The 56,970-nt window shown below is 46.0% G+C and carries 57 protein-coding genes and 1 pseudogene (1 of these 58 running past the window's edge); 38 read left to right on the forward strand and 20 right to left on the reverse strand.

From position 1 onward, the window contains the following. The 13 genes and pseudogenes from RNZ41_RS00510 to urtE form a co-directional block, all read left to right on the forward strand. Positions 1 to 299: the 3' end of a DMT family transporter gene (locus tag RNZ41_RS00510; RefSeq protein WP_314027319.1), read on the forward strand. The gene continues 664 nt to the left of window position 1, outside the view; only the last 299 of its 963 coding nucleotides appear in the window; the start codon falls outside the window, past its left edge; its stop codon occupies positions 297 to 299. A 151-nt stretch (positions 300 to 450) separates the two neighbouring features. Beyond that, positions 451 to 1,404 carry an urease accessory protein UreD gene (locus RNZ41_RS00515; protein ID WP_314027320.1) on the forward strand — a complete coding sequence of 318 codons (954 nt, stop codon included), beginning with the start codon at positions 451 to 453 and terminating at the stop codon, positions 1,402 to 1,404. Between the two features lie 50 nt (positions 1,405 to 1,454). After that, a complete protein-coding gene (ureA, locus tag RNZ41_RS00520; RefSeq protein WP_060995978.1) occupies positions 1,455 to 1,757 on the forward strand; it encodes an urease subunit gamma in 303 nt (100 codons plus the stop codon). A gap of 24 nt (positions 1,758 to 1,781) precedes the next feature. Further along, entirely contained in the window at positions 1,782 to 3,872 is a 2,091-nt protein-coding gene (ureC, locus tag RNZ41_RS00525; protein WP_314027321.1) for an urease subunit alpha, read from the forward strand. Between the two features lie 238 nt (positions 3,873 to 4,110). After that, positions 4,111 to 4,671: an urease accessory protein UreE gene (ureE, locus tag RNZ41_RS00530; RefSeq protein WP_314027322.1), complete on the forward strand. Its 561-nt coding sequence runs from the start codon at positions 4,111 to 4,113 to the stop codon at positions 4,669 to 4,671. After that, a complete protein-coding gene (locus RNZ41_RS00535; protein ID WP_314027323.1) occupies positions 4,668 to 5,504 on the forward strand; it encodes an urease accessory protein UreF in 837 nt (278 codons plus the stop codon). Before ureE ends, RNZ41_RS00535 begins: the two co-directional genes overlap by 4 nt. A 50-nt stretch (positions 5,505 to 5,554) precedes the next feature. Then, entirely contained in the window at positions 5,555 to 6,256 is a 702-nt protein-coding gene (gene ureG, locus RNZ41_RS00540) for an urease accessory protein UreG (protein WP_314027324.1), read from the forward strand. A gap of 27 nt (positions 6,257 to 6,283) precedes the next feature. Next, positions 6,284 to 6,928, forward strand: a complete 645-nt coding sequence (locus RNZ41_RS00545) for a HupE/UreJ family protein (protein ID WP_314027325.1) — start codon at positions 6,284 to 6,286, stop codon at positions 6,926 to 6,928. Between the two features lie 573 nt (positions 6,929 to 7,501). Continuing rightward, on the forward strand, positions 7,502 to 8,764 hold the full coding sequence (gene urtA / locus RNZ41_RS00550) for an urea ABC transporter substrate-binding protein (RefSeq protein ID WP_314027799.1): 1,263 nt from the start codon (positions 7,502 to 7,504) through the stop codon (positions 8,762 to 8,764). Positions 8,765 to 9,134: 370 nt separating this feature from the next. Next, positions 9,135 to 10,712, forward strand: coding sequence for an urea ABC transporter permease subunit UrtB (urtB, locus tag RNZ41_RS00555; protein ID WP_198510579.1), 1,578 nt, complete (start codon positions 9,135 to 9,137; stop codon positions 10,710 to 10,712). Positions 10,713 to 10,730: 18 nt separating this feature from the next. Continuing rightward, positions 10,731 to 11,780, forward strand: a pseudogene (gene urtC / locus RNZ41_RS00560) (urea ABC transporter permease subunit UrtC); the annotation flags it as partial. Between the two features lie 237 nt (positions 11,781 to 12,017). After that, positions 12,018 to 12,836 carry an urea ABC transporter ATP-binding protein UrtD gene (urtD, locus tag RNZ41_RS00565; protein WP_095356662.1) on the forward strand — a complete coding sequence of 273 codons (819 nt, stop codon included), beginning with the start codon at positions 12,018 to 12,020 and terminating at the stop codon, positions 12,834 to 12,836. 9 nt (positions 12,837 to 12,845) lie between these two features. Next, the gene (gene urtE / locus RNZ41_RS00570) at positions 12,846 to 13,544 is read left to right on the forward strand and encodes an urea ABC transporter ATP-binding subunit UrtE (protein ID WP_007116004.1); all 699 of its coding nucleotides are present in this window, start codon (positions 12,846 to 12,848) and stop codon (positions 13,542 to 13,544) included. 159 nt (positions 13,545 to 13,703) lie between these two features. Here the strand turns inward: urtE and fumC are convergent, their stop codons facing one another. Beyond that, positions 13,704 to 15,119, reverse strand: coding sequence for a class II fumarate hydratase (fumC, locus tag RNZ41_RS00575; RefSeq protein ID WP_282841645.1), 1,416 nt, complete (start codon positions 15,117 to 15,119; stop codon positions 13,704 to 13,706). 415 nt (positions 15,120 to 15,534) lie between these two features. Between fumC and RNZ41_RS00580 the strand changes: the two genes are divergently transcribed. Beyond that, entirely contained in the window at positions 15,535 to 16,911 is a 1,377-nt protein-coding gene (locus tag RNZ41_RS00580) for an MATE family efflux transporter (protein WP_007116001.1), read from the forward strand. Continuing rightward, positions 16,878 to 17,159 carry a hypothetical protein gene (locus RNZ41_RS00585; protein ID WP_203172484.1) on the forward strand — a complete coding sequence of 94 codons (282 nt, stop codon included), beginning with the start codon at positions 16,878 to 16,880 and terminating at the stop codon, positions 17,157 to 17,159. Before RNZ41_RS00580 ends, RNZ41_RS00585 begins: the two co-directional genes overlap by 34 nt. A 115-nt stretch (positions 17,160 to 17,274) precedes the next feature. On the opposite strand, the gene RNZ41_RS00590 is transcribed toward RNZ41_RS00585, so the two are convergent. The 5 genes from RNZ41_RS00590 to RNZ41_RS00610 all read right to left on the reverse strand — a co-directional run bounded on the left by RNZ41_RS00590 (position 17,275) and on the right by RNZ41_RS00610 (position 23,461). Continuing rightward, entirely contained in the window at positions 17,275 to 17,931 is a 657-nt protein-coding gene (locus tag RNZ41_RS00590) for a trimeric intracellular cation channel family protein (RefSeq protein ID WP_159676789.1), read from the reverse strand. A 284-nt stretch (positions 17,932 to 18,215) separates the two neighbouring features. Beyond that, the gene (locus RNZ41_RS00595; RefSeq protein ID WP_076774727.1) at positions 18,216 to 18,953 is read right to left on the reverse strand and encodes a proteasome-type protease; all 738 of its coding nucleotides are present in this window, start codon (positions 18,951 to 18,953) and stop codon (positions 18,216 to 18,218) included. Between the two features lie 74 nt (positions 18,954 to 19,027). Continuing rightward, complete coding sequence (locus tag RNZ41_RS00600; RefSeq protein ID WP_314027326.1) at positions 19,028 to 19,879, reverse strand: transglutaminase family protein; 852 nt, start codon at positions 19,877 to 19,879, stop codon at positions 19,028 to 19,030. A gap of 60 nt (positions 19,880 to 19,939) precedes the next feature. After that, positions 19,940 to 22,090: a circularly permuted type 2 ATP-grasp protein gene (locus RNZ41_RS00605; RefSeq protein ID WP_314027327.1), complete on the reverse strand. Its 2,151-nt coding sequence runs from the start codon at positions 22,088 to 22,090 to the stop codon at positions 19,940 to 19,942. A gap of 522 nt (positions 22,091 to 22,612) precedes the next feature. Then, positions 22,613 to 23,461: a LysR family transcriptional regulator gene (locus tag RNZ41_RS00610; RefSeq protein ID WP_314027328.1), complete on the reverse strand. Its 849-nt coding sequence runs from the start codon at positions 23,459 to 23,461 to the stop codon at positions 22,613 to 22,615. 163 nt (positions 23,462 to 23,624) lie between these two features. On the opposite strand from RNZ41_RS00610, the gene RNZ41_RS00615 reads away from it, so the two are divergent. The 5 genes from RNZ41_RS00615 (at position 23,625) to RNZ41_RS00635 (ending at position 28,766) form a co-directional block, all read left to right on the forward strand. Beyond that, positions 23,625 to 24,029, forward strand: coding sequence for a DoxX family protein (locus RNZ41_RS00615; protein ID WP_095356669.1), 405 nt, complete (start codon positions 23,625 to 23,627; stop codon positions 24,027 to 24,029). 53 nt (positions 24,030 to 24,082) lie between these two features. Further along, positions 24,083 to 24,889, forward strand: a complete 807-nt coding sequence (locus RNZ41_RS00620; protein ID WP_138018354.1) for a DODA-type extradiol aromatic ring-opening family dioxygenase — start codon at positions 24,083 to 24,085, stop codon at positions 24,887 to 24,889. A 348-nt stretch (positions 24,890 to 25,237) separates the two neighbouring features. Then, positions 25,238 to 27,103 (forward strand): ABC transporter ATP-binding protein, encoded by a 1,866-nt coding sequence (locus RNZ41_RS00625; protein ID WP_312115206.1) that lies wholly within the window; start codon positions 25,238 to 25,240, stop codon positions 27,101 to 27,103. A 171-nt stretch (positions 27,104 to 27,274) separates the two neighbouring features. Continuing rightward, positions 27,275 to 28,147 carry an alpha/beta fold hydrolase gene (locus tag RNZ41_RS00630; RefSeq protein ID WP_314027329.1) on the forward strand — a complete coding sequence of 291 codons (873 nt, stop codon included), beginning with the start codon at positions 27,275 to 27,277 and terminating at the stop codon, positions 28,145 to 28,147. 1 nt (position 28,148) lies between these two features. Further along, positions 28,149 to 28,766, forward strand: coding sequence for an alpha-ketoglutarate-dependent dioxygenase AlkB family protein (locus RNZ41_RS00635; RefSeq protein WP_314027330.1), 618 nt, complete (start codon positions 28,149 to 28,151; stop codon positions 28,764 to 28,766). A 28-nt stretch (positions 28,767 to 28,794) separates the two neighbouring features. Here the strand turns inward: RNZ41_RS00635 and hisA are convergent, their stop codons facing one another. Then, a complete protein-coding gene (hisA, locus tag RNZ41_RS00640) occupies positions 28,795 to 29,544 on the reverse strand; it encodes a 1-(5-phosphoribosyl)-5-[(5-phosphoribosylamino)methylideneamino]imidazole-4-carboxamide isomerase (protein WP_050325620.1) in 750 nt (249 codons plus the stop codon). A gap of 271 nt (positions 29,545 to 29,815) precedes the next feature. Between hisA and RNZ41_RS00645 the strand changes: the two genes are divergently transcribed. From RNZ41_RS00645 to rplS, 6 genes are all read left to right on the forward strand, one after another. Next, positions 29,816 to 30,922: an RNA-guided endonuclease InsQ/TnpB family protein gene (locus tag RNZ41_RS00645; RefSeq protein ID WP_314027331.1), complete on the forward strand. Its 1,107-nt coding sequence runs from the start codon at positions 29,816 to 29,818 to the stop codon at positions 30,920 to 30,922. Positions 30,923 to 30,949: 27 nt separating this feature from the next. Continuing rightward, complete coding sequence (locus RNZ41_RS00650; RefSeq protein ID WP_174901006.1) at positions 30,950 to 31,123, forward strand: hypothetical protein; 174 nt, start codon at positions 30,950 to 30,952, stop codon at positions 31,121 to 31,123. 201 nt (positions 31,124 to 31,324) lie between these two features. Beyond that, positions 31,325 to 31,582: a 30S ribosomal protein S16 gene (gene rpsP / locus RNZ41_RS00655; protein WP_007115987.1), complete on the forward strand. Its 258-nt coding sequence runs from the start codon at positions 31,325 to 31,327 to the stop codon at positions 31,580 to 31,582. A gap of 34 nt (positions 31,583 to 31,616) precedes the next feature. Next, positions 31,617 to 32,174, forward strand: a complete 558-nt coding sequence (gene rimM / locus RNZ41_RS00660; protein ID WP_201665363.1) for a ribosome maturation factor RimM — start codon at positions 31,617 to 31,619, stop codon at positions 32,172 to 32,174. A gap of 127 nt (positions 32,175 to 32,301) precedes the next feature. Then, a complete protein-coding gene (trmD, locus tag RNZ41_RS00665) occupies positions 32,302 to 33,072 on the forward strand; it encodes a tRNA (guanosine(37)-N1)-methyltransferase TrmD (protein ID WP_314027332.1) in 771 nt (256 codons plus the stop codon). Between the two features lie 124 nt (positions 33,073 to 33,196). Then, positions 33,197 to 33,577, forward strand: coding sequence for a 50S ribosomal protein L19 (rplS, locus tag RNZ41_RS00670; protein WP_007115984.1), 381 nt, complete (start codon positions 33,197 to 33,199; stop codon positions 33,575 to 33,577). A gap of 141 nt (positions 33,578 to 33,718) precedes the next feature. Here the strand turns inward: rplS and RNZ41_RS00675 are convergent, their stop codons facing one another. From RNZ41_RS00675 to argH, 4 genes are read right to left on the reverse strand one after another with little or no spacing between them, the layout of a single operon-like run. Then, the gene (locus RNZ41_RS00675) at positions 33,719 to 35,017 is read right to left on the reverse strand and encodes an MFS transporter (protein ID WP_314027333.1); all 1,299 of its coding nucleotides are present in this window, start codon (positions 35,015 to 35,017) and stop codon (positions 33,719 to 33,721) included. 41 nt (positions 35,018 to 35,058) lie between these two features. Further along, positions 35,059 to 35,346, reverse strand: coding sequence for an oxidative damage protection protein (locus RNZ41_RS00680; protein WP_007115982.1), 288 nt, complete (start codon positions 35,344 to 35,346; stop codon positions 35,059 to 35,061). A 21-nt stretch (positions 35,347 to 35,367) separates the two neighbouring features. Then, entirely contained in the window at positions 35,368 to 35,712 is a 345-nt protein-coding gene (locus tag RNZ41_RS00685; protein WP_314027334.1) for a gamma-glutamylcyclotransferase family protein, read from the reverse strand. A gap of 1 nt (position 35,713) precedes the next feature. Next, entirely contained in the window at positions 35,714 to 37,090 is a 1,377-nt protein-coding gene (gene argH, locus RNZ41_RS00690) for an argininosuccinate lyase (RefSeq protein ID WP_313422010.1), read from the reverse strand. Positions 37,091 to 37,171: 81 nt separating this feature from the next. Here argH and RNZ41_RS00695 point away from each other — a divergent pair, with 81 nt between their 5' ends. The 4 genes from RNZ41_RS00695 (at position 37,172) to RNZ41_RS00710 (ending at position 41,302) form a co-directional block, all read left to right on the forward strand. Continuing rightward, positions 37,172 to 38,350 (forward strand): histidine kinase, encoded by a 1,179-nt coding sequence (locus RNZ41_RS00695; protein WP_065253853.1) that lies wholly within the window; start codon positions 37,172 to 37,174, stop codon positions 38,348 to 38,350. Positions 38,351 to 38,620: 270 nt separating this feature from the next. Beyond that, positions 38,621 to 39,358: a LytR/AlgR family response regulator transcription factor gene (locus RNZ41_RS00700; RefSeq protein ID WP_309575789.1), complete on the forward strand. Its 738-nt coding sequence runs from the start codon at positions 38,621 to 38,623 to the stop codon at positions 39,356 to 39,358. A gap of 176 nt (positions 39,359 to 39,534) precedes the next feature. Beyond that, the gene (gene hemC / locus RNZ41_RS00705; protein WP_314027335.1) at positions 39,535 to 40,494 is read left to right on the forward strand and encodes a hydroxymethylbilane synthase; all 960 of its coding nucleotides are present in this window, start codon (positions 39,535 to 39,537) and stop codon (positions 40,492 to 40,494) included. A 19-nt stretch (positions 40,495 to 40,513) separates the two neighbouring features. After that, positions 40,514 to 41,302, forward strand: coding sequence for a uroporphyrinogen-III synthase (locus RNZ41_RS00710; protein ID WP_062333479.1), 789 nt, complete (start codon positions 40,514 to 40,516; stop codon positions 41,300 to 41,302). Here the strand turns inward: RNZ41_RS00710 and mutY are convergent. Together mutY and RNZ41_RS00720 are read right to left on the reverse strand one after the other, a co-directional pair. Beyond that, complete coding sequence (gene mutY / locus RNZ41_RS00715; RefSeq protein ID WP_314027336.1) at positions 41,285 to 42,571, reverse strand: A/G-specific adenine glycosylase; 1,287 nt, start codon at positions 42,569 to 42,571, stop codon at positions 41,285 to 41,287. The genes RNZ41_RS00710 and mutY overlap by 18 nt on opposite strands. 169 nt (positions 42,572 to 42,740) lie before the next feature. Next, positions 42,741 to 43,481, reverse strand: a complete 741-nt coding sequence (locus RNZ41_RS00720; protein ID WP_314027337.1) for a dienelactone hydrolase family protein — start codon at positions 43,479 to 43,481, stop codon at positions 42,741 to 42,743. Between the two features lie 205 nt (positions 43,482 to 43,686). On the opposite strand from RNZ41_RS00720, the gene RNZ41_RS00725 reads away from it, so the two are divergent. The 4 genes from RNZ41_RS00725 (at position 43,687) to RNZ41_RS00740 (ending at position 47,478) form a co-directional block, all read left to right on the forward strand. After that, positions 43,687 to 44,160: a YcgN family cysteine cluster protein gene (locus RNZ41_RS00725; protein ID WP_219299606.1), complete on the forward strand. Its 474-nt coding sequence runs from the start codon at positions 43,687 to 43,689 to the stop codon at positions 44,158 to 44,160. Positions 44,161 to 44,316: 156 nt separating this feature from the next. Next, a complete protein-coding gene (locus RNZ41_RS00730) occupies positions 44,317 to 45,216 on the forward strand; it encodes a CBS domain-containing protein (protein ID WP_314027338.1) in 900 nt (299 codons plus the stop codon). Between the two features lie 52 nt (positions 45,217 to 45,268). Further along, positions 45,269 to 46,843: an apolipoprotein N-acyltransferase gene (gene lnt, locus RNZ41_RS00735; RefSeq protein WP_314027339.1), complete on the forward strand. Its 1,575-nt coding sequence runs from the start codon at positions 45,269 to 45,271 to the stop codon at positions 46,841 to 46,843. Positions 46,844 to 46,989: 146 nt separating this feature from the next. Then, the gene (locus RNZ41_RS00740) at positions 46,990 to 47,478 is read left to right on the forward strand and encodes a hypothetical protein (RefSeq protein WP_065253848.1); all 489 of its coding nucleotides are present in this window, start codon (positions 46,990 to 46,992) and stop codon (positions 47,476 to 47,478) included. Positions 47,479 to 47,552: 74 nt separating this feature from the next. Here the strand turns inward: RNZ41_RS00740 and RNZ41_RS00745 are convergent, their stop codons facing one another. The 4 genes from RNZ41_RS00745 to hisF form a co-directional block, all read right to left on the reverse strand. Next, the gene (locus tag RNZ41_RS00745; protein WP_007115148.1) at positions 47,553 to 48,080 is read right to left on the reverse strand and encodes a dihydrofolate reductase; all 528 of its coding nucleotides are present in this window, start codon (positions 48,078 to 48,080) and stop codon (positions 47,553 to 47,555) included. Between the two features lie 54 nt (positions 48,081 to 48,134). Next, positions 48,135 to 48,995 (reverse strand): thymidylate synthase, encoded by an 861-nt coding sequence (locus RNZ41_RS00750; RefSeq protein ID WP_314027340.1) that lies wholly within the window; start codon positions 48,993 to 48,995, stop codon positions 48,135 to 48,137. Between the two features lie 31 nt (positions 48,996 to 49,026). Continuing rightward, positions 49,027 to 49,926 carry a prolipoprotein diacylglyceryl transferase gene (gene lgt, locus RNZ41_RS00755; RefSeq protein WP_040403147.1) on the reverse strand — a complete coding sequence of 300 codons (900 nt, stop codon included), beginning with the start codon at positions 49,924 to 49,926 and terminating at the stop codon, positions 49,027 to 49,029. Between the two features lie 129 nt (positions 49,927 to 50,055). Then, positions 50,056 to 50,814, reverse strand: a complete 759-nt coding sequence (gene hisF, locus RNZ41_RS00760) for an imidazole glycerol phosphate synthase subunit HisF (RefSeq protein ID WP_036600629.1) — start codon at positions 50,812 to 50,814, stop codon at positions 50,056 to 50,058. Between the two features lie 92 nt (positions 50,815 to 50,906). On the opposite strand from hisF, the gene RNZ41_RS00765 reads away from it, so the two are divergent. The 4 genes from RNZ41_RS00765 to RNZ41_RS00780 all read left to right on the forward strand — a co-directional run bounded on the left by RNZ41_RS00765 (position 50,907) and on the right by RNZ41_RS00780 (position 54,167). Beyond that, on the forward strand, positions 50,907 to 51,893 hold the full coding sequence (locus tag RNZ41_RS00765) for a homoserine kinase (RefSeq protein WP_314027341.1): 987 nt from the start codon (positions 50,907 to 50,909) through the stop codon (positions 51,891 to 51,893). Between the two features lie 203 nt (positions 51,894 to 52,096). Continuing rightward, positions 52,097 to 52,360, forward strand: a complete 264-nt coding sequence (locus RNZ41_RS00770; RefSeq protein WP_007115143.1) for a hypothetical protein — start codon at positions 52,097 to 52,099, stop codon at positions 52,358 to 52,360. Between the two features lie 18 nt (positions 52,361 to 52,378). Continuing rightward, positions 52,379 to 53,263: a class II glutamine amidotransferase gene (locus RNZ41_RS00775; protein ID WP_314027342.1), complete on the forward strand. Its 885-nt coding sequence runs from the start codon at positions 52,379 to 52,381 to the stop codon at positions 53,261 to 53,263. A gap of 1 nt (position 53,264) precedes the next feature. Beyond that, entirely contained in the window at positions 53,265 to 54,167 is a 903-nt protein-coding gene (locus RNZ41_RS00780) for a histone deacetylase family protein (RefSeq protein ID WP_314027343.1), read from the forward strand. Positions 54,168 to 54,257: 90 nt separating this feature from the next. On the opposite strand, the gene RNZ41_RS00785 is transcribed toward RNZ41_RS00780, so the two are convergent. The 3 genes from RNZ41_RS00785 to RNZ41_RS00795 form a co-directional block, all read right to left on the reverse strand. Continuing rightward, positions 54,258 to 55,400, reverse strand: coding sequence for an aminotransferase class V-fold PLP-dependent enzyme (locus RNZ41_RS00785; RefSeq protein WP_314027344.1), 1,143 nt, complete (start codon positions 55,398 to 55,400; stop codon positions 54,258 to 54,260). 131 nt (positions 55,401 to 55,531) lie between these two features. Beyond that, on the reverse strand, positions 55,532 to 56,020 hold the full coding sequence (locus tag RNZ41_RS00790) for a YchJ family protein (protein WP_065253841.1): 489 nt from the start codon (positions 56,018 to 56,020) through the stop codon (positions 55,532 to 55,534). A gap of 1 nt (position 56,021) precedes the next feature. Next, positions 56,022 to 56,741 carry a metal-dependent hydrolase gene (locus RNZ41_RS00795; RefSeq protein WP_314027345.1) on the reverse strand — a complete coding sequence of 240 codons (720 nt, stop codon included), beginning with the start codon at positions 56,739 to 56,741 and terminating at the stop codon, positions 56,022 to 56,024. Between the last annotated feature and the right edge of the window lie 229 nt (positions 56,742 to 56,970).

Below are 56,970 nucleotides of genomic sequence, written 5' to 3' on the forward strand. Positions count from 1 at the left end.
CATTCAGCATGCCTGTCATCACTTGGTTGTGGGTGATGGGGCTCAGCCTAGTGGGTACCGTGATTCCGTTTTTCTTGTATATGTCAGCCTTACATAAACTCCCTGCGACCAAAGCCTCGGTATTCACCGTGTTTGAGCCGTTTACCGCGATTGTATTGTCGATCGTATTACTGCACCAATCGCTCAATGGCATGCAGTACTCAGGGATGATATTAATCCTTTTAGCCACCCTCCTAAACTCTATTAAACTGCCCTTGCAGCGGCATCGGCAACTGACAGAAGTCGATACTCAAGTCTAATAACAGCCCAAACCGTGTAAACATCCCTGATTTGGGCTTCAGCATGTTGGTATCAATGTTATATCCATATTGGTATCAAAGCTCACTGCACCAATGTGGCACAGCCCTTGCATTCTATAAAACCATATATTTTTCATATAGTTAGATAGATATGGCTTGGCACTCAGTCCTTACTTTAGCTTTTGACGCCCAACATGCGGGTGAGCATGCGCGCACCAATTTGGTACAACGCCACCACCAAGGCGCCTTGCGGGTACAAAAAGCCTTGTATCCTGAAAGCGGTGAACAGCAAGGTATTTGTCATGTCATCATGCTGTATCCGCCTGCTGGCATCGCCTTAGGCGATAAACTCGATATTGACATTGGCGTAAAACATCACGCCCACGCTGTGATTACCACGCCCGGGGCAAATAAATGGTACGGCAATTTACCAAGTTACACCGCTAACAAGCAAACCGATGATAGCCCATCAGCCAGAAAAACCCAAGAAACCAAAAAAAACCAAGAAACTCAAGAGAATTCAAATAGTTATGCTGTTCAAAATGTCACGGTTTATCTACAAGATGACAGCCGTTTTGAATGGCTACCGCAAGAAAACTGTTTTTATAACGCAAGTTTTGCCCATGCCACCAATCAGTTTTTTATCAGCCCAGCTGCCAGTGTTATCGCTTGGGAAATTAACCTGTTAGGGCGAGAGTATCATGGCGAGCGCTACAGTACAGGCGAGATGCGGTTATCAAACCTATTTTGGCGCGTGGATGAGCAGCCCAAATTGCTGCTTGCTGATACCTTACATCACTGTGCCGAACACGATTGGTTTGGCTCAGCCGTGGGTCTCAATAACCATACCGTCTTTGCCAGCTTATGGGTTGTGCCAAGCGTTGATGCGCAAAAACAGCTGATTGAATGGGTCAAGCAATTACGCTTATTTATCGACCACCATAGCTTGCCTGTCTCTTGCACCCAAACAGGCGAGGTGATGATTATTCGCTATTTGGGGGATGATGTCCGCCAATGTTTTGACAGTTTTGGTGCAGTTCGTGGTGAGATTCGCACTTTAATGTGGCAACAAGACAGTCATTTGCCCCGAATTTGGGCAACCTAATGGCAGTGAAGGTCTAATTTTTAACACTGAAAAAATAATTGGAGTAACCCATGCATTTAACCCCCGCCGAAAAAGATAAATTACTCATTTTTACCGCAGGACTGGTTGCCGAGCGCCGCAAACAACGTGGCTTAAAACTTAACTATCCAGAAGCAATAGCCTATATCAGTATGTTGGTGCTCGAAGGCGCAAGAGAGGGCAAAACAGTGGCACAGTTGATGGGCGAAGGCACCACGTGGCTTAGGGTTGAGGATGTGATGGATGGTATCGCCGAGATGATTGACGATGTGCAAGTGGAAGCCACCTTTCCAGATGGTACCAAACTGGTGACCATTCACCAACCGATTGTGTAATTTAAACAGTATAAGAGGTAAACCATGAAAGTTGGCGAATATAAGCTAAAAGACCAAGCCATTATCCTGAATGAAGGGCGCGCCGTCCAAACTATTTTGGTCAAAAATACCGGCGACAGACCGATTCAAATCGGCTCTCACTACCATTTTGCCGAAGCCAATGACGCACTGGCGTTTGACCGTGACAAGGCGCTTGGGTTTCGCTTAAATATCTTATCGGGTACAGCAGTGCGTTTTGAGCCAGGGCAAGCGCGATCAGTCGAACTGGTCGAGTTTGGTGGCAATAAGGCGATTTTTGGGTTTGCTGGGCGGGTGATGGGGCAAGCCACCGCATCTGTGGATACCGCAAGTTTACCAAAATCACAAAAAACCGTACCCCGCCAAATGTATGCCGAGCATTTTGGCTTAACCGTGGGCGATAAACTGCGTCTTGCTGATACCGAGCTGTGGCTCGAAGTGGAAAAAGACTTTACCAGCTATGGTGAAGAGGTCAAATTTGGTGGTGGCAAAGTGATTCGTGATGGCATGGGGCAAGGGCAGCGCCCGTTTGCTGAGGTGGCTGACACCGTGATTACCAACGCGCTTATCTTGGATTATACCGGGATTTATAAAGCCGATGTGGCGATAAAAGACAGCCGAATTTGGGCGATTGGCAAGGCGGGCAACCCCGATATTCAGCCCAATGTCACCATTGCTATTGGCGCAAGCACTGAGATTATTGCAGGTGAAGGCAAAATTTTGACCGCGGGCGGGATTGACACCCATATTCACTTTATCGCGCCACAGCAGGCGGAAGTTGCGTTGATGTCTGGGGTGACCACCATGATTGGCGGTGGTTCAGGGCCTGCCCAAGGCACGCTTGCTACCACCTGCACCAACGGCAAATACCATATCGAAACCATGCTCAAAGCCCTTGATGATATGCCCATGAACATTGGGCTACTGGGCAAAGGCAATGTCAGCTTACCGCAGCCGATTGTCGAGCAAATCGAAGCGGGCGTGGTCGGGCTAAAACTGCATGAAGACTGGGGCACCACGCCGCAAGCGATTGACAACTGCTTGAGCGTTGCCGAAGAGTATGATGTGCAAGTGGCGATTCACACCGATACGCTCAACGAAAGTGGCTATCTAGAAAGCACGCTAAATGCCTTTAAAGACCGCTGTATTCACACCTTTCACACCGAAGGCGCAGGCGGCGGGCACGCCCCTGATATTTTGCGGGCGATTGGCGAGCCGCATGTGCTGCCGTCTTCGACCAACCCCACGCGACCGTTTACTATCAATACCATTGATGAGCATCTCGATATGCTGATGGTCTGCCACCATTTGAGCCCTGCGATTGCCGAAGATATCGCCTTTGCTGAGAGCCGTATCCGCCAAGAAACCATCGCCGCCGAAGATATTTTGCACGATTTGGGGGCAATCTCGATGATGAGTAGCGACTCGCAAGCGATGGGACGGGTGGGCGAGGTGATTATCCGCACTTGGCAAACGGCGGATAAAATGAAGCGCCAACGTGGATTTTTAGCACCCGATGTATCTAGCCACAGCGAGCAAGGTATCACGCTCACCGATGTGGATGACATCAAGAGCAACGACAATTTTCGCATCAAACGCTATATCGCCAAATACACCATTAATCCCGCTATTACCCACGGTATTGCTGAGGAAGTCGGTTCGGTAGAAGTCGGTAAATGGGCGGATTTGGTGCTATGGTCGCCCAAATTCTTTGGGGTCAAACCTGACACGATTTTAAAAGGTGGTAGCATCGCCGCTTACCCGATGGGCGATATCAATGCCTCCATCCCAACCCCGCAGCCGGTGCATTATCGTCCGATGTTCGCAAGCCTTGGTAAAGCCACCCACCAAACCAGTATCACCTTTGTATCCAAAATCGCCTTTGACAACAATATCCAACATAAGCTCGGTTTGCAAAAAGTGATTCGACCCGTGCAGGGTATTCGGAACATTCGCAAAAAAGATATGCGGTTTAATAGCTATTGCCCCGAGATGTCGATTAACCCAGAAACCTATGAAGTACGTGCTGACGGTGAGCTTCTCACTTGCGAGCCGTCGGCTGTGTTGCCAATGGCACAGCGTTATTTTTTATTTTAAATGTGATTTTAGCCATGAATGCCAATGTGATGACTAGAACCGAACAATCTCATCTGTGATGAATGTGGCAGTGAGTTTTTTAACAGTGTATCGCCAATGCAAAATCTTTGCCCAAACTGTTCGCATTGGCTGTACGGGCTTAACAACTGTGAACATCAATTTAAAGAGGGTCGCTGTCAACAATTCGGTTGTCATGGGCAAACTTCTAAATAGGTAGAAAATTTAACAAAGGATAGTAATGAAAATTTATAATCAACGGGTGCAACAGTTAACTGACCAACAGCAAGCAGATTTGGTCAACCAACAAGCAAACGGGCAGTTTTTGCAGCTCGATTTCGACACACGCCAGCGGTCACGCTTTCGTGCGAACCTGCAAAATGGTGAAGCCATTGGCATAGATTTGCCCCGTACTGGCACGTTAAAAAATGGTGATGTGGTACAAAATGCGTCAGGCGACATGATACAAATTTTTGCCAAACCGCAAACCCTCACCAAAGTCACCGCCGACAATGCCTTTGAACTGATGCGCGGGGCCTATCATTTGGGCAACCGTCATGTGCCTTTGATGTTGGTTCAGCATGACAATGATTATGCCCTGTATTTTGAGCCTGATTATGTGCTTGCCGATATGCTGGTGAAATTGGGCTTAACCGTGAGCGAAGTGGCGCACGCTTTTGAACCCGAAACAGGGGCGTATGGGCATGGCGGGCATTCACATGGGCATGATAATCGGTTAAGCCATGCCGACACGCAAAGTGCAATCGTCGGCGATTTAACCAAAGCCACGTTTTTTTCATGAAAACGATGACAACAATATCGCACCTCACACAGACGGCGCCGCCACAACAATTGCTTAAGCTGATGATGCTAGCGTCGAGCAATTTGCCGATTGGTAGTTATACCTATTCCCAAGGCGTGGAGTCTGCCATTGAGCAAGGCTTTATCCATGATGAAGCCAGTAGTTTGGCGTTTTTGCAGGCGTATCAGCAAGAGGTCTTACTCAATTTTGAATTGCCGCTGATGGCAAGTATGATGCAGCTGTCAGCGCAAAAAAATCACCACAGCTTGGTGGATAGTCTAGCCAATTTTTATGGAGCAAGCCGTGATAGCCATGAGTTTTTATTAGAGAGTCAACAATTGGCGCAGGCATTTTGTGCCTGGCTTGATGGCGTGCTCGACCTTGCGATGCCACAAGATTGGATAGCGCAAGGCTATTTACCGTTATTTGCCCGCTTGGCGTATTTTTGGCAACTGCCCATAGCCGATAGCATGATGACCTATGCGTTTGCTCAAATGGAAAATCTGACCTTAGCGATTGTCAAAACCTTACCGCTGGGACAAATGGCAGGGCAGCGTATTATTTGGCAATTGGGGCAAGCGATGGATGAACCGATTGCCAAGCTTTGCCAAACGCAAGCCAGCAAAGTCAAAACGGCATTGACAGCCATCCATCATCCGCAAGCGGTTGTGGCTAAGCTACAAGACATTGCGCCACAATTTTTACAGGCACAGCAGCATGCCCAAACATTACTAATTTTAATCAACCACTTGCAACTATCAGCGTCTGTACCGTCGTTGGCAGAATTATCCTGTCATCATGAACAACAATATAGTCGTCTGTTTCGTTCCTAAAACCCCTGTCTTTAACAACCCGTCTTTAACATCAATCACAAGGAAACCCCATGACTGGCTTTACCCAAAAAACCAAAACCCAACAGCCTCGCTTATCCCCATTACGCCTTGGCATTGGCGGGCCTGTTGGCTCTGGCAAAACCGCTTTGACCTTGAGTCTGTGTCGCCGTCTCAAAGACGTGTACAACATGGCGGTGATTACCAACGATATTTATACCAAAGAAGATTCGGAGTTTTTGACCCGCCACGATGCCATGCCCGCTGAGCGGATTATTGGGGTGGAAACGGGCGGTTGTCCGCACACAGCGATTCGTGAAGATGCGTCGATTAATCTTAATGCCGTGGCCACCTTGCAAAATCGCTTTGACGGTCTTGAGCTGATTATCATTGAGTCGGGCGGTGATAACTTGGCGGCGACCTTTAGCCCAGAGTTGTCGGATTTGACCATTTATGTGATTGATGTGAGTGCAGGCGACAAAATCCCCCGCAAAGGTGGACCCGGGATTACCAAATCAGATTTGCTGATTATCAATAAAACCGACCTTGCGCCACTCGTGGGCGCGGATTTGTCGATTATGGATAAAGACGCCAAAAAAATGCGCGGCGATAAGCCGTTTGTGTTTAGCAACATGAAAACTCAAGACGGTTTGGATGACATTATCAAATTTATCCAACAACAGGGCATGCTAAGAGCGCTAGAGATTCCGTCACAGCCGGTACAACATTTACCAAGCTCAAGCGAAAATATGTAAAAAATGCGATAAAATCAAGGAGACATAATGAAAACTTTAACCCAAAAAACGGCGTTGGCAGCCGCGCTTTTTAGCCTTTCAAGTGTGGCAGTGGCGCATGTCGGTCATGGCTTAACCCATCATGCAGGTGTAAGTTCGGTAAATTTAATGGAGGCCGTCACCGCAGGGCTCATGCATCCTATCTCAGGTCTTGACCACGTGGTGCTTGCGGTTGGCATGGGCATGGTGTTTGCCCGTCACAAAAAACTGGGTTTGGGCTTATTGGTAACGAGCTTACTGTTAGGCTTTGCTTTGGTGCAACTATCTCATGTGGCGATTGGCTCATCGATTATTGAAGGTGCGATTTTGCTATCGGTGGTGTTGACAGCGGTCGCAGTTTTGGCGCAGCGCACCAAGATAGCACAAGCCAATCAGAAAAGCTTTTCGCTCATGATGGCGATTAGTTTATTTGGTTTGACGCTATTTCATGGTATGGCGCATGCCGTGGAGATGCCAGTCAGTAGCGTGAGTCAAGGCTTTGGGTTAGGCATGATAACCGCGATGTCCGCCTTGTTTGCTGTGGGAGCAGGGGTGATGAATTGGGTAAAAGCACAAGCCCATGCGCATCCCAAGCTGTCTTGGCTACCTTCAATCATGGCGGCATTGGGTATGGCACTGGTATTGGCTAACTAGCGATTAACTAGGGATTAACAACATTTTTGATAAAAAGTGCAAGCTGTCGGGCATGCACTTTTTTTATGCAACAAATTGGGTACTGTCATAAAGACACTGGCGATAAAGCGTTGTTTAGCGTCAATCAATGTTAGATGAATGCCATAGGAATACTAGAGCAATGCCAGATGAATGGTAATAGTGCAAAAAATCCCCCGAGTTCATCAGATTGGTGAAATCGCTAAGGTCGCCAAAGTTTGCCCATTTTTTATCTAATAGCAGCATTTATCCAATGGACGATTGTTTAAAATAACTATTTTTAACTATAACAATTCAACCTTTTGATTTAATTGATAAAATTTTCAAAAATAGTTTTTAACATGCAGATTGGCACACTAATTGAAATGTCATTATAGTCAGTTAAGACAACCAGCAACCGATAGCCAAAGCCTATCCGTTACGCCCTACCTTAAAACGGCAATCCAACTATTTTAGGAGTGACACATGTTAGACAAAAAAACCACCGAGCTAACCACGACTGAGCGTCAATTAAGCCGTCGTGCATTTGGCAGATCCTTGGTTGCCCTAGCGGTAATGGGCAGTATGATGTTGACAGGTTGTTCAAAACCGCAATCATCAAGTGATGCCAAACCAGCCAGTGGCACGTCAACCACTGCTGCCACCGGTAGTGCACCTGCCCCTAGCAATGGCGATACCATCAAAGTGGGTATCTTGCATTCACTCTCAGGCACCATGGCAATCTCTGAAACATCGCTCAAAGACACCGCGTTGATGGCGATTGATGAAATCAATGCCAAAGGTGGGGTGATGGGCAAAAAACTTGAGCCTGTGGTTGTCGACCCTGCCTCAGACTGGCCATTGTTCGCCGAAAAAACGCGCCAACTACTGACACAAGACAAAGTCGCGGTTATCTTTGGTTGCTGGACATCGGTTTCTCGTAAATCTGTGTTGCCTGTGGTTGAAGAATTAAACGGCTTATTATTTTACCCTGTGCAGTATGAAGGACAAGAGCAGTCCAAAAACATCTTTTATACCGGCGCCGCGCCCAACCAACAAGCCATTCCTGCGGTTGAGTACTTGATGTCACCAGAAGGCGGCGGTGCCAAACGCTTCGTGCTATTGGGTACTGACTATGTGTACCCCCGTACCACCAATAAGATTTTACGGGCGTTTTTAAAGTCTAAAGGTGTGGCAGATAGCGACATCATGGAAGAATATACCCCATTTGGCTTTAACAATTACCAAACCATCGTGGGTAATATCAAAAAATTCTCAGCGGGTAAAAAGACCGCGGTTATCTCCACCATCAATGGTGACTCAAACGTCCCCTTCTATCGTGAGCTTGGTAACCAAGGCATCAAAGCGGCGGATATTCCTGTGATGGCGTTCTCTGTGGGCGAAGAAGAACTTCGTGGTATCGACACCACCCCATTAGTCGGACACTTGGCAGCATGGAACTACTTTGAATCGGTCAAAAACCCTGTCAACATCAAGTTTGTGAATGCTTATAAAAAATATGCCATTGACCACAAACTGCCAAATGCCGATAAAGTCGTGACCAATGACCCAATGGAAGCCACCTATGTGGGTATCAATATGTGGAAGCAAGCGGTTGAAAAAGCGGGCTCCACCGACGTGGATAAAGTCCGTGCTGCCATGGCAGGTCAAAGCTTTGCCGCGCCATCGGGCTACACGCTAACCATGGATGCCGAAAATCACCACTTACACAAACCTGTGATGATTGGGCAAATCCGTGCCGATGGTCAGTTTGATGTGGTTTACAAAACCAAAGATGCCATTAAAGCGGAACCTTGGAGTCCTTATATCCCAAAATAAGTATCCCAAAGTGAGTATGACGAAATAAGCCTTTCCAATAAGCTTGAATGAAGTTAACAATCGATGTTGTGACAGCCATACCGCGCATCAGTACCCCAGCTGGTATGGCTTATTTTTTTGCCAAAATTTTACGATTTCACCTTTTATTGATTTAAACATTGATCCGTCACACCACCAAACAGATGGACTAATCATAAAGATTAATCATACAAACTAAGGAGCGACCATCATGCTCAATGGTAATCATTCTCTCGGGCAGTTTTTGCAAAAAAGTAAAAAAATTGTGCTCAGCATGTCGCTAGCGACCACGATGGGCATTGCGTTGCCAAGCGTGAGTAATGCACAGGCAAGTACCGCTTCGGCCACTACGATGACCAGTACAGTAACCACAGCAGCCCCAACTACCGCAGCCACAAGCACCACAGCCAGCGCAGGCGATGATATTCAAAAATTCGTAGCCGCCGATTTTGCGGGGCGTCAAGCCATGCTCAACAACTGGACAGGCACGAGCCAATCCTATGACAAACTGGTCGAGCTGATTAATAAAGACGAGCTGTACCGTGATGATGCCGGCAATGTCTATACTTTAGAAAATACCGACCAACTCTACCGCTATCCTGCGCATACCTTGGTAAGCAATTGGCCAAGCGACCTAAACCAAGTCACGCTCAATAACGCGCTGCGTTCGGCGTTGACCCTAGGGCAAACCAAAGCCAAACTCAAATCCGACGATGCCAGCGAGCGCCTTAAAGCGGTGGATATCCTAGCTGACAATATCGCCACGCTCGATAAAAAAACCGTTGCCGATATTTATGCCAATGAAAAAGACAGTACGGTAAAAGCAGCATTGGCGCAACTGCAAGCGCGTATGGATTTGCAATCGGGCGATGAGATGACCCAGATTGCGGCCTTAAAAACCTTGGCGTCCAGTAACAGTCCCGATGTGTTAGCCGATATCGAAGCGATGGCAAAACAAACCAGCCATTCACCCGAGCTCAAACAAGCCTTACAAACAACCCAAGACAAAGTCAAATCGCGTATCAAAGCCAGTGAGTGGACAGGACACGTGTTTTCTGGCTTTAGTACCGCCAGTATTTTGTTGTTGGCGGCGTTGGGACTTGCTATTACTTACGGTCTATTGGGTGTCATTAACATGGCGCATGGTGAGCTCATTATGATTGGTGCCTATACCACCTATGTGGTGCAAAGTTTTTTTAAAAGCCATTTGGCAGGCTATGTCGATTGGTACATGCTTGCCGCGATTCCGCTGGCGTTTTTGGTGAGCGCCGTCATTGGCATGATTATTGAGCGGGTAGTGATACGTCCGCTATATGGCAGACAGCTAGAAACCTTGCTTGCCACGTTTGGGGTGAGTTTGATTCTGATGCAGTTGGTTCGCATGATTTTTGGGGCACAAAACGTCGAAGTTTCCAATATTTCATGGCTAAGCGGTGCTGTCGCCTTGACCCCAAGCTTGATGCTGCCATACAACCGTATTGCCATTATCGGTTTTACCATTATCGTATTGTTATTACTGGTGTTTTTACTCAAATACACCCGCTTTGGTCTGTTTGTACGTGCTGTGACCCAAAACCGGCAAATGGCGCGTGCGGTGGGTATTCGCTCGGCGCGTGTCGATATGATGGCATTTGGGCTTGGCTCTGGCTTGGCAGGTTTGGCAGGCTGTGCTTTGGCGCAAGTGGGCAACGTCGGTCCTGATTTGGGGCAAAACTACATCATCGATGCTTTCTTGGTAGTAGTGGTCGGCGGTGTCGGTCAAATTTGGGGGGCAGTACTGGCGGCCTTGGGTCTAGGGGTGAGTGGCACCGTGCTTGAGATTGGCATGGGTGCGGTGATTGCCAAAATTATTTTGTTGGTGCTGGTGGTGCTATTTATCCAAAAACGCCCACAAGGTCTGTTTGCCCTCAAAGGTCGCTTTGTCGAGTAATCATTGGAGAGTTAAAAAATGCGTATTTTACAATTATTTGCAGATAAACCAGTGAGTCGCTTGGCAATTATGGGCTGTTTTGCGGTGTTGATGGTGTTGCCTTGGTTGCATTTGCTACCTGCCGATTCAGCGCTGCATTTATCTGCTTATTGGGTTACTTTGATTGGCAAAATCATGTGTCTGGCGATGGTTGCTTTGGCACTGGATTTGGTATGGGGCTATGCGGGGATTTTGAGCCTTGGGCATGGCTTGTACTTTGCCCTTGGCGGGTATGCGATGGGTATGTATCTGATGCGCCAAGCATCAGGCAATAGCTTGCCGGAGTTTATGCGGTTTTTAAGCTGGGATAAAATGCCTTGGTTTTGGGCAGGCACAGACAACTTTGCTTGGGCGATGATATTGGTGGTGCTGGTGCCGGCATTGGTGGCTTTTATATTTGGGTTTTTTGCCTTTCGCTCAAAAATCAAAGACGTGTATTTCTCGATTATCACCCAAGCCATGGTGTTTGCCGCATCACTCCTATTTTTCCGTAACGAAACTGGGTTTGGCGGTAACAACGGTTTTACCGGGTTTAAAACCATCTTGGGCATGGACATCGCTGCTCCCATGACGCGCACCTTGCTATGTTTTGCCACAGCATTCGTGCTGATGCTTGCCTACCTTGGCTTGCGTTATTTGATGCACAAGCCGTATGGTCGCGTACTGGGCGCCGTGCGTGATAGCGAAAACCGTTTGCAATACCTTGGCTACCGTACTCTATGGTACAAGCTATCTGCGTGGGTGTTATCAGCGATTATCGCAGGGATTGCTGGCGCGTTGTATGTGCCACAAGTGGGCATTATCAATCCCAGTGAGATGAATCCTGTCAACTCGATTGAAATGGCGGTCTGGGTCGCCACAGGTGGACGCGGCACGCTGATTGGGGCGATATTGGGCGCAGGTGTGGTCAATGCGGTGAAAACTTACTTTACCGTGGCGTATCCCGAAGCTTGGCTATTGATTTTGGGCGGGTTGTTTGTGGTCGTCACCTTGTTTTTACCCAAAGGCATTATTGGTCTATTGGATAAAATCACGCATGGCAAAAAAACGGTCGAGCCAAGCGTAAAAAATATGGAAACAAATCAAGAAACAAACCAAGAAACAAACATAGAAGCAAAAAAAGAATCTTAGGCTTCAGTGGCGTCAGTGGCGTCAGTGGCGTCAGTGGCGTCATGCTGACCGCCTGCAACCAAGTAGTTAGTTTGATTGTACCCGATGACTAATACCCCATAAACACCCCATTAATAACACATCAAAGAGTCTGTTATGAATACAAACGATAACAATATCAATGACTTTGCTGAGAGCAACTACGGACGGCTAAAGTCACAAGAAGCGGATTTTAGCAAAGGCATTGCCCTATATATGGAAGATGTCAGCGTGTGGTTTGATAAATTCCGCGCCTTAAACAACTTATCCTTGTACATCAAAGAAGGCGAGCTGCGTTGTATCATCGGACCTAACGGTGCGGGTAAAACTACGCTGATGGACGTGATTACCGGTAAAACTCGCCCCACGGAAGGATCAGTATATTTTGGACAAACCCACAATCTTGCCAGCATGACCACCGAGCAAATTGCCGAAGCTGGCATTGGGCGAAAATTTCAAAAACCCACGGTGTTTGAAAATTTTACCGTCATGGAGAACTTACTGCTTGCCGCACCCAAAGACAAGCGGGTCAAAAAAAGCCTGTTTAGCAAGCTTGACCCAGATGCCCAAAATGCCCTTGACCAGACTTTAGCGACGATTCGCTTGGGTGAGTTTGTCAATAAACCGGCAGGATTGTTGTCGCACGGGCAAAAACAATGGCTGGAGATTGGGATGCTATTGATGCAGCGTCCTAAGCTGATTTTGCTCGATGAGCCAGTGGCAGGCATGACCGATGCCGAAACTGAACGCACCGCCGAGCTATGTTTGGAGCTCAAAAAAGACCATACCTTGGTGGTGGTTGAACATGACATGAGCTTTATTGACACCATCAGTGAGCAAGTGACGGTATTGGCGCAAGGCGCAATTTTGGCAGAAGGCACGCTTGCTGAAGTACAAGCCAACGACGATGTCATCGAAAAATATCTAGGGCGATAGGGGATAGCGATGTTAGAAGTAAACACAATCAATCAATATTATGGCGGCAGTCATATTCTGCGCGATGTCAGTTTGACCGCGCCTGTGGGTGAGTGTTCTGTGGTACTCGGTCGCAATGGCGTGGGTAAAACCACACTGTTAAAGTGTCTGATGGGGGTTTTACCGATTAAATCGGGTCAAATTTTGCTCGATGGCAAAGACATCAGCAAATTGTCGCCTGAAAACCGCGTGCGCGCAGGCATGGCGTATGTGCCACAAGGGCGAGATATTTTTTCAACCTTAACCGTAGAAGAAAATATCTTGATTGGCATGGCAAAGTTTAAAGGCAGCAAAGCCAAAAAAGTCCCGAGCCATTTGTATGAGATTTTTCCTGTGCTCGATGAAATGAGCCAACGTCGGGGCGGTGACTTGTCAGGCGGTCAACAACAACAACTAGCGATAGCCAGAGCGCTGGCATCTGAGCCACGGGTGCTGATTTTGGACGAGCCGACCGAAGGAATTCAGCCATCGATTATCAAAGATATCGGGCGGGTGATTCGTCGCTTGGCTGACCAAGGCGATATGGCGATTATTTTGGTCGAGCAGTTTTATGACTTTGCCGAAGAACTTGCCGATAACTATACGGTTATGGCACGGGGGCAAGTCATTGCCCAAGGCATGGGCGGTGATATGCCAGAAAAAGGCATCAGGGAGCTAGTGGCGATTTAGTAAATAGCCAACGATACGTGAGTTAGCTTTTAGCCAGATGACAGTCATCTGGCTAAAAATTTGCTGATAAAAATTGATTGATTAAAGAGTGTGATTACGCTGCATTAACCTTCACATGACTTTGGACTAATCATTTTTGAATTAGTCACTTTCGATTAATCACTTTGGACTAGTCATGGCTTCAGGTTTGACCCATTCATCAAATTGGGCGTCAGTCAATAAACCGAGTTCAACGGCAACTTGTTTTAAGGTTTTATTTTCTTTATAAGCAGTTTTGGCAATTTTTGCTGCATTTTCATATCCAACATGTCGATTGAGCGCGGTGACTAACATCAATGAGTTGTGTAGGAAATAATCAATTTTTTCTGTCACAGGCTCGATGCCTACCGCGCAATGATCATTGAAGCTATCACAGGTATCGGCAAGTAAGCGAATCGATTGCAGCAGGTTGTAGCCAATGACTGGCATAAACACATTGAGTTCAAAATTACCCGACGCCCCCGCCATATTGATGGTGACATCGTTACCCATCACTTGCGCGACGACCATCGTCATGGCTTCAGACTGGGTCGGATTGACTTTACCTGGCATGATGGATGAGCCTGGCTCATTTTCAGGGATTTTAAGCTCACCAATCCCACATCTAGGACCTGAAGCCAACCAGCGCACATCATTGGCAATTTTATTGAGGCTCGCTGCCAAGGTTTTTAGGGCACCTGAGGCAAAAACTTCAGCGTCTCTGGCCGCTAACGCTTCAAATTTATTGGGCGCGGTGACAAAAGGCACACCGGTTAATGCAGCTAGGGTTTGCGCGACCTGCTCGGCATAGTCAGGATGCGCATTGAGTCCTGTACCGACTGCCGTACCGCCTAAAGGCAGTTCATACAGACCTTGTAGCGCGGCATCCAGACGAATGAGCGCATGATCTAACTGACTGACATAGCCGCTAAACTCTTGTCCTAGCGTCAAAGGGGTGGCATCTTGCAGATGGGTGCGTCCGATTTTTACAATGCCAGCAAACTGCTCAGATTTGCTTGCTAAGGTGTCCCGCAGTTTTTGCACCGCGGGGATAAGCAGATAGACAATCTGACGCGCCGCCGCTACCCGAATCGCGGTGGGAAAGCTGTCATTGGTAGACTGAGCATGATTGACATCGTCATTGGGATGAATCGGCTGATAACGACCTTTGCTTTGACCGGCAAGTTCATTGGCGCGGTTGGCAAGCACTTCATTCATGTTCATGTTTGACTGGGTGCCAGAGCCTGTCTGCCAAACCACCAAAGGAAATTGGTCACGCAGTGCCCCGTTGATGATTTCATCGGCGGCCTGCACGATAAGGTCACGTTTATCATCACTGATACGCCCTAATTTGGCATTGGTGATGGCGGCGGCTTTTTTGACCAATGCCATGGCTTCAATCAGCGGCTGTGGTAAGGTTTCACCACCGATTTTAAAGTTATTGCGGCTACGCTCGGTTTGCGCGCCCCAGTAAGCATCTATAGGGACGTTGACGGCGCCCATAGTGTCTTTTTCGCTGCGAAATTGCTGGGTATCGGTTTGGTTGTCGGTTGTCATTATTGTTCTCTTTTTTAGTGAATTTTTTGATTCTGTCATTATCAAAGCGGCTGGTTATCGCCACTTATGCACCAAAGCACAGGGTAAAGTTTAACAGAGTTATCGACCATAAAAGTTTGAGAATATGTGTCGTTTGTTATCTTTGTTAAAGTAAGCGGTAAAATGACGGGGGATAACGAAAGATAGTTAACATTTTATTGCGATATGTTGTTGAGCAATCGTTTACTATGAACGAAATTTTGCCAGCGTTGGTAGATTTTTTGGCCTTTCGATACGCTTTGGGTTGCTATCTAGCACTGTATAAATTTACCTAGCGGGTAGGTAGCAAAAAAATAATTAAAATAGCCATCGTTATCATTATCATCATTAAGCAACTATTATTAAGAAGCAATTATCATTAAGCAAATTTGACGGTATGAAAAAATCACAACAACTTCCAGATTTTAGTTCGGTCGGCACGCTATGGCGACCGTTTTTGTTTTTCTTGTTGCCTTTATTGCTGACCAATATCCTGCAATCGCTGTCAGGAACGATTAATACCATTTTTGTTGGGCAGATGCTAGGGGTGCAGGCGATTGCCGCCGTATCGGTGTTTGCCCCAGTGCTGTTTTTTTTGATGGCATTTATCATCGGTATCGCTTCAGGCTCATCAATTTTGGTAGGGCAGGCTTGGGGTGCCAAAGAGTTGGATTTGGTCAAACGAATTACCGGCAATAGCTTTGCAATTATTTTGATATTAGGGGTAATGATTGCGATTACGGGCAGCTTGCTCAGTCAATTGATTATTGTGCAGATGGGCGTCCCTGCTGAGATTCAAGGCTTGGCAAACCGTTATGCCAAATTGATGTTGGCAGGAAGTCCGCTACTGTTTTTATTTATCGCTTATACTTCGTTATTGCGCGGGGTGGGCGATTCGGTGACGCCCTTGTTTGCCGTGGGTATTTCTATTGTGATTGGGATTGTGGTGACGCCTGCGCTCATTCAAGGTTGGTTTGGGTTACCCAAGCTAGATATCCAAGCCCCTGCCATTGCGACTTTATTGTCACAGCTGTTGGTATTGCTGTTTTTGTTTTTTTATACCCGTGCCAAAAATCACCCCTTACAAATTGATACTCAATTACTCAAATATATACGCATCCAACCCGACATCGCGCGTAAAGTGATTCGGCTGGGGTTGCCTACCGCGTTTCAGATGGTCACGGGCGCGATATCTGGCTTGGTGATTATTGGGCTGGTCAATGGCTTTGGTACCAATGCTACCGCAGCTTATGGCGCAGTCAACCAAGTGTTGAGCTATGTGCAATTTCCTGCCATGTCGATTGCGATAGCGGCATCAATTTATGCCTCGCAAGCGATTGGCGCAGGTAAAGCGAGTGCCTTAAACTGCGTCACTCGCACTGCCATGTTGACCAATCTCATTATTACGGGTGGGTTGATTGTTTTGGCGTATCTTTTTTCCCGTTATTTGATGGCGATGTTTATCACGGTGGAAGGCGTGATTGTGCTGGCACAGCAGTTATTGCACATTGTGTTATGGAGTTTGCTTTTTTTTAGCAGTGGCATGATTTTTAGTGGCATGATGCGCGCTACTGGGATGGTGTGGCAGCCTATGTTTATCAGTATCGGCAGTATCTTATTGGTAGAGATTCCCAGTGCGATTTTACTCAGTCGTCATTTTGGACTGCAAGGCATTTGGTGGGCGTATGTGGCGAATTTTATAGTGATGAGCGTTTTACAAGGCTTGTATTACCAATTTGTTTGGAAGAAAAAAGCGGTCGAGCGATTGGTGTAAGTAGTATTTATTTCAATCTGGCAAAAGTAAGCCATCTAGATACCGACAGCGACTATTGTCCAAAACCGCCGCATACGCTAAGCTTAGATAATGATATAGCGAGATTTTGCTGTATCATTATCTTGCGGCTGCAGCGCTTGACATCCCAACAAACAATCATACCAACAGGCAATCATGCGTATCTGACTTACCAGCTTGACGTCATCAAATGCGAGCATCGGTATTATTCGCTTGATTTAGCCGCTTGATAAAGCCTTGAATTCATTAACGGATTGCCGCAGTCAAGCCATATCCGATGACTGACAAATCTGATAACTACCAAGTCTGATGGCTAACTAATCTGTTAGCTACCCAATCTATTGGCTAAGAGGCGCTTTTTTTCCAACCGGGTAAATGATAATTAAACGCCAGCGCGGCAATACGCAGTCCTGTGGTGGTGACGGTACTGATGAACATAATCATCCAAGCGGCAAGCGAGCTGTAAACTGCCAAAATCGCATACACCCAGCCGCCAACCAACGCACACATGGCATACGGACGATGGTCAAAAAACGCGGTGGGCATCTCACCACAGGCGATATCACGCATCACCCCGCCAAATACCCCAGTGATAATCCCCATGATGACTGACACCGCCATCGGCATACCGCTTGCCAGTGATGCTTGTACCCCAGAGGCGACAAACAAGCCCAACCCTAACGCATCTGCCAATTGAATCGCTGCAGGCGTAATACGAAACGGGCGGCGGCTATTGACTAGCATCACCACAATACAAAGCGCAAACACCAGCCATAACATCAGCTCTTGGGACACCCAAAAAAACGGACGCCGCTCTAGCAAAATATCACGCAGCGTACCACCCCCATACGCCGATAAAAATCCCAGCACCGCTACCCCAAACATATCCATACGTTTGCGCACACCTGCCAAGATACCTGACAAGGCAAAAGCAATGGTGCCGATGACTTCTACGGCGATTCTGAGTGATTCACCCCAAGGTGCCAAATCAGTTAGCTGCATAGTATAAAAACCAAACAATCATAAAAAATCACATCATACCATACCCACCAAAATAACCGCCTACCAAAAACCCAAGGTACTTGCATTATCTATGGCAAGGCAATTGAACTATAACCACTGAATTGCCTAAGACAGGTCGATATAGATGGGAGCGCATTATTTCAAGAACGGTATATGCCATAAATGGCATAACCAAAAACGCGGTATAAATCGACAGGGGAGGACACAGTGAAGAACCTGCTAGATGGTTTGACGTGGGTTTATTTTTAACTGTGTGACAGTTGCTATTGCCAATAGCTCACCGGTGAGTCTTCAAGTTCAGCCAGAATTTTTCTCAGCCCATCTGACCAGTGTTGGCGGATGCTGGCAAAGTACTCATCGTTTTCATCAATGCGATACCCTTGTGGCATCTGTAGGCTGTCATTGTGATAGACCAACACATCAATGGGCATACCGACGGATAAGTTGGAGCGGATGGTTGAATCAAAAGAAATCAGAATGGCTCGCATCGCTGATTTGAGTGATGCGTCATAATTCATGGAGCGGTCTAAAATAGGCTTGCCGTATTTACTTTCGCCTAACTGAAAAAAAGGCGTATCGGTTGTTGCTCTGATGCAATTGCCTTCAGGGTAGATAAAATAAATTTCGGGGGATTGCCCCTTGATTTGCCCACCCAAAATAAAACTGCTTCTAAACTTGGTATCCGTTTCTTGTGCGATGGTTTGGGCATGGATGGTGGTTTCTCGCAGGCACTCACCCACCAATTGCGCGGCATCATACAGGGTAGGGACGGTATGAAGATTACGCTCTTGCGCAAGTTTGATGGCGTTATCTAATTTGGTAAATACCGCTTGTGACGTCGCCAAGTTCCCCGCGGTTTGTAGCACCAAAAACCGCTCGCCTTCAATGCCGTATTGATACATTTTGCGAAACATCGATACTTGGTCGACGCCCGCATTGGTGCGAGTATCACTGGCGAAAATCATCCCGTCTTTGAGTCGGATACCCACACAATAGGTCATGGTTGTTCCTCTTTAGCAAATACTGGTTTAGCAAATATTGGTTTAGCAAATAGTGGTGAATCAATAGTGGCAAATTACTGCTGCGCTGCAAACTGCGCGTTAAGCTGCGGTATATACTGGGGGCTTGTAGATACCATGACTTGACTATACAGTCGCTCGTCACCGCCACCTGTTCGCACCCCGCGCACTGGCGCCGCATCGGCATAGTCACGCCCAAAGGCGATATAGACGTGAGAATTGGGGGTAAAATGTTGGTTAGAGATATCAAAGGTGTACCAATTACCCGCAAGCCAGACCTCTGCCCAGGCATGGCTTGCCATATGCGCTTGGGTTGCTTCATAAATATAACCCGATACATAGCGCGCTGCAATGCCTTTATCCCGTAGCAGTGCCAAAAATACATGGGTATGGTCTTGGCACACCCCAGCCGCCATCGCAAACGCTTGCTCTGCTGTGGTGCCGACATGGGTCACGCTTTTGGTATAGGGCATTTTATCGAGCAAGTCTTTTGCCAATGATTTGAGGATGGCTAACTGGGAATCGATGTCCTCACTTTGCAAAAACTGCTCAAGCGCGTCATGGGCAAAGTCACGCATGGCTTCGGAGCATTGGGTCAGCTTGGTGGGGACGGCAAAAATCTGATACGGCACTTGCTGATTGTCAGGGATAAATAAGGTATCAGCGTTAATTTCTACTTCACCAAAGGCTTGAATTTGCAAATTGTTGTGCGGTTCGTGACGGCTTAGGGTGAGCCATTGGTTGCCAAAGCCATCCGTTTGCATTTGTGCGACTTTAGGCAGCATCACTTGCCAGTTATGGATGGTTTGGTGGGGCAGTGTCATCGGCGTCATGCGGATGTATTGCACACTGCGTAAGGCAAGTTGTTCATAAAAATAATTGGTTTGGTGGCTGATTATAAGTCTCATTGTGCTCTCACTAACTGCTTATTTTTGTCAAAATGATGGTAGTCATCTAATAGATTTGGCTTATACACCTTGCTGTAAAATATTTGAAAACGCGCCCGATAGTGACTGAAAATCTTTGGGTTGATTAGACTTTAACAGTTGGTTGACCAATCGATCCAGCTCACGCCAGCGGGTGTTTTCTGGCAATGTATTAACAACTTCTTTAAGTTTTTGCACGCACTCACGGCAATCTTTTTTCATCAATATATGACAGTCCAGCGATTCAAAACATTGTCCGAGTTGCCAAAACGTGACCACAATCGGGTTTTCTTGTTGCATCGACGCATTGCAGGCATAGAGCTGTAGGCTAGCAGCGCGGTACGCTCCTGTATTGGCTAACCGTTTGATAAGGTTATAAAGTTCAGCCGTATCTTTGCCAATAACGCCTTTGACGTCTTGGACATTTTGCTCGATAAAGCCAATGGTTTCAGGCACCTTTTTGTTGGCAAGGTAGTCATATAGGGCATCAGCATCGGCTGAAATCGGCAAGCCAAGATTGTGCACGATTGCATCGACATCTGTTTGGCTGCACTGGTCATTTGACAGGCGTGTAATGATTTGTTCATAGTAGCGTAAGCGCTCACTGTATCGACCTAGCCACACTAAGTAGCTCGCTGTTGATAACAGTAAAATTAAGCGATTATGGTTGATATTTTCATACGCCAATAAAGTCGATGATTGCGATTTTCGTTCATGGTTGGTTTGAATGGTGCCCAAATGAGCGGGGCCTTGTTTGCCGCTGAGTTTGCCATTGACGGTATCGACCACCCAAGTGTCTTTTACCCCACCGCCTTGGGATGAGTTGACCACCAATGAGCCTTCGGTCATTGCCACTCGCGTCAATCCGCCTGGCACAATATCCACTGTGCCATCGCCATGTGACAATACAAAAGGACGCAAATCAATATGGCGCGGTGCGATGCCACTGGCAACCGCGGTTGGGTTGGTGGACAAGCTAATGGTCGGCTGGGCGATAAAACCTGCTGGATTGTCTAGTAAACGTTTGCGGTAAGCGGCAATTTGCTCTTTGCTTGACGTCGGTCCTATCAGCATCCCATATCCCCCCGAGCCCTGTGTTTCTTTAATCACCAACTCTGGCATATGGTCGAGCACATATGCCAATTCATCGGCATCACTGCATTGATAGGTTTGCACATTGGGTAAAATCGGTTTTTCACCCAAATAATACTCAATTATCTTGGGTACAAACGGATAAAGGCTTTTATCGTCAGCAATCCCTGTGCCTGGGGCGTTGGTTATCACCACATTGCCTGCGCGATACGCACTCATCAGCCCTGACACCCCCAAGATTGAATCGGGCAAAAACGCCAACGGGTCCAAAAATGGGTCGTCAATACGGCGATAAATCACATCCACTTGTACCTTGCCGCGTACCCCTTGGATGTAGACATGGTTGTTTTCTACAATCAAATCATAGCCATGCACCAAGGGCACATTCATCTCACGCGCCAAAAACGCATGTTCATAATACGCACTGTTAAAACGTCCCGGGGTGAGTACCACGATTTGTGGGTCGTATTTGTTGGTGGTGCTTGATAGACACGCCTTTAACCGTTTTGGATAGTCCGCCACCGGCAACACCGATTGAGATTGGTAGAGTTTACTCAGTAAGGTTTGTGACACATTGCGGCTCTCGAGCATATAAGAGACGCCAGAAGGGGTGCGTAAGTTGTCCTCGAGCACACAATATTGTCCGTGCTGGTCGCGAATCAAATCAATGCCGCTGATATGGGCATAGACGGGTTTATCCAAGTTGATACCCAGCATCCACGGCTCGTAGCCACTGTTTTTAAACACAAACTCGCTTGGCACAATGCCTTCTTTGACAATCGTCTGTTCGTGATAGATATCATGGATAAATTGATTGAGCGCGCGGATACGTTGTTGGCAGCCTTTTTCCATCACTTGCCATTCTTGGATGTCAATGATGCGCGGGATGATATCAAAGGGTATCATGCGCTCAATGTTGCTGGCATCGCTATACACAGTGAAGGTCACGCCGCGGCGATAAAAAATATCCGATGCTTGGTTATTCAAACTAATTAACGTGTCTGAATTCATTTCTTGAAGCCAAGCACCCACCTGTTGTGCCGAATGTCTATATTGCCCATCGGCGAGTTGCAGTTCATCAAATGCTTTGGCAATTGGCATTATTGGCTCCTTATGTATGACAAAAGATGGAATAGTTTTTGCCTCACGATGGCAGACATTTTCTTGACAGATTATTCTATAAATAACTTATTAAATAATTCATCAAGTTTCATGCCAAAAAAAACAAAGCAAAAGGCATAAATAGTTGAAAAATAGATTAAAAATCGCTCAATTTTGCCCCAAAATTAATCGAATTATTGAAGTTGGTGCAGTGTAAAACAAAAAATCTATGCCATAGGCGCATAAAAATCATGACATGAACCAAATTGATGCAAGAGAAATATTTTGGTGAAAAATTAAACGAATATTTTTCTACTAAATTGTTGTTATATGAAAAATTTTTTTATTAAAAATTATTGCAATACATAATCAGATAATGCGCATACTAATAGCAATAGTCAATACCCAACTTGTACAATTCAAACAACCTGAACCAGTCGGATGCCGGCTTCGTTGATTACTCGAACCTAAGGCTCGTGACCTAAAGGGTAAAAGCAGTTAACAGGCTAATCGTTTTTTACGCTAATCGTTTTTTATTAAGTTCTCCCCCAAAAAATCAATTAATAAGCGTATTTTTAAATTTAAAAATGCCCGATTCATATAGACCGCATAAATCGCTACGCTGCTAAATGGCTGCTCAAACAATTTGACCAGTCGTCCTTGCGCAGTCTCATCCTCAATCAGCCATTCGGGCAATATCGCAGCGCCCATGCCTGTCAGCGCCATCTGTGCCATCATCACGGTGTTATTACTGCTGTTATAGGGTTTGAGTGTGGTTGCCATGTGCGTATAGTTGGGTAAAATCCCTGGCAGGTTAGTGAGCGCCTCTACAGACGTAGGCGGCTCGTGCTGCGCAAGAAAACGCGGACTTGCGACATAATAAAAATCTATTTTACCGAGCGGTTTCACAATCAAATTATCTTGTGGCGTGTTGACCACCCGCAGCGCTAGATCATAGCCCGCAGCAATCAAATCGGTGAAGCGATTTTCCAAATCAACTGTTAGCTCAATTTTTGGGTAATCTTGCTGGAATTTGGCAAGCAGATTGACAAAATAGGGTGTGGCAAACCATACCGGTGCAATGATTCGCAGTTTTCCTTCCGGCAATACACTGCCATCGTGTGCCTTGGTTTTTGCCTGCTGCAAAATATCTAGGGCGTGTACTGCTTCTGCGTAGTATTGTTGACCGACTTCAGTGAGGCTCAAATTACGGTTGTTGCGATGTAACAGCTTGGCTTGCACATAGGCTTCAAGGTGTTGTAAGTGTTTGCTGGTCATGGCAAGCGACATATCGAGTGCATCAGCGGCTTTGGTAAAACTGCCTTTTTCTACGATGGTGCGAAACACTTGCAAGCTTTTGAGCGTATCCATACGTATCCTTAAGTGAGTTAACGCTTGAATGCGTCATGTCAATTATCAACTAATAAGAAATAATATATCAATATTTTATGTGTTTTTCTCTTAATAAGATATCAATATAATGGCGTCATCACATATATTCATGAATTTAACTTTAGACTAATAGGACACAACAATGAACAATGTTTCTCGATACCAACCTTATGTACTTGGCTTGCTTCGCATCGTACTGGGCTACACCTTTATGCTACATGGCATGGCAAAATTATTTGGGGTGCCGCATGTGGCGATGTTTGATGGCTTGCAATTGTTTTCGCTGATGGGCTTAGCAGGCGTGTTAGAATTGGTCGGTGGCGTGTTACTGATTTTGGGCTGGTTCACGCGTCCTGTCGCTTTTATTCTGTCAGGTCAAATGGCAGTGGCGTACTTTATGATGCACGCGGGCATTGATAATTTTTGGTTGCCACTGCTCAACCAAGGGGAAGCCGCTGTGCTGTATAGCTTTGCTTTCTTATACTTATCTGTCGCAGGCGCGGGTGCTTTCTCCATTGATAATCGCGGACAAGCGGTCAGTGCCTAGTTAATAAAATTTTAGGTAATCAAAATCTTAGGTGATAACAATAGGAGGTCGCCATGAAGGGTTTAACATTAACTGATGTATTCGGCGCAAACATTGACAAGCCAACGCTACCGAGTTTATTTATCTCGCATGGGGCACCGACGATTGCGATCGAAGATACGCCGTTTACTCAGGCGCTGCGTCAGCTCGGCGCAGCTTTACCCAAGCCAAAGCTTATCATCATCATGTCGGCGCACTGGGAAAGTGGCGAGTGGCTGATCAACGCCAATCCAGCCCCCAGCACTTTGCATGATTTTGGCGGTTTTCCTAAAGCGCTATTTGAAATCCAGTACCCCGCAGCCGGTCATACCGCGGCTGCGCAAAGTATAGCCAAGCAGCTAGCGCAAATGCAAGTGGCGGTTAAAGTGGTCGACAATCAACCATTTGATCATGGTGTCTGGACACCGCTGCTACACATGTACCCCAATGCCGATGTGCCAATCGTGCAGGTGTCGTTGCCACACGGGTTTAGCCCTAGTCAGTTGTATCAGCTTGGGCAGTTGTTTGCGCCGCTACGGCAACAAGGGGTGTTGATTGTGGCATCGGGTAGTATTACCCATAACTTGTATGGCGTGCGTTTTAACAGCCAACAGATTGAGCCGCAAGCCAAAACCTTTAAACACTGGATAATAGATCAGCTAAAAACCAATGACAAAACGATGTTTGATTGGCAGACGCATAGCTTGGCTCGCCACAATCACCCAACGCCCGAGCATTTATTGCCTGTATTTTTTGCGCGGGGCGCAGGGGATGTGATGTCGGTGGTGCATGAAAGCTTTGCTCACTATAATCTGGGTATGGATATTTATCGGTTTGATTAGTGGATAAAAAAAGGCGAATTAACCGCAGTAAATTTGCCTTATCATCAATCTATCGCACAAACTTTATAAGGCTTCATAAAAATATCATTTGTATTGCTTTATTTTAGCACTTTTACCCAATATTGTAGCGGTTGACTAAGCTTCAAAAAAAGCCTCAAAAAAAGCCATTATTCTAGAATAATGGCTTTTTTATGGCGATAAAAAAGTTTTGATAACTACCTCTTAGGATTAAGTTGAAAATTGTTTACTTGTATGTAAAGGATTGTAGCTAGCCGTCGGCAACCCTGCTATCAATCCTCAATATCTGCTAAAATAACACAGATAATTTTAAACTACTGATAATCAATTATGGGTTTATTTCGTTTTTTTGAAAATCGTCTGGAAGTCTATCCAGAAGACAATTACAACCTACCGACGGATAATTTTCTGAAGTTTCTGTGGGCGTGTACCAAGGGTCTGCGTGGTTGGATTTTTGCCTTCATGTTCTTGACAGGCTTGATAGGCGTGTATGAGTCGCTACTTTATAAGTGGATTGGCGATATCGTCAACTGGCTGGGTGCTTATACGCCCGCTAATCTGTGGGCAGAAAAAGGCGATAGTTTGCTAATGATGGCGGCCGTGTTGGTGGTCAGCCCGATTTTGGTTGGGTTAAGTTCGCTGATTCATTTTCAGACCTTGCAAGGCGTGTTCCCGATGCAGATGCGCTGGCGTTTTCACCGTCAAATGCTCGGTCAATCCATGCAGTTTTATCAAGACGAGTTTTCCGGGCGGGTATCTGCCAAGGTGATGCAAACCGCGCTTGCGGTGCGCGATACCATTATGACCATTGCCGATATGCTGGTGTATGTATTGGTGTATTTTGTCAGTAGTGGCATTATTTTATTTCACCTTGATGGTTGGTTACTCATCCCATTTCTGTTATGGATGGTGATGTTCTTTGCCACTGTGGCGTATTTTATCCCCAAGCTTAAAAACTCTGCCAGTCGCCAAGCCGATGCGCGTGCCTTGATGACAGGGCGGATTACGGATGCGTATGCCAATATCACGACGGTAAAATTATTTAGCCACTCTCGCCGTGAGCTAACTTATGCCAAAGATGCGATGAGCCAGTTTTTGGATACGGTGCATGACCAAATGCGCTGGGTGTCCCGCCTTGAGCTGGTCAATCATTTGATTAATGTGGTATTGGTCGGTACTACGGTAGCGCTCGGTTTGTACCTGTGGTATTACAATGGCCTAAGCGTGGGGGCGATTGCGGCAGCGACTGCGATGGCGATGCGTCTTAACGGCTTGACCCATTGGATAATGTGGCAAACGGCGGCATTGTTTGAGAATATCGGTACCGTGCAGGACGGCATGAAAACCTTGTCAAAACCGCATACCGTGGTAGATAAGCCGAATGCTAGGGATTTACTCATCACGCAAGGCGAAATCAAATTTAGCCATGTCGATTTTAATTATGGTCGCAGTGGCAATAAAACCAATGACACTGATGCCAAGCAAAAACTACTCGATGATTTTAACCTTGAAATTAAAGCAGGTGAAAAAATTGGTCTAGTGGGGCGCTCTGGGGCAGGTAAATCAACCTTGGTGAATTTGCTACTGCGTTTTTATGATGTCGATGGGGGCGCGATTTTGATTGATAATCAAAACATTAGCGATGTCACCCAAGAGAGCTTACGCCAACAAATTGGCATGGTCACTCAAGATACCTCATTACTACACCGCACCGTGCGAGAAAATATTGCCTATGGTCGCCCAGATGCCACCGATGAGCAAATCATCAGCGCCGCCAAACAAGCGCATGCGTGGGAGTTTATCCAACATTTAAGCGACGCAAAAGGCAATGTCGGCTTGGATACCCAAGTCGGTGAACGAGGGGTCAAGCTCTCGGGCGGACAACGCCAGCGCATTGCCATCGCTCGAGTGATGCTCAAAAATGCCCCGATTTTGCTGCTCGATGAAGCGACCTCAGCACTCGATAGCGAAGTGGAATACGCTATCACTGACAGCCTTAACGATATGATGGCAGGCAAGACGGTGATTGCGATTGCTCACCGATTATCGACAATTGCGTCGATGGATAGATTGGTAGTGATGGATAGAGGGCAAATTGTCGAACAAGGCAGCCATGCCCAGCTTTTAGCTCAAAATGGTGTATACGCCAAATTATGGGCAAGACAAAGTGGTGGGTTCTTAGGGGAAGATGATTAAATAAAGGCAGTGCTAACTTACGCTAGATTTGATACCGCCCAAGGGCAAGGGTGAATGCCAAGTCACAAAAGGGGTAGCCATAACCTTTCACTGGGTCTTATAATCAAGTAACCAAGTCACCTTTTAGTCACTAAAAAGTGGCTAAAAAAGTGATTAATTAGGACAATTGGCATGGAAGAACAATGCATCAAGCTAAATGGCAAAAACGCCAAATACTATAACATCAAAAACCCCACCGCCAGCCAGAATGCCCATTTTTACGGCGGTAATGGCTTTGCATTAGGCGTCTATGAGCCACTCTTGAACGACTTAGCGCAACATCTTAACATCACCGCGCTAACCATGCGGGGTGAATGGTACGATAAACCTACCGCGGACAAAATGACTCGTGAAGAAGATGCGGATGTCTTAATAGAATTTTTGCAAAAAACCCAGGACAAACCAATCATCGGTATCGGGCACTCACAAGGGGCAACTGCCACCACCATCGCAGCTGCCAAACGCCCAGATTTGTTTAGCGCGCTTTACTTACTTGACCCTGTTACCTTTACCACTCAGCAAGGCAAGCTTTATGGCCTGGTGCCACGCGTGGTGAAAATGACCCGAGAACCATTTAAAAGTACCCAAGTCAAACAAGCCAACTGGGACAGTGTGGATGCGTATTATCAGTTTCTTCGCCGTCATAAAGCGTACAAACGTATCAGCGATGAACACCTTTTAATTTATGCCAAAAATAGTCTAGAGCCAAGTGAGCGGGCTGAACTTACGTTACGTTTTTCACCCAAGCAAGAACTCGCCAATTATTTTGGCACACCGCTGATTATGAAGCCGTTGCAACAGCTTATTGCCGACAACAAAGTGCCTGTGCAGTTAATCATCGGTAAGCCGTCGATGTTTATCAGTCAACAAGTGCGTCAGATGTGGGATAAATTCGTGCCCAATGAGCAAATGACGGTGCTCAATGATTATGGACATTTACTGCCACTTGAAGCACCAGAATTATGCGCCAAGCTCATTTTTCAAAAGCTGAATTTGACAAGCTAACATGACATTATTTGCCGCCAATCCCAACGAGAATTTGTTGCCCTATGATGGCATTGTCAATGATTTTGGGCAGGTTTTTGACAACCCCGCTTATGAGCCCAATGCGCTTTATCGGCATTTTTTAACGCAGTTACCTTGGCAGCCTGACGTTGTCACAATTTTTGGCAAAACCCATGTCACCCACCGCCAAATCGTGTGGATGAGTGAAAACGATTATCATTATTCTGGACAACGCAAGACGGCAACGCCTTGGACTGCGGATGTTTTGGCATTAAAACAGTACATAGAATTGCTACTGGCTGAGCAACATATGAGCGCAAATTTTAACGCCTGTTTGTTTAATTATTACCCCACAGGCGATGATGGTATGGGCTACCATGCTGATAATGAAAGCGAACTGGGGAATGAGCCTATTATCGCGTCTGTTTCATTAGGGGCAACCCGTAAATTTGTATTTAAGCACCGCATCACCAAGGAAAAAGTCGAGATTCCCTTGCAAAATGGACAGCTGATTGTCATGCGCGGACAAACCCAGCGCCATTGGTTACACAGTCTGCCTAAAACCAAAAAAGTAACGGAAGGTAGAATTAATCTGACCTTCCGTCATATAGCGAATTAAATATCATTTAGCTATCGAGTAGCGCCTGCTAGCTATCGAGAAGCGCCTGCGCCGCAGCAATATCGAGAGTACCTTCATAAATAGCACGCCCTGTGATGATACCTTCAAGATAATCACTGTAGGGTTTTAGATTTTCGATGTCTTGTAAATCCGTCACCCCACCTGAGGCAATCACCGGAATACCGCCTTCTTTTGCCAAGTTGACTGTTTGCTCGACATTGACGCCTTGCATCATTCCATCACGCGCAATATCAGTATAGACGATAGAAGATACGCCTGCATCGGCAAAGCGTTTTGCCAAATCAACCGCTTTGACATCGGTCACATTTGCCCAGCCATGCGTCGCTACCATGCCATCTTTGGCATCAATACCCACAATGATATGACCGGCAAATTCCTGACACGCTTGTTCAACAAATTCAGGTTGTTCGACTGCTTTGGTACCGATAATAATATAGGTCAAGCCTGCTTCTAAATAATGACGGATGGTGTCAAGGCTACGGATACCGCCACCGAGTTGAATGGGTAAATTTGGGTAGGCTTTGGCAATCGCGGTGACGACGTCTTTATGCACCGGTACACCATCGAAAGCACCGTTTAAATCCACCAAATGCAGGCGTCGAGCGCCTTCTTTTACCCAGCGGCTTGCCATTGCGACAGGGTCGTCACTAAATACGGTATCGTCTTCCATACGCCCTTGTTTTAGGCGCACACATTTGCCGTCTTTGAGGTCAATGGCAGGGATAATTAAAGTTGGCGTAGTTGATAACGTCGTCATGGGGTTGTCCTGTTGTCAGTTGGCGCAAATTGAGCTAGGGCGGTCAAAATGCGTGTCGCTAGAATTTGGCGATAATTTTACCGTATAATGCCAACTAAGGTTAAGATATTTTGCATGTGGGTATTAGCATAACAGGGGTCGTGATAATGTTATACGGGGTGATAGCAGGGGTTTTTATCAGCCGTTGCCGTAAAACCACCGACTTTAGGCGGTGGATATAAGGCAACTCATACACTATAACGCTTGCATAAATTTTGCTAAAATAATTTGCATGAAAACACTCAAGCTACGCATACGAGACAAACATAATGATAAACTCAACCGCCTAAGCGGTGCGGTCAATTTCGTGTGGAATTATGTCAATGACTTGAGTTACAAACACCTAAAAAAGACTGGTAAATTCTTTAGTGCTTACGACCTAAACGACTACACCAAAGGTAGCGGTGAACTACTTGGCTTACACAGTCAGACTATCCAAGCCATCAATGAAACCCACGCCAAATCGCGTCGCCAATTCAAAAAAGCCAAACTAAACTGGCGAACCAACAACCCAAATTCAAAACGTAAATCATTAGGCTGGCTACCGTTTAAACAATCTGCCATCAAACACATTGCTACCCACCAAACAGGCAAAAAGGGCTTAAAATCCACCTTACAGCTTAGTTTAGCCAAAGGACAAAAACTAGTCATTGACCTATGGGACAGCTACAACCTTAGCCTATATCAAATTAACACACTAGAAATCGTCCAAGACAGCCGTAACCGTTGGTATGCCTGTATCACCGTCAAAGACTACCCCAAGACACAATGCGGAACGGGTAGCGTAGGCATTGACTTAGGGCTTAAAGACAGTGCCACTACCTCAAGCGGTGACAAACTCACCATCAAGCAAACGCTCAAATATGCCAAAGATTTAGCCACCGCCCAACGTGCCAAAAACAAACAGCGTGTCAAAGCGATCCATGCCAAAATCAAAAACACACGCCAAGACTTAATCCATAAATTTACCACCCAATTAGTCAAAGACAATGCCCTAATCGTGGTCGGTGATATTCAGAGTAATCAATTTAATAGTAAAAAAGGCAAACTCGCCAAATCGGTTTACGATGCAGGCTGGTTTGAACTGAAACGACAACTGACCTACAAATGCGAGAACGCAGGTTGCCGTTTTGAAATCGTGAATGAGAGATACACGACCCAGCGATGTTCGTGTTGCGGTGAAATCACCGCCAATAGTCCGAAAGGTAGAAAATCGCTTGGAATAAGAGAATGGATATGTGCTTCGTGTGGCACATGGCATGATAGAGATATCAATGCCAGTCGGAACATTCTTGCGGTTGGGCTTAACCGTCTTGCAGAAGGAATCCCCTTGCTTTAGCAAGGGGAGGAAGTCAAAGTAGGGTACATGGCGATTGCCTTTGAGCATAACATATTAACCACCACCATTGTGATGGTATCACTGGTGTCAAAAATCATCAATGACCAAAAAATGCGATGGTATTTTGCAGGTCTTATTATGATCGCCGCCAATACAGGCGGCGCTTGGTCACCTGTGGGTGATGACGTAGCTTTAATGTGATTAAACTTGCGCTAACTATAAAAAGTCAAAATTTAGCCCAAAAAGCTATTGATTTTGATAAAAATATGCTAAACTATTGCCCTTTTTGGTGTACCTAAACTTTGCTAAAACTGTATTTATGCCGTTTTTTCAATTGTTTGGGTCTTTTAGGCTCTAACCACTGAACTAGATTCAATTGATTGCATTCACAGAGAGAACATTATGGTAGTTATCCGTTTACAACGCGGTGGTGCGAAAAAACGCCCATTTTATCAAATCGTGGTAACCGACTCACGCAATGCCCGTGACGGTCGTTACATCGAAAACATCGGGTTCTTTAACCCACTAGCGCAAGGTCAAGAAGTGCCATTACGTATCAATGCTGACGCTTACCAAGCATGGATCAACAAAGGCGCACAACCTTCTGACCGTGTTGCCGCTTTATTTAAAGCAGCTAGCAAAGCACAAGCAACTGCTTAATTTTTTATAAAAATTAAGTAGAGCGGACTTTAATATGGCAAAACAACCGACAGACTTGCATACCAATGAGGCTAACGCATCGCTATTTAAAATTGGCGAGCTAAAAAAGCCTTATGGCATTCATGGCTGGCTATGGGTATTTAGCTTTACTGAAGACCGTGAAGCGATATTTCATATGCAGCCTTGGGTCATCAATACTGCTATGGGTCAAAAGACCTTAACGGTAAAAAACTGGCGACAACAAGGTAAAGGTTACGTGGTACAACTTAACGAAGTACCCGACCGCAATATCGCAGAAACTATGTTTGGCGTGAGCCTTTGGGCAGAAAAAAACAATCTGTCCGAGCTTGCAGAAGACGAATATTATTGGTCAGATTTGATTGGTTTGACGGTGATTAGCCAGTCAGAAAATGTCATTTTAGGACGTGTAAAAGAGCTGTTTGAAACAGGGGCACATGCCATTATGGTAGTCGAGCCGACTGCTGATAGTGTGGATGGCGAAGAACGCCTGATTCCTTGGCACAAACAGACCATTGGCGAGGTAAATTTAGCCGAGCAAACCCTGATGGTCGATTGGGGCAGTGATTATTAAACGTTGATAACTAACATTGATGATTAACATTTGCGTATTCATCCTTGATGGGTACCTAGCGTTTATTCGATGTGAGTTTGTCAATCAATAAGGCGTTATTAATGCCAAGCTAAAGTGAGTGTAGCGTATGTTTTTTGCGGTAATAACCATTTTGCCCGAAATGTTTGCTAGTATTACTGACTTTGGCATCACTGGGCGGGCGCTAGCTCGCAAGCAAGCGGAAATCTTGCTGATTAACCCAAGAGATTTTACCACAGACAATTATCGGCGTATCGATGAGCGTCCGTTTGGTGGGGGTCCTGGTATGGTAATGATGGCAGAACCGTTACAAAAAGCCATCGACTACGCCAAAACGCAAGCCAATGCGCGCGGTAAAACCTGTCCTGTGGTGTATTTATCGCCACAAGGCAAGACACTGAGCGAAAGCAGGGTGCTTGATTTTTGCCAATATGACGGCTTGATTTTGTTATGTGGTCGTTATGAAGGCATCGATGAAAGACTACTGAGTCAGTATGTCGATATCGAGTGCTCAATTGGTGATTACGTGCTGACAGGCGGCGAATTGCCCGCGATGGTGTTGATGGATAGCGTGATACGCCGATTGCCCAATGTAATGGGCGATGATTTATCGGCGCAGCAAGACTCCTTCGTGGAGGGCTTGCTCGATTGTCCACAATATACTAAACCGACTGAATTTCAAGGGATGAAAGTGCCTGACGTGCTGTTGTCAGGGCATCATGCCAACATCGCCAAGTGGCGATTTATTCAGCAGGCAACACGCACCCAGTTAAGGCGTCCTGATTTGTGGCAAGCATTTGTGCCAACCAAACAGCAACAAAAATGGCTGACAGAAGCAGCGCAATCTGCTAAAGACAGCAACCCAGATTCATCCACTTGACGGATGCCCTAATCGTGTCGATTGATATCAAGGCACATAAAATTAGCGGGGAGTATGCGCATTTGCTGACATCAACCAACCTTAGTCAGCTTAGCCTCTGTCCCCAGTGAGAGGAGAAAATCTCATGAGTAACAAACATCCTTTGGTTCAACAAATCGAAAATAGCCAGCTTAAGCAAGACGTACCAAGTTTTGGTCCTGGTGACACTGTTGTCGTACAAGTAAAAGTGCGTGAAGGCGACCGTGAGCGTCTACAAGCATTTGAAGGTGTTGTTATCGCTAAACGTAACCGCGGCTTAAACTCTGCGTTTACCGTACGTAAAATCTCTAGTGGTGTAGGTGTTGAACGTGCGTTCCAAACCCATTCACCACAAATTGCAAAAATTGAAGTAAAACGTCGTGGTGATGTACGCCGCGCCAAACTTTACTACCTACGTGACCGTTCTGGTAAATCAGCACGTATCCGTGAAAAACTGTCAGTGCGTAAAGAAGAAGCGCAAGCTTAAGGCTTTAACTGCGTTATTTATTATCTGCCTAAATGGGTTAAACTTTGATTGTCATGGTTTAATCAATACCAAAAAAGCAAAAACCCCAAATAGATTTATTTGGGGTTTTTTGTTGACTAGCTTTATTCTTTTATTAATGGGCTAGTCATGATTAATTAAACTATGTTCTTTGGTATCTTTCATACGTGCATAAACAATCAATGAAATCCCAATCATAATCGTCACATATAAGAAAAACCATTCTTCATGACCTGCTTGCTTGAAGGACAATGCCACATACTCGGCTGTACCGCCAAACAAAGTGTTAGCAATGGCATAGGGTAACGCCACGCCCAACGCACGAATATGCGCAGGAAACATTTCAGCTTTGACCACCGCATTAATTGACGTATAGCCTGTGACAATTATCAAACCAAACAAACATAACGCAAACGCCATCCACGGGTCTGTCGTGCCTGCCAAGGTGCTAAAAATAAAGTAAGTAAATAACACCCCCATCACACCAAATCCTATCATCAGCGGTTTACGCCCGATTCTATCGGATAATGCCCCAGCGACAGGTTGCAAAAGCATAAAAATAAATAACGCAATAGCGGTGATTTGGGTGGCTGACTCTTTACTAAAGCCTGACGTATTGACCAAGAATTTTTGCAAATAAGTGGTGTAAGCATAAAATGCCAACGTACCGCCTGCCGTCAATCCAATGACCGTAAATGCCGCTTTGGGGTGTTCTTTAAATAAAGCCAATGCGCCGGATTTTTTTTGCGAACTACTGGTATCAACTTTATTAAAGGATTCTGTCTCAAGCAAGCCACGGCGAATATAAAATACAAAAAACGCCAACAAAGCCCCAATGACAAACGGAATCCGCCAGCCCCAAGCTTTGAGCTCAGCAGGGGTTAAAACTTGCTGTAGAATAATCAGAAGCACTAGCGCAATTAACTGCCCAGAAATCAGCGTAACATATTGAAAACTGGAAAAAAATCCGCGCTTGTCTTTACCCGCCATCTCGCTGAGGTAAGTGGCGCTAGCCCCATATTCGCCACCAACACTGATACCTTGAATTAAACGAGCAGTCACCAACAGTATTGGGGCGAAAATCCCAATACTGTCATAACCAGGTGTCACAGCAATCATCAATGAGCCTAAGCACATTAATGTTACTGATAGCGTAAGACCTGCTTTACGACCTTTCTTGTCCGCATAAACGCCCATTATCCATGCACCGATCGGTCGCATGACAAAGCCCACCGCAAAAATCGCTGCGGCACTCAGCAATTGAGCCGTTTGGTTGCCTTTTGGAAAAAATACAGGGGCAAAATATAAGGTAAAAGCTGCATACGCATACCAGTCGTACCATTCGACCATGTTACCCGCTGACCCGCCTAAAATAGATTTTAAGCGTGTTTTTTGGTCAATAGTTTCAATCGATTGAGACATTGAAAATCCTTGTCAAAGACTTGTTGAATACATGCTAAAGGTTATTTTTGCGCTGTCCATCCTTTTGGGCGTTCGTAGTCTTCATTATCCAAAAATTTATTGCGCTGCTCGGTAATAAATTTTTTGGCTTCTGGGTCAATCATGCTTAAGTGATTTTCATTGATGAGCATGGTTTGGTGCTCTAGCCATTCGTTCCACGCCTTGGCAGACACGGTGTTTTGCAATTCTTCGCCAAGCTTATTAGGAAACGGCGGTTTTGGCATTTTGGGTAGCTTTTGTTTGTATTTACGGCACATGACCATGTGGTCAGCAGGGTTATAAGTTTCCATTTGTTATCCTTTTAATAGTTGCTAGTCTATGTCTCTTGCATCGGCGTAAATCCACGCGGTAGCGCCACTGTCAAAGTGACCTTCTACTCGTGCGTAGGCATCGACTTCGTAGCGGTCGGCTTGGGCAAGCTCATCCTCGGTAATCTCAAAAATCACACCTGCCACTTTGTCGGTTGGGTTATTGGTTTTAAGTAGTATCGGATGAAAACGTTTGCCACTTTTGGCGACCACATCGTCATCGGTGATTTCAATTTCACCCAACTGGTAGCCAATGAGTTGGTCTTTACTACCCACCAGTGTACGCCCAAAGGTAGCAAGCTGTACATTTTCTTGTTGTAATGTGCCATACGAGAACAGTTTTGGCATATTAATGACCTAATTGTTCGATACGCTGACGCCCACGCTCAATCGCCATTTTGACTTGATTGGGCGCTGTACCGCCGATGTGGTTACGGGCATTGAGCGAGCCTTCAAGGGTCAGATATTCAAACACGTCCTCACCAATTAAGTCGCTAAAGCCTTGAAGCTCATCGAGCGATAATTCACTCAAATCCACGCCTTTTTGCACACCTAATGCTACTGCTTTACCCACTACTTCATGCGCGTCGCGGAAGGCTAAGCCTTTACGCACTAGATAATCCGCCAAATCGGTGGCGGTCGCATACCCTTTCATGGTCGCGGCACGCATATTTTCTTTGTTTGGAATCAAGTTTGGTAGCATATCAGCAAAAGCAAGTAGAGAGCCTGTTAAAGTATCTACCACGTCAAATAACGGCTCTTTATCTTCTTGGTTGTCTTTGTTGTAAGCCAGCGGTTGGTTTTTCATCAATGTCAATAGGGTAATCATATCGCCAAACACGCGTGCAGCTTTACCCCGTACCAGCTCTGGCACATCGGGGTTTTTCTTCTGTGGCATAATCGATGAGCCCGTGCAAAAACGATCAGGGACGACCACAAACCCAAATTGCGCTGACATCCACAAGATGATTTCTTCACTCATACGTGACAAGTGCATCATTAACAGGCTTGCGCTACTGGCAAATTCAATGGCAAAATCACGGTCGGATACGGCATCCAGCGAATTTTGACAAATCCCTTCAAAGCCTAATAGCTGTGCGGTAAATTCCCGCTCAATCGGATAAGTCGTACCTGCCAGCGCTGCGGCGCCTAGGGGCATTTGGTTGATACGTTTTCGACCATCAATCAAGCGCTCGCTATCACGCATTAGCATCTCAAACCATGCCATCACATGATGACCAAAACTGACAGGCTGCGCGGTCTGCAGATGGGTAAAGCCTGGCATGATAGTGTCGGTATGTTGGCTTGCCAAATCCAGTAAGCCCGTTTGTAGACGTTTTAACAATCCTAAAATAATATCGGTTTGGTCACGCAGATATAAACGGATATCGGTTGCGACTTGGTCATTACGACTACGACCTGTATGCAGTTTTTTGCCGACATCGCCAATAATAGCGGTCAGACGAGACTCCACATTCATGTGCACGTCTTCAAGCGCCACTGACCAAACAAATTTGCCATTGGCGATTTCTTGTTTGATTTGGGTCAAACCGCCAACGATTTGGTCTTTGTCTGCCTCGGTGATAATCCCCGCTTTGGCCAGCATGGTGGCATGAGCAATCGAGCCTGCGATGTCTTGATTGGCAAAACGTTGGTCAAATCCGACAGACGCGGTAAATTCAGCGACAAAACTGTCAGTGGCTTCGCTAAAACGTCCACCCCACATACTAGATGTGCTAGAATCAGCGGAAATTTGATTGCTCATAATACGTCCATTTTTTGTGTAAGTTTGAAAGGAATAAAGACAATGAGATTGCTAGAGCTGCTAATTCCCTCTGCAAAATCTAGGGCTAGTATAGCAAAAACTGAGGATGCCTCACAAATTTCACTCAAGCGGATTAAAGAGCCGCTCACCAGCACTTTTTTCCTGCCCAATCTGAGCGAAAAACAGACCATCAAACTGTGGGCAAGCTATATCGCTTTTTTTTCACTGGTTTCGATTTTAACGTATTTAACTTTTACCAATGATATCAGTTTGATTATCCGCCATAGCATTGAAACGGTGGTGATTACTATCTTAACTGTGACGGGTGAAATGGTTTTTGTGGCGAATTCTGCCAAAAAATTCAGAGAATTTAATTGGCGTTCAAAACAAATCACCGCCTATCTGCTATCGACCTCGTTTATTATCGTGCCGGTACTGAGTTTGCTAGGTCGGTTGCTGTTATTTTTCACACTGGGCTATGAAGTCAGTTTAAATACGCTGATACTAGAAACCCTGGTGAATACTTTATGTGCCTTTTTGATGATAGCGGTGCTGCTCACCTTTTTTGAGATACAGTACCAAAATATTCGCCGCGCTGAACTGCGTAACCAACAGAAACTCATCGAGCAAAACGAGCAGTTAAAGGCGCGTATCACCCCGCATTTTTTCTTTAATCTACTCAATACTATGCAATATCTGATAGAAACCGATGCGTATGAAGCCGAGAGAATGATTTGTCATATCTCGAATCTGTATCGGGTGAGCTTTGATGAAACGCGTGAGATTGCGCTACTTGATGAGATGGAGCTATGCGAAAGCTATTTGAGCATCGAAAAATACCGTTTTGATAAAAAGCTGAAAGTAACTTGGCATTTGCCCGATGAAGATTTGCTCTATGACATGGTAATTACCTCATTATCGCTACAAATAGTGATTGAAAAACTGATCGTACTGATTGTTGAAAACAGCACCGACCCCATTCACATTATTATTAGTATCGATTGGCAAAACGATGTTGCCAAAATTGATATCGAAATTGAGCTACCGGCAACAACGTATCAGCTGATTTGTCAAGATATTCGCCAAAAACTGCAGTTTAATAGCCAAGTGGCAATTTTGCGTCAGTATTTTGGTCATGAAGCCAGTATTCACTTTGAATTATCTGGTCAATTGTTAATCACTCAAATTCGCTACCCCCTTAAGGATGTCGCAGCTTTTTAGCCCATTTATTTTGTTAGTCGGAATTGGCATAAAAAAGTCACCAATCTGACGCGGCATTTCACATTTTATCTAACAAACTATGGTATATTAATTTGCGTCTACTTAAAACAATGCGTTTATTAGTTTATCTAATCAGTTAAGCGCTATTTTATGAGTGTTTGATTGCTCACCAAGTGGTTGTGTTGGATTTGGCATTAGATTGTGAAGAAAGTAAGACTTGTAGGGTTAAATACATGTGTTTTTGACCTCAAAGGAGCAAAGGAGTAAACAATGAGAGTTGTGATCTGTGACGATGAGCCACTGGCCCGAGAGAGGCTAACGCGTATCGTAAGAGAAGAAGGACATGAGGTTGTTGCACAGGCAGCCACAGGTATTGAGGCCATTGCAAAAGTCAAAGAAACCGCACCCGATGTAATTTTGTTAGACATTCGTATGCCAGAAATGGATGGTATCCGCTGCGCCAAAGAGCTTAATGAACTTAACAATCCACCAGCCATTATTTTTGTGACCGCGTACGACCATTATGCGATTGCCGCATTCAAAGCACATGCGATTGGCTATTTGCTAAAGCCTGCCAACAAAGAAGAGTTGTTACAGGTACTATCAAGAGCGTCATTGCTTAGTAATGCACAGCTCAATGAAATCAGTCGATTAGAAGACCCGTTAGCACAGTCCAATCGTCAGCATATTGCAGCGCGTACCCATCGCGGGGTGGAGCTGATTGCGCTGCAAGATATCTATTACTTTACAGCGGACCAAAAATACGTGCAAATCCGTCATAAAGGTGGCACGGTTTTAATTGATGAAACCCTCAAAGAGCTTGAACAAGAATTTGGGGATGCGTTCTTTCGTATACATCGCAATGCGTTAATCAATCTTAACTACCTAGAAATGCTTGAAGCGATTGACCAAGGTCAGTACCAAGTTCGTTTCAAAGGTTTGCCTGACCAGCTTGCCGTCAGCCGCCGTCATTTGCCATTACTACGCGATAAAATCCAATCAATGTAGTGTATGTAGTGTCGTCTTTCGTATGTTTGCGTATGCTTTAGCGAGCAGTCAGAGAAATTATCCTGACATTTTGCTATACTGTTGCCTAACTCGCTGAATCACTGACAGATACCCATCTGACAAATGCCTAGCTTAGAGAGTTAGGCATTTTTATCGAATGCTAAAAAGATACTGCTATGACTACGTTAACCACTTTAAATATCGCCACTCGCCAAAGCCCGCTTGCATTGTGGCAAGCCGAACACATCCAAGCGCGTTTGCAAGCGCTGTACCCAAGCCTGACCGTCAATCTAGTACCGATGGTCACCCAAGGCGACAAAATCCTAGATACCCCGCTGGCCAAAATCGGCGGAAAAGGTCTGTTTGTCAAAGAGCTTGAGCAAGCCTTGTATGAAAAACGTGCCGATATCGCCGTGCATTCACTCAAAGACGTACCCATGGTGCTTCCGGAAGGTCTGACACTTGGCGCATATTGTGAGCGTGAGCAGCCAACCGATGCCTTTATATCAAATCACTATGAAAGTCTAGATGCGTTGCCACAAGGGGCTAAACTTGGTACATCAAGTTTACGCCGTCAATGCCAAATTCAGCAATATCGTCCTGACTTAGAGATTATCAGCTTACGCGGCAATGTAGGCACGCGCTTATCCAAGCTAGATGCAGGTGAGTATGATGCCATTATTTTGGCAACCAGTGGCTTGACGCGTTTGGGGCTTACCGATCGTATCCGCCATGAACTTGATACACATATCAGTCTGCCAGCGGTCGGACAAGGTGCGCTTGCCATTGAATGCCGAAGTGATGATGCCGAGGTGCTGGCACTATTAAAACCGCTCAATGACGAGCCAAGCCGTCTATGCGTGATGGCAGAACGCGCCATGAATCGTCATTTGCAGGGTGGTTGCCAAGTACCGATTGCAGGCTTTGCTACCATTCAAGATGGACAAATTTATTTACAGGGTCGGGTCGGCAGTGTAGATGGTAAAACCTTGTTAAAAGCAGAGCATCATAACGCGTTAGTTGATGACGCACGGGAGTCTGAGCAAATTGCCGAAGCCGTGGGCGTGGTGGTGGCTGAAGCGCTCATTGCACAAGGTGCGGACAAAATCTTGGCACAGATTTATCAAGACGGCTGATATTGAGATCCTCCTACCCATGCAATTTATCAATACCAGACCTGATCAGCGAGCCAAGCCGCTAAGTCTATTTTTGCGTCAGCATGGCGTTAAAGTGATTGACCTGCCGCTGTTGACGTTGGTAGAAAAGCCGATGACAGTGGCAGAGCAGGCAGGTTTACAATCGATTGACCGTTATCAAGTGGTGGTGCTAGTCAGCGAAGCGGCAGTAAAGTATGGCTTAGCGAGGCTTGCTACCTTAGTCAAGCTAACGGAATTGTCCAAAAAGATTACATGGGTGGCGGTGGGTGACAAAACCGCAAATTACTTTAACCAAACCTGGCAGCAGCTCACAGAGTTGCCACCACCTACCATTATTTTTCCTGATGAAAAACGCGCGCAAAACAATGAAGGGCTATTGAATTTGCCGGTAATCCAATCGCTTGGTAAAGGCGATTACTTGCAGGTATGGCGCGGCATCGGCGGGCGAGAACTATTGGCGGATACATTGGCGGCAAAAGGTGTGCAAGTACATTTGCTAAACTTGTACCAACGGGTTTTACCAAGCGCAACTACCCAAGCATTTGCGGTTTGGCAGCAAACGCAGAGCCACAACCAACCCATCGTTGTACTCATCTCAAGTTTGACCGCCTGGCAAAACTGGCAACAACTAACAGCAAACACTCAAATGGCTGCCAGCTGTTATTATTTGGTATTGCAGTCGCGTATTGCAGAGCAAATGTTATTACAGCAGGCCAATCTTAACATAACTATTATCCCTGACTTAATGCCTGCGACAATTTTACAAGCTTTAACCACTCACCAATAGCTGCATGGCTTTCGGTTTGGCTAAGCTGTTTTGCGCTGAATCATCTACCCATGACAGCGTTTGCAGCGCTTGTTGCAGAGTTTGCGTCAGCCGCATACCCTGGTCAATCGTCAGCGTCATAATGAGCGGGGTCAAAAACCAATGAAAATGGGTAAGGCTATGTTTGACAGTATCAGGGCTATCTAAATTAACCTGCTGGATATTTAGCAGTTGCTCGGCTTGTAAGAACGCAAAAATAATCTGCTCAGCGGTGTTATATTCGGCTTCAAATGTTGACTCTTGCTGCCAGGTTGCCAGTAGCGGCGCCTCTGTGTTTTTTGCCCCCTGTTGTTTTTTGACAAAGGCCAATGGTAAACACCACAGTCCACCCCAAATCCCAGTGTCAGGACGTTGTAGCCACAAGGTTTTGTCATCGCAAACCAGCTTTAACGCTAGCGAAAACTTAGAGGGATTGGGTGATTTTTTGCTTTTTACCGGATAAAAACTTTGCTTGCCTTGGGCATTTGCCACGCAGTCGGCTTGCACGGGACACAGTAGGCAGGCAGGTTTGGCTTTGGTGCATAGCGTCGCACCCATATCCATCATCGCTTGCGCATAGTGCCCGCTATCACGGTTCGGTGTTAGGCGCTCGGCGAGTTGCCAAAGCGCTTTGGTTGTGGCAGTTTTGGTGATATCGCCGTCAATGCCAGCCCAACGGGTCAGCACACGTTTGACATTACCATCGCAAATCACCCCTCTGTCACCGCCATATTGGTCAGCTCTGACACCCATCGCCACAATCGCGCCTGCCGTAGATTGACCCACCCCTGAAATCTGCTCCCAGTGGGCAACCGTTTGCGGAAATTTGCCAGTTTGCTCGATGATATCCACCAGCTGCTTGGCACCTTTATGCAGGTTGCGCGCACGCGCATAGTAACCCAGCCCTGCCCAATGCTCAGCGACTTGCTCCCAAGATGCGTTTGCCAAATCCTGCACGGTGGGAAAACTTGCCATAAATCGCTCAAAATAAGGAATGACCGTCGCCACTTGTGTCTGCTGTAGCATTATTTCAGATAACCACACCGGATAGGGGTCTGGCGTGTCAAGCTGATGCTGCTGCCACGGCAAATCATGACGCCCGCTATGGTCAAACCAGGTCAAAATACGCGGTGCAAAACTATCAAGCTCTATTTCGGTATGTGTTTCGGTATGCGCTTGGGTATGATTGTGGCTTAAATGCTGATTAGGACTTAGCATCATTGAGTGGCTGGTGTTCGGATGTGCGTTCAAAATTCACCATCGGGTTAATATCGTGATAGCTATATAAGACTTTCTAGTTAGTATTCAATAGTGACTGACAACAGACTTAACAAAACTGGACTCAAACTGGGACATAGGCATAAAAAAAGCAATATCTTCATGGATATTGCTTTTGCTGTTAGGATGCAACTGGCATATGTTATACAAGATTGTCTTGCATAAACGCAATCATTTCATCCCAGCTGGCTTTTGCCGCATCTGCATCATAGCCCAAATCCACGCCATTTTCTTCGGCGCGTTTGTCAGCATTAGGATTGGTAAAGCCGTGTTTGGCGCCTTCGTACACATCGACTGTGTACTCTACATCGGCGTTATCCAACTCTTTTTTTAGCCCTTCAATGGCATCCATTGACACCATGCTATCGGCTTCACCATGTGCCACCAATACTTTGGCAGTGAACTTGCCTTTTTGTGCCGGTTGTTTTGGGGTAGGATTGCCGTGGAAAGTCGCCACTGCTTTGAGCGGGAAACCTTCACGCGCCATGTCTAAGGCAATTTTACCGCCAAAGCAAAAACCAATCACGCCCAAACGGTTCGTGTCAACAGCTTCAAGGTCAGTAAAGTCATCCATAATGAGTTTACAGCGCGCCATCAACATGTCTTGGTCGGCGAGCATTTGGCTCATCCATTCATTGGCTTGGGCGGCATCTGTGGTCAGTTTACCTTCGCCATACACATCCATGGCGACGGCAGCAAAACCCGCTTCGGCTAAACGCTCAGTGACTTTTTGTGGGTGAGCGGCGGCGCCCCACCATTCAGGCGCCACCAAAATCGCTGGGGCAGGGTTGTCGTGGCTAGCTGATTCTGGTAGACAGACATAGCTTTTAAGCTCCACGCCATCGGTGGTGGTAGATTCGAGTTGTAAAATTTGAATTGGCATCATGCATCCTTATGTTATGGTAAATGATATTATTGGTTGCTATTGTTATAAGACACTGGCGTTATAAAAACGCTGGATTCATACGCTAATGAGAGCGTGGCAAGTCAGTGCAACGGTTAATACAGGCATTACTGTATACTGAAAGCATCGCATTTTCCGTTATAATACTGTCACTGTTTTATACAAGCCAAAAGTTGAAAAAATAATGAGCCAATTTGTTACCTTACGCCCGCAATTTTGGGAGCGATTTTCGTTAGAACAACTGACTCAAGCTGAATGGGAAGCATTGTGTGATGGCTGTGGGGCGTGTTGTTTGATTAAATTTAAAGACGATGACACCGATGAAGTTGAATACAGTGATGTTGCCTGTCGACTGCTTGATTGTGCCACAGGGGCTTGCCAGCATTACCCAACAAGGCGCGACTATGTGCCCGACTGCATCAGCCTAACCATCGATAACATTGGCGAGATGTATTGGCTACCGGCAAGCTGCGCCTACAAGCGCTTGTACTACGGACAACCACTACCAAGCTGGCATTTACTCCTCACTCAAGATGCCGCCGTGACACAAACCATGATGCGCCAAAAAAATATCAGCGTGGCGGGACGCTGTCAGTCTGAAACAGAGGTATCTGAGCTTGAGCAAGAAGAACGGGTAATCCATTGGATTCGCCAATAGTGCTTGTTTATTCAAGGCTTTGCTAGCACTAAACAAGCTGATAGGTGAGTAAAATGAGCCAAAAAATACAATAAAATTAAGAAAAATACCATTGCAATCATCATGGGGTTAAGGTAAGGTAAAAAAATCTTTCGCCATATGAGGGTCTCGTCGGCTATGTCAGACGACAATTCGAGTTCACACTTGTCAAACAAACCACAAAGCAGTAGCTGGTCACGCGGTCTGAAACGCTGGCTATCTACCGCCCCTGAAACCCGTGATGAACTAGTCAAATTGGTACATGATTCGCGTCGATTTTTGGCGCCCGACACCGTCGATATGTTAGAGGGCGTGCTAGATTTACCCGCTATTCAAGTGCGAGAAATCATGACCCCTGTCAGCCACGTTGCAGGCATCACCCAGCACCAGAACTTGCAAGATATCATGTCGCTCTATATGGAAACCGCCCACTCGCGTTATCCTGTATTTACCGATGACAACAAAGACACGGTAATGGGTATCTTACTTGCCAAAGATTTGATTCCGTTTTTGGTCGCCAAGGCGCAAGGTCAAAATATTGACCATTTTAATCTTGAAGCGATTGTACGTCAGCCGATTTATATCAGTGAAACTGCGCGCTCTGACAACCTACTGCGTCTATTTCAAAAAAACCAAATTCATATGGCTATTGTCATTGATGAGTTTGGGGTGGCAGCAGGCGTGGTGACGATGGAAGACTTACTCGAGGAAATTGTCGGCGATATTATCGATGAGCATGATGACATCGAAGAAGATACCGATATCAATCATATAGTGCCTGTACCCAACCAGCCTGACACATGGATTGTGCAATCCATCACCTCAGTCTCAGACTGTAATGAACAGTTAGGTACCCATTTTGATAGTGAGGATGTCGCTAGTATGGGCGGACTGGTCATGCAAGAGCTTGGCGAAGTCAATGAGGTGTTGGGTCAAACCGTCTTTATTGACGATTGTCGTTTGACGGTATTGTCAGCAGATGGTCGATTTATCCAAGAAATTGAACTGGTTAAAGGGTATAATCAGCTCGACGATTAGTCCCATTACTTATGTTTGCAAAACCGTTTAACCCTAAAGGCAATACTCGCCAATGCGTCTTACTACCCAGTCCCTAAAAAAGCAACTTTCTGTACAATCTCATCATGATAGTGCCAAATCTGCCAATACCAAACAGCCCCTGTTACTCAAACTGGTGCTGGCTTGGCTTGCGGGTGCGGCATTTGTCTTTGCGTTAGCGCCTTACGATTTTTGGCTAGTGGCACTGTTATCGCCACTGGTACTGTATTGGCTATTATTGCCCACAATGTCAAATTGGCGGGCGTTTTGGCTTGGTGAAATGTATGGCATGGGATTGTGGAGCGTGGGCGCGTTTTGGTTGTTTACCTCCATTCATACCTATGGCGATACCCCTACCTTATTAGCTTTGCTGATGATTGGCTTTGTTGGCTTGGGGATGGGATTGTTTCATGGCGCCTTGGCAGTCATTTTTAATCGCTTTGTGGCAAAACAGCCGCTAAGCTTTGCGTCATTATGGGTGGTACAAGAGTGGTTAAAAACCTGGCTATTTACAGGTTTTCCTTGGCTATTCGTGGGCTATGCTTATACAGCGCAACCTTGGCTGACGAGCCTTGCCCCAATTTTTGGGGTGTTGGCGCTGAGCTTTGTATCCGTGTTCGTCTCAGCAAGTCTGGTGGAAGCGGCGCGAAAAAAATACCGTTTTTTAATTCCATCGTCTGTGATGTTACTGGCAAGCGTTGCGCTGTGGCTTATTGCCCCGCAATGGACGACCCCCAAAGGCACACCAAATCTAAAAGTTTCGTTAGTGCAAGGCAATATTCCGCAGGACTTAAAATGGCTGCAAGAATACCAAATCCAAACGCTGGGTATCTATGCAGGCTTAAGTAAAACAGAATGGGGGCAGGACATTATCTTATGGCCAGAGTCGTCAATTCCGATGTTTCAGACCGACGCCATGCCCTTTATCAGCCAAATTGCTGCCCAAGCCCGCGAAAGCAATACCGCATGGCTCACCGGTATTCCGTATGTCGATGTCAATAAATACGACCCAAAAGTTGATAAATACGAGCCATTTTACAACAGTGTGATTGCTTTGGGCGCCGATGCCAAAGGCTTATACAAGAAACAAAATTTGGTACCCGTGGGCGAATATATCCCGTTTGAAGGTATGTTAGATTGGGCATTGCCAAACTTGATGAGTGGCACCATGAGTTTTCGCAGTGGGTCTGCGCACCAAGCACCCTTGCAAGTCAAAAACCACCCAGTTGGCGTGGCGATTTGTTATGAAGTTGCCTATCCTGATACCACCCGCCGCAATGCCAAAAATACCGACTTTTTATTGACTGTATCCAATGATGCCTGGTTTGGCACATCGGCAGGTCCATTACAGCATCTACAAATGGTGCAAATGCGCTCGATTGAAACCGGTCGCTGGTTTATGCGCGCGACCAATACAGGTGTGACCGCCATTATCAATGATAAAGGCAACATTGTTGCCAAAGCGCCAGCATTTGAACGCACGGTGCTACGGGGCGAGATTCAATCGCGGGTTGGCAATACACCATTTATGCGCTGGGGTAGTTATCCTATCTTGGCACTGGCAGCGCTATTGCTACTGATTAGTTGGCTGGTTCGTAAAACACGTTAAAAACCTTAAATGCAGTAAGGTTTTGTCACCAATTGCAAAAATTTAGTATATAATGGTTACAAAGTTCCGTATAATAGTTATAAATTAGATTTGAATTCATTTAGATTCAACAACTCTTGCCCCAATGATTTACAGTGAGGTTTACGATGGCTCATCATGAAGTCGTGGAAAACAATGTCAAAAAAGAACTTAGTTACTCTTTAATTGGCGTTTTAGCGTTTCTAGGCGTGGTTTTATTAATCCTTATTTCAGCAATTGTTCGCCCCGCTGGTAACCACGTTGACGTTGCAAAACTCAATGCTGAAGTGGAAGCCAAAGCCGCTGCATCTGCTGCTGCCGCTGCCAAACCAGCGGGTTCGACGCCTGCGGCAACCTCACCTGCGGCGGGTGAAACCACCACCGCCACTGCCAATGCAGACACCGCAACAGGTCCAAATGCCACCGTTGCTAGCCCAGACAATGCTTCTATGACGCCATCTTCTGCACCAACGGCTACTGCAAAAACATCGACCATTGAAGCGCGCAATGCCTCAACGGCTGAAGCCAAAGCAGAGATTAAAGCCAAAACAGGTGACACTCCAAATATCGCACCACCTGTTGCCTCAGCGGTCAAATCTCAAGAACAATCAAAATAATACATTGATGAATGCACAAAAAAACCACGTTAGATAACGTGGTTTTTTTGTGCGCTAAGTCGTCACTGTCAAGCTTAAGCTTTTTGGTAAGTGACAAACTGATAGCTTAACCCGCTTTGTTCATCCGTGAATTTTTCACTTTCTGATGTTTTGACAAAATCACTGGTAATCTCTGGATAAAACGCCGCTGCGTTGTCAATCACGGTATCGACCTGAGTGATTTCTAAGCGATCACTAAACAGTAGGGCTTGTTGGAAAACTTTCTCGCCACCAATCACCCAAATCGTTTGCAAACCTTTACCATGAGCGAGCGATGAGGCTTGGGTCAGTGCGTCATCTAGGTTGTGCATCACAATGACGGCATCATCATCTACTTGGTAGTCCAAATTGGTGGTAATCACAAAATTGGTACGGTTGGGCAAGGGTTTTGCGCCCATGGATTCAAAGGTCTTGCGACCCATAATCACGATACCGCCATTGGTATGTTTTTTAAAATGTTTTAAGTCCTCAGAGATATGCCAAGGCAATTGATTATCTTTGCCAATGGCGCGGTTTTGGCTCATCGCCACGATTTGGGCGACTTCCACATTAGAATAACTCATGATTTATCCTTATTGTTGTGAGATTACTGTGAGTTTTGGCGTTGGGCTGCAAGCTTATACAGAGACTTCAGCCTTAATTGTGGCATGGCTTTGATAATTTTCAATTTTTATATCGTTAAAATCAAACGCAAAAATGTCAGTAATGTCAGGATTGAGCCAAAGTTTGGGTAGGGCAAACGGCTCGCGGCTAAGCTGCTCATGCACTTGCTGTAGATGATTGTTATAGATATGACAATCACCGCCCGTCCACACAAACTCACCGACGCCAAGCCCGGTCACATGGGCTATCATATGGGTAAGCAAAGCATAGCTGGCAATGTTAAAAGGTACACCCAAAAACAAATCCGCCGAGCGTTGGTACAACTGACAAGATAATTTGCCATCTGCGACAAAAAACTGAAACAGGGTATGACAAGGGGGCAAGGCCACTTCGTTGGCCTCCAAAGGATTCCAGCCAGAGACAATCAAACGGCGCGAGTTTGGGTTATTTTTGATTTCATTCACCACCCAACTGATTTGGTCAAAACCATCTGAATGGTAGCTGCCGTCCGCTTTTTTGCTCGCCCCGAAGTTGCGCCACTGGTGTCCGTATACCGCGCCAAGTTCACCTTCAGGCTTGCCAAAGCGGGCAGTTTGCTCGGCGGTTGCCCATTCATTCCAAATGCGTACACCATTGTCCTGCAAGTATTGGACATGGGTATCGCCTTTTAAAAACCAAAGCAGCTCATAAATCACGCTTTTGGTATGGATTTTTTTAGTGGTCAGTAGTGGAAAGCCTTCCTGTAAATCAAACCGCATCTGCGCGCCAAAATAGCTGATGGTACCGGTACCCGTACGGTCGCCTTTTTGTATGCCGTTAGCTAGCACCAGTTTAAGTAAATCCAAATAGGCTTGTTCGTTTTTTGACGTAATCATGGGTGATGAGTTCCTTGGTTAATTTTCTTTGTTAGTCCACATTCTTTTGACTGCCCCAATCATAGATTTGGTTTTTATACGCCCAAATCAATAAAACCAAACCACCGATAATCATCGGTAGGCTTAACATTTGCCCTTTGGTCATCCACCCTAATAAAATAAAACCTTGGTCAGCATCAGGTTGGCGGAAGAATTCGGTAATAAAACGCGCAATACCGTAGCCCATCACAAATAAACCACTAACCGCCATACGCGGACGCGGCCGACTGGCAAACCACCAAACCAAAACAAACAGTACCACCCCTTCAGTGAAAGCCTGATACAGCTGTGACGGATGGCGGGGGAGTAACAAATAATTGTTGCCATCAATCATAAAGGTTTGCGCAAGACTTTGCAGGGCAGGGCTCTGTTTGAGCAATTCATTGTCTTCATTGACCGCTTGCGGGAACAGCATCAGCCAGTTGTAACCACCATCAGACACGCGACCCCACAATTCGCCATTGATAAAATTGCCAATACGACCAAACAGCAGTCCGGTTGGCACGCAGGGAATGATAAAATCTAGCACATTCCAAATATTCTTTTGATATTTGCGAGCAAAAAATAGCATTGCGATGGCAACACCCAAAAATCCCCCATGAAACGACATGCCGCCTTGGTTGATTTTGAACAAATACATCGGATTGGCTAAAAATTCGCTCAATTGATAAAACAGCACATAGCCGATACGACCGCCTAGAATCACGCCCATCGCCCCATAAAATACCAGGTCAGCGACCATGTCGGCATTCCAGTCTGGGCGTGACTTAGTGCGATACCAAGCCAACGCATAAGCGGCAGCAAAAGCCAGTAAATACATCAGCCCGTACCAGTGGGCTTGGATAGGTCCCAAATGCAGAGCGACAGGATCCCATTGCGGGTGAGTTAAAATTAGTGGAAACATGGCAATTTAGTCATTATCGAAAATGCCAATATCATAGCAGTTTTGGCTAGTTTGGGCTATTTTTTGCTGTGCCCTTTTAGTTATTACCAACGGCTATCGTTCTCACAAGGCTCGCCATTACAAGCGCATTTCAATGCCTTGCTGTGCCATAAACTGCTTGGCTTCCCCCACGGTATATTCGCCAAAATGGAAAATACTCGCCGCTAGTACCGCATCAACACCGCCTTGCAGCACCCCATCTGCCAAGTGTTGCAAATTACCGACGCCACCCGAGGCAATCACTGGCACATTTACGCTATCTGTAATGCGCTTCATCAGGGCGATATCATAGCCGTTTTTGGTACCATCTGAATCCATCGAGGTCACAAGCAGTTCACCGGCCCCAAACCCTGCCATTTTGACCGCCCATGCCACCGCATCAATACCAGTCGCTTTGCGTCCCCCATGGGTAAAGATTTCCCATTGATTGTCACCCACTTTTTTGGCATCAATCGCTACCACGATACACTGACTGCCAAAACGCGCTGCCGCTTCACCGACAAATTCAGGGTTAAAAATTGCCGCTGAATTAATCGATACTTTATCCGCGCCCGCGTTTAGCAAGTGACGAATGTCATCGACTTTGCGCACCCCGCCGCCCACGGTCAGCGGTACAAATACGGTCTCTGCCATGCGTTCAACCGTGTGATAGGTGGTATCGCGTCCATGATGGGTAGCGGTGATATCCAAAAAAGTGATTTCATCCGCGCCTTGTTCGTTGTAGCGCTGCGCCACTTCAACAGGGTCGCCCGCGTCTTTGATGTCGACAAATTGCACACCTTTGACCACCCGACCATTGTCAACATCAAGGCAAGGGATAATTCGTTTTGCTAACATATTCGATTTCCTTCTATAATAGCCGTAAGTTTATCAAATTTACTTTGCCATTACCGCAGTTTTATCGGTGTGCTGCGCTTCAAGGATGCCTTATGTCTGTATATACCCAGTTGACTGACCAACAATTTAGTGATTTTTGCCAACAATTTGGCGTGGATTTTGCCAAAGCCATACCTATCACACAGGGTATCAAAAACAGTAATTGGTTTATTGAAACAACCACGGACAAAGCCGGTGAGCCGTCTTATGTATTTACCTTGTTTGAAGAACGCAAACCGCATGAAATTCAAAAAATGGCGATTATCCTAAATCGCTTAAAAGACCAGCTACCTGTAGCAGCACCGCTAGCCGCCAAAAACGGCGAGTTTTTGCTGTATTTTGACAACAAAGCCATTGTGGTGTCACCAAAACTCTCGGGCGGTCACCCGAAAGCAACCACACCTGATATGTGTCGCCAAATGGGCGAGGCTTTAGCCGTTCTTCACCAAACCTTGCAAACCTTGACCCCTGCACAAAACTATGGCGTTGAGTTATATCCTTGGCATTTGGTGCGTGACCGTGAAACCAAGTTTATGCCAAGCGATGAAGCCAAACTGATGAGTGATATTTGGCAAGCCTACGAAACCGTAGCGAGCAAAAATTTGCCAACAGGGTTATGTCATCTGGACATGTTTGCCGATAACACGCTGTGGGATTTTAGTGATGAAACCCAACCAACACTCACAGGTTTGCTTGATTTTACCGAAGTCAGTGTTGAACATTTTGTGATGGATGTGGCGATTACTATTAATGATTTTTGCACCACTTGGGGTAACGCCAATGATGGCGAAGCGGTGAATTTTGATGACGCCAAAATGCAAGCGTTTTTACAAGGCTACGAGAGCAAACGCGCTTTGAGCGATGATGAAAAAAAGGCATTGCCGATTATGCTTGCTATGGCGGGCGTGACGTTTTGGCTGCTGCGTTTGAATGTGATTTATTATAACCGTCAGCAAGGTCGCACGGGCGATAATATTATGGTGAAAAATCCTGATTTGATGAAACGCCTAGCCAGCTTTCATTGGGGGAAGGTTAAATAAGGCATTGCGGTGTTTTTATCACATGGCATAATTTACCAAATCGTCAATAGGCACATTGATAAAACAAATAGATTGGTAAAAAAAGGATAAAAGAAAGCCCCGATTACGTTTATCCTAAAAAGAATAACGCAGGGTTGGGGGCGTATTCACTCTAATTGTTATACTATCTTCACTGTCAAATCCATGCTTACAGGACTATAGAAATGAACGATAGCAATCACTGGCAAAAACTTGCCCAATACCCGACCAACTTATTGGCAGAAACCCACGCCATCTATTTACAAAACAACGGCATCAATGTACAGACCCAACTCGTTGATCTGATGGGATTGAACACAGGCGGTGTACTATGGGTTGCCCCTGAAGATGTTGAGCAAGCCAGAGCTTTGCTCGATAATATCGATGACACCTCGCAACTAGCGGATGACGGCTTGGTAGACCATAACGACTCAGCAAAATTGCAGTAGAAAGGAACCCTAATCACCATGTGCCAACTTCTGGGTATGAATTGCAACACACCCACTGATATTCATTTTAGCTTTGCGGGGTTTCGTCAGCGGGGCGGGCAGACCGATATCCATACCGATGGGTTTGGTATTGTGTTTTTTGAAAAAAATCCCGACCCATCACAGGGTAATCGTAAAGCAGGGCTGCGTCAATTTCACGATGATAAGCCAAGTTTCTGCTCACCGGTGGCGGATTTAGTCAATAGTTATCCGATTAAGGCGATGAATGTGATTAGTCATATTCGCAAAGCCACGCAAGGCACAAATTGCTTGGCTAATACCCACCCATTTGTCCGTGAGGTATGGGGTGAGGAATGGGCGTTTGCGCATAATGGGCAATTGCAGATGGATTTTATTGATCAGCTCAGTCCTGTGCCCACCCACTATCAGCCCGTAGGTACAACCGATTCGGAGATGGCATTTTGTTATCTGCTCAATCGACTCAAATCACAGTTTAGTGAGCCACCCAGCAACGAGGTGTTATTCCAGTTTTTGACCACGATTTGTCGTGAGTTATCGGCGTTGGGCTTGTTTAATTGTCTCATTAGCAATGGCGATTGGCAGCTAGCCTATGCAGGCAGCTTGCTGTTTTTTATCACCCGTAAAGCGCCATTTGGTGAGGCGAAACTCGCTGACAGTGAGCTGGCGATTGATTTTAGCGAGGTGACCTCGCAGACCGACAAAGTGACCTTGATTACTACCATTCCTTTGACTTACAACGAACACTGGCAACAGCTTTATGTGGATGAATGTTTGATGTTTCGGGATGGCGATATTTTATTTAAAGATACCCCTGATAATCCGACCCGCTTAACCATTGAAGAAGGCATTGCCATCGCCCGCAAAGTGGGGGCGAGCTTATAATATGATAAAAGTCGCTTATTCTGATATTTTTAAATATGACGTTCCTGAGCGTCACCGTTTCCCTATGCAAAAATATCCGATGATTGCGGAGCGGTTATTGGCGGAGGGTACATTGACCCAAGCCAATTTTTTTGCCCCGCAGCGATTGAGCGAAGACGAAATTCTCACCACACATACACAAAGGTACTGGCAGCACCTAAAACAGCAAACATTGCCCGCCAAAGACGCGCGCGCCATCGGCTTTGAGATGACGCCAAGGCTCGTTGAGCGGGAACGTGTGATTGCCCACGGCACTTATGAATGTGCGTTATTCGCCAAACAATTCGGTGTCGCGCTCAATATCGCAGGCGGTACCCACCATGCATTTGCCGATCATGGCGAAGGGTTTTGCGTGTTTAACGATGTGGCGGTGGCGAGTAATTTATTGTTGGCACGTGGACAGGCGACCCAAATTCTGACCGTGGATTTGGATGTCCATCAAGGCAACGGTACAGCGCATTTGATGGCAAATGAACCGCGAGTATTTACCTTCAGTATGCATGGCGCAAAAAACTATCCATTTCGAAAGCAAGCATCCGATTTGGATATTGATTTGCCAAACGAGACAGGCGATGAGGCGTATTTAGCAATATTAATGGAGACGATACCCAGACTCATCACAAAAGTGAAACCCGATATGCTGTTTTACCAGTCCGCTGTGGATGTGCTCGCCACCGATAAGCTCGGTAAACTTGCGCTCACCCGTGACGGCTGTGCCAAGCGTGATGCGTTTGTATTTAGCCAAGCCAAAGCCCATGGAATTCCAGTGGCTGTGGTGATGGGTGGCGGCTACTCAGAAAACATCGACGATGTGGTGGAAGCCCATTGCAATACCTTTCGCATGGCAAAAAAGCTGTATGAGTGAGTGTTAAGAGATAAAAAAAGCTCTGTTACACAGAGCTTTTAAAATAGACCGTGGTTATGCTAATCAATGCGCTAATGCATACGCTAATCATTAAGCTAATACTTTCTCAAGCGCCTGCTTAAAACGGCTGACTGTACCGTCGACATCTGTTAATTTATCTAACCCAAATAGCCCCAAACGGAATGTTTTAAAGCTGTCAGGTTCGCCAACTTTCAGCGGGACGCCGCCTGCAATTTGTAAGCCTTGGGCTGCAAATGCTGCACCTTTATGCATATCATCACGGTCGGTATAGACCACAATCACACCGGGCGCTTGGTAGCCTGCTGCTGCGACGCTGATAATATCGTGTTGATTGAGGACAGAGAGCACTTTTTGACCCAATTCAAATTGGGCGCTTTTGAGTTTATCAAGTCCAATCGCTTCGGCTTCTTTGACGGTATCGCGGAATTTGGTCAGCCCATCGGTTGGCATCGTCGCATGATACGCATGACCGCCATTTTCATAAGCGCGCATGATAGTGAGCCACTGTTTGAGATCTAGCCCAAAACTGGTCGATTCGGTAGCTTCCACTTTGGCAACCGCTTGTTCATTCATCATCACTAGCCCCGCACATGGCGTGCTTGACCAGCCTTTTTGTGGAGCAGAGATGAGCACATCAATGCCCAACGCTTTCATATCAAGCCACACGCAGCCTGATGCGATACAATCAATGACCAGTAAACCACCGACACTATGCACCGCATCGGCAAGTTGTTTGATGTAGTCATCAGGCAGCATCAAGCCTGCGGCGGTTTCGACATGCGGGGCAAATACTACCGCAGGTTTTTTGGATTGAATCTCAGCGACAGCTGCGTCGATTGCCACTGGCTCAAACTGCTGTTGTTGCCCCATTGAATCGCTGTTGTCACCGATGTGTGCGGTCAGGACGGTCACGTCATCCGTGATACGACCTTTTTCAAGGATTTGCGTCCAGCGAAAACTAAAAAAGCCGTTGCGGATGATGAGCACTGTTTGGTCAGTGGCAAGCTGGCGCGCAACCGCTTCCATACCGTAACTCCCTGTACCCGGCACGATTGCCACCGCATCGGCGTTGTACACGTTTTTTAAGCTTGTGGACAAATCATTCATCACGGTTTGGAATTTTTTGGACATGTGATTGAGCGAGCGGTCGGTGTAGACCACAGAGTATTCTAATAAACCGTCTGGATCAATATCTTGGCGTAGCGCTGGCATGGGACTCTCCTTTAATATCGTTGTCTTTATCGCAAAATCGCAAATAAAATTAGTCTAGCAAAAAAGCCCTTTTAAAAAACAAAAAAATTGTAGAGTGGTTGTTAAATTTTTTGTTATCAATGGCGCAGCGATTAAGCCAAAAACTGTCCACAGCAGCGTTTGTATTTCTCACCACTGCCGCAGGGGCAAGGCTGTTTTTGGGTAACTTGCATGGTGACTGTTGGATCTAGAAAATACCAACGGTTTATGCGACCGCTGAGGATGTTGACGAAGGTAGAAAGTTCATGATGCGCATCCTTGCCAGTGGTTGAGTGAAAGAATGCGTTAAATTCTACTTGAGCATGGCGTTTACCAAGTTTTGCTAGATAGTTGATGACTTCAAGTCCTGCCCAATCGGTCTGCTGCGCCCAGTCGCTAATTGCTTTTGTATCGAGTAGCGGCTGCTGAAAAGGTGCGGTGGTGGCAACGATATACTCGACATATTGAAGCACAAACGCACAGTAGCGTGAGCGCATTAGCTGTGCTGCGGTATCGGCGACTTTTTGCCCCACATGCAGGGGCGCACAGCAATCAGCATAAGACAGTGTAGAGCCGCAAGGGCAAGGTGACGTATGTATCATGTTAATGAATGTTCGGTAGGTTGATGGCGGTAGGCAAGATATTTTTCTTTAAAATAAGCCAACTAATCGGGTCTTGTAGCGTCTGCCAAAATAATTTAAATGGCGGGGCAAACACAATCAGGGCAGCCAACACGGCATATAAGCCCAAATACCAGCCTACTTGATCGAATTTAAACACTTTAAACGCAGTACCAAAAGATTTTTTGACACTCAGCCCTAACAGGTTGACGCTAAACATCTCATCTAACAGCAGATGAACAATGGCGCCAAACATCAAAAACAGCCCTAAAAACCAACTGATAACAGCGCCTTGCTTAAACCCATAAAAGCTGGCGTACACGAGGGTCATCGCCATAATCCCCAGATAGGGAATCGAGTGCACGATACCACGATGCACCGTCAATTTGCTATATAAATTAAACACCCCGTAGCGCATCAGCAAATAAGATGCTAACCATAATCCTGCCAATGCAACCAACGAAAACTGCCCGACACACAAGATAACAATAAAAAATGCGCACAACAGCGATACGACATTAAAGCCTACGGTCGCGGGTACCGAGTGGTCCAAATCAATATCGGGCAGCAAGCCACCAACGGTACCAGCCACCACACACATCAAATATTCAGGCGCGGTCAGCATCCCTGCTTTATAAATCACCAAGCCAGTGACGCCACTTGCGACAAAAGCCACGCTTATGTGGGTGTTAAAATTTGCCATAGTCTTCGCCCAGTTATCAAATAGCTTAAAATCAGCGAGTCAAAACTCGAGTGGTAAAATTTAGTGGCTTAAATCAAGTAGCTAGAATCAAGTAGGTTAAAGCAGATAGCCAAAAAATCATTTATCTATCACATATGCAATTGCGCGCTCAATTATATGCTAATTTTGATGACAAAGCGTCAACTGAGCGCAAGGAAAATTGATTTTGTGGGGTGGGGCATGGGGCATG

Source organism: Moraxella sp. DOX410, assembly GCF_032248735.1.
GTDB lineage: Bacteria > Pseudomonadota > Gammaproteobacteria > Pseudomonadales > Moraxellaceae > Faucicola > Faucicola tetraodonis.

What these genes read in the sequence shown, in the direction of transcription:
- RNZ41_RS00700 (WP_309575789.1), top strand. Translation starts at nt 38,621, where the DNA reads ATGAGAGTTGTGATCTGTGACGATGAGCCACTGGCCCGAGAGAGGCTA.
- argH (WP_313422010.1), bottom strand. Translation starts at nt 37,090, where the DNA reads ATGTGGGGTGGACGTTTTAGCGAAGCCACTGACAGTTTTGTCGCTGAA.
- RNZ41_RS00780 (WP_314027343.1), top strand. Translation starts at nt 53,265, where the DNA reads ATGATAAAAGTCGCTTATTCTGATATTTTTAAATATGACGTTCCTGAG.
- RNZ41_RS00775 (WP_314027342.1), top strand. Translation starts at nt 52,379, where the DNA reads ATGTGCCAACTTCTGGGTATGAATTGCAACACACCCACTGATATTCAT.
- RNZ41_RS00795 (WP_314027345.1), bottom strand. Translation starts at nt 56,741, where the DNA reads ATGGCAAATTTTAACACCCACATAAGCGTGGCTTTTGTCGCAAGTGGC.
- RNZ41_RS00605 (WP_314027327.1), bottom strand. Translation starts at nt 22,090, where the DNA reads ATGCCAATTGCCAAAGCATTTGATGAACTGCAACTCGCCGATGGGCAA.
- hisA (WP_050325620.1), bottom strand. Translation starts at nt 29,544, where the DNA reads ATGACGACGTTATCAACTACGCCAACTTTAATTATCCCTGCCATTGAC.
- RNZ41_RS00730 (WP_314027338.1), top strand. Translation starts at nt 44,317, where the DNA reads ATGTCAGACGACAATTCGAGTTCACACTTGTCAAACAAACCACAAAGC.
- trmD (WP_314027332.1), top strand. Translation starts at nt 32,302, where the DNA reads ATGTTTTTTGCGGTAATAACCATTTTGCCCGAAATGTTTGCTAGTATT.
- fumC (WP_282841645.1), bottom strand. Translation starts at nt 15,119, where the DNA reads ATGACAACCGACAACCAAACCGATACCCAGCAATTTCGCAGCGAAAAA.
- rimM (WP_201665363.1), top strand. Translation starts at nt 31,617, where the DNA reads ATGGCAAAACAACCGACAGACTTGCATACCAATGAGGCTAACGCATCG.
- RNZ41_RS00695 (WP_065253853.1), top strand. Translation starts at nt 37,172, where the DNA reads ATGAGATTGCTAGAGCTGCTAATTCCCTCTGCAAAATCTAGGGCTAGT.
- RNZ41_RS00740 (WP_065253848.1), top strand. Translation starts at nt 46,990, where the DNA reads ATGGCTCATCATGAAGTCGTGGAAAACAATGTCAAAAAAGAACTTAGT.
- RNZ41_RS00545 (WP_314027325.1), top strand. Translation starts at nt 6,284, where the DNA reads ATGAAAACTTTAACCCAAAAAACGGCGTTGGCAGCCGCGCTTTTTAGC.
- RNZ41_RS00650 (WP_174901006.1), top strand. Translation starts at nt 30,950, where the DNA reads ATGGCGATTGCCTTTGAGCATAACATATTAACCACCACCATTGTGATG.
- RNZ41_RS00610 (WP_314027328.1), bottom strand. Translation starts at nt 23,461, where the DNA reads ATGGATACGCTCAAAAGCTTGCAAGTGTTTCGCACCATCGTAGAAAAA.
- ureA (WP_060995978.1), top strand. Translation starts at nt 1,455, where the DNA reads ATGCATTTAACCCCCGCCGAAAAAGATAAATTACTCATTTTTACCGCA.
- RNZ41_RS00625 (WP_312115206.1), top strand. Translation starts at nt 25,238, where the DNA reads ATGGGTTTATTTCGTTTTTTTGAAAATCGTCTGGAAGTCTATCCAGAA.
- RNZ41_RS00630 (WP_314027329.1), top strand. Translation starts at nt 27,275, where the DNA reads ATGGAAGAACAATGCATCAAGCTAAATGGCAAAAACGCCAAATACTAT.
- ureC (WP_314027321.1), top strand. Translation starts at nt 1,782, where the DNA reads ATGAAAGTTGGCGAATATAAGCTAAAAGACCAAGCCATTATCCTGAAT.
- RNZ41_RS00595 (WP_076774727.1), bottom strand. Translation starts at nt 18,953, where the DNA reads ATGACCTATTGTGTGGGTATCCGACTCAAAGACGGGATGATTTTCGCC.
- RNZ41_RS00580 (WP_007116001.1), top strand. Translation starts at nt 15,535, where the DNA reads ATGAAAAAATCACAACAACTTCCAGATTTTAGTTCGGTCGGCACGCTA.
- urtB (WP_198510579.1), top strand. Translation starts at nt 9,135, where the DNA reads ATGACCAGTACAGTAACCACAGCAGCCCCAACTACCGCAGCCACAAGC.
- RNZ41_RS00685 (WP_314027334.1), bottom strand. Translation starts at nt 35,712, where the DNA reads ATGCCAAAACTGTTCTCGTATGGCACATTACAACAAGAAAATGTACAG.
- urtE (WP_007116004.1), top strand. Translation starts at nt 12,846, where the DNA reads ATGTTAGAAGTAAACACAATCAATCAATATTATGGCGGCAGTCATATT.
- RNZ41_RS00600 (WP_314027326.1), bottom strand. Translation starts at nt 19,879, where the DNA reads ATGAGACTTATAATCAGCCACCAAACCAATTATTTTTATGAACAACTT.
- RNZ41_RS00635 (WP_314027330.1), top strand. Translation starts at nt 28,149, where the DNA reads ATGACATTATTTGCCGCCAATCCCAACGAGAATTTGTTGCCCTATGAT.
- RNZ41_RS00750 (WP_314027340.1), bottom strand. Translation starts at nt 48,995, where the DNA reads ATGATTACGTCAAAAAACGAACAAGCCTATTTGGATTTACTTAAACTG.
- RNZ41_RS00770 (WP_007115143.1), top strand. Translation starts at nt 52,097, where the DNA reads ATGAACGATAGCAATCACTGGCAAAAACTTGCCCAATACCCGACCAAC.
- RNZ41_RS00785 (WP_314027344.1), bottom strand. Translation starts at nt 55,400, where the DNA reads ATGCCAGCGCTACGCCAAGATATTGATCCAGACGGTTTATTAGAATAC.
- lnt (WP_314027339.1), top strand. Translation starts at nt 45,269, where the DNA reads ATGCGTCTTACTACCCAGTCCCTAAAAAAGCAACTTTCTGTACAATCT.
- urtD (WP_095356662.1), top strand. Translation starts at nt 12,018, where the DNA reads ATGAATACAAACGATAACAATATCAATGACTTTGCTGAGAGCAACTAC.
- rplS (WP_007115984.1), top strand. Translation starts at nt 33,197, where the DNA reads ATGAGTAACAAACATCCTTTGGTTCAACAAATCGAAAATAGCCAGCTT.
- RNZ41_RS00590 (WP_159676789.1), bottom strand. Translation starts at nt 17,931, where the DNA reads ATGCAGCTAACTGATTTGGCACCTTGGGGTGAATCACTCAGAATCGCC.
- RNZ41_RS00765 (WP_314027341.1), top strand. Translation starts at nt 50,907, where the DNA reads ATGTCTGTATATACCCAGTTGACTGACCAACAATTTAGTGATTTTTGC.
- RNZ41_RS00675 (WP_314027333.1), bottom strand. Translation starts at nt 35,017, where the DNA reads ATGTCTCAATCGATTGAAACTATTGACCAAAAAACACGCTTAAAATCT.
- rpsP (WP_007115987.1), top strand. Translation starts at nt 31,325, where the DNA reads ATGGTAGTTATCCGTTTACAACGCGGTGGTGCGAAAAAACGCCCATTT.
- RNZ41_RS00745 (WP_007115148.1), bottom strand. Translation starts at nt 48,080, where the DNA reads ATGAGTTATTCTAATGTGGAAGTCGCCCAAATCGTGGCGATGAGCCAA.
- RNZ41_RS00620 (WP_138018354.1), top strand. Translation starts at nt 24,083, where the DNA reads ATGAAGGGTTTAACATTAACTGATGTATTCGGCGCAAACATTGACAAG.
- RNZ41_RS00615 (WP_095356669.1), top strand. Translation starts at nt 23,625, where the DNA reads ATGAACAATGTTTCTCGATACCAACCTTATGTACTTGGCTTGCTTCGC.
- RNZ41_RS00645 (WP_314027331.1), top strand. Translation starts at nt 29,816, where the DNA reads ATGAAAACACTCAAGCTACGCATACGAGACAAACATAATGATAAACTC.
- hisF (WP_036600629.1), bottom strand. Translation starts at nt 50,814, where the DNA reads ATGTTAGCAAAACGAATTATCCCTTGCCTTGATGTTGACAATGGTCGG.
- hemC (WP_314027335.1), top strand. Translation starts at nt 39,535, where the DNA reads ATGACTACGTTAACCACTTTAAATATCGCCACTCGCCAAAGCCCGCTT.
- RNZ41_RS00515 (WP_314027320.1), top strand. Translation starts at nt 451, where the DNA reads ATGGCTTGGCACTCAGTCCTTACTTTAGCTTTTGACGCCCAACATGCG.
- RNZ41_RS00725 (WP_219299606.1), top strand. Translation starts at nt 43,687, where the DNA reads ATGAGCCAATTTGTTACCTTACGCCCGCAATTTTGGGAGCGATTTTCG.
- RNZ41_RS00535 (WP_314027323.1), top strand. Translation starts at nt 4,668, where the DNA reads ATGAAAACGATGACAACAATATCGCACCTCACACAGACGGCGCCGCCA.
- RNZ41_RS00720 (WP_314027337.1), bottom strand. Translation starts at nt 43,481, where the DNA reads ATGCCAATTCAAATTTTACAACTCGAATCTACCACCACCGATGGCGTG.
- urtA (WP_314027799.1), top strand. Translation starts at nt 7,502, where the DNA reads ATGGGCAGTATGATGTTGACAGGTTGTTCAAAACCGCAATCATCAAGT.
- RNZ41_RS00680 (WP_007115982.1), bottom strand. Translation starts at nt 35,346, where the DNA reads ATGGAAACTTATAACCCTGCTGACCACATGGTCATGTGCCGTAAATAC.
- ureE (WP_314027322.1), top strand. Translation starts at nt 4,111, where the DNA reads ATGAAAATTTATAATCAACGGGTGCAACAGTTAACTGACCAACAGCAA.
- RNZ41_RS00710 (WP_062333479.1), top strand. Translation starts at nt 40,514, where the DNA reads ATGCAATTTATCAATACCAGACCTGATCAGCGAGCCAAGCCGCTAAGT.
- ureG (WP_314027324.1), top strand. Translation starts at nt 5,555, where the DNA reads ATGACTGGCTTTACCCAAAAAACCAAAACCCAACAGCCTCGCTTATCC.
- RNZ41_RS00790 (WP_065253841.1), bottom strand. Translation starts at nt 56,020, where the DNA reads ATGATACATACGTCACCTTGCCCTTGCGGCTCTACACTGTCTTATGCT.